The 54,525-nt window shown below is 69.8% G+C and carries 61 protein-coding genes (1 of these 61 only partly in view); 30 read left to right on the forward strand and 31 right to left on the reverse strand.

Translation table 11 applies throughout. The annotated features are described in order from the left end of the window. The first annotated feature begins 59 nt into the window (after window positions 1–59). Window positions 60–404, forward strand: coding sequence for a GNAT family N-acetyltransferase (locus ACIBEF_RS10085; RefSeq protein ID WP_396792801.1), 345 nt, complete (start codon window positions 60–62; stop codon window positions 402–404). 16 nt (window positions 405–420) lie between these two features. Here ACIBEF_RS10085 and ACIBEF_RS10090 read toward each other — a convergent pair whose 3' ends face one another. The 3 genes from ACIBEF_RS10090 to ACIBEF_RS10100 form a co-directional block, all read right to left on the reverse strand. Beyond that, entirely contained in the window at window positions 421–1,191 is a 771-nt protein-coding gene (locus ACIBEF_RS10090) for a PhzF family phenazine biosynthesis protein (RefSeq protein WP_396793110.1), read from the reverse strand. Further along, window positions 1,188–1,310, reverse strand: a complete 123-nt coding sequence (locus ACIBEF_RS10095) for a hypothetical protein (protein ID WP_396792803.1) — start codon at window positions 1,308–1,310, stop codon at window positions 1,188–1,190. The genes ACIBEF_RS10090 and ACIBEF_RS10095 overlap by 4 nt, the downstream gene beginning before the upstream one ends. A gap of 192 nt (window positions 1,311–1,502) precedes the next feature. Next, entirely contained in the window at window positions 1,503–1,790 is a 288-nt protein-coding gene (locus ACIBEF_RS10100) for a helix-turn-helix domain-containing protein (protein ID WP_124855833.1), read from the reverse strand. Between the two features lie 146 nt (window positions 1,791–1,936). Here ACIBEF_RS10100 and ACIBEF_RS10105 point away from each other — a divergent pair, with 146 nt between their 5' ends. The 6 genes from ACIBEF_RS10105 (at window position 1,937) to ACIBEF_RS10130 (ending at window position 8,223) form a co-directional block, all read left to right on the forward strand. Beyond that, window positions 1,937–2,941, forward strand: a complete 1,005-nt coding sequence (locus ACIBEF_RS10105; protein ID WP_396792805.1) for an NAD(P)H-dependent flavin oxidoreductase — start codon at window positions 1,937–1,939, stop codon at window positions 2,939–2,941. Further along, on the forward strand, window positions 2,941–3,579 hold the full coding sequence (locus ACIBEF_RS10110) for an HAD-IA family hydrolase (RefSeq protein ID WP_396792807.1): 639 nt from the start codon (window positions 2,941–2,943) through the stop codon (window positions 3,577–3,579). The genes ACIBEF_RS10105 and ACIBEF_RS10110 overlap by 1 nt, the downstream gene beginning before the upstream one ends. Before the next feature lie 157 nt (window positions 3,580–3,736). After that, entirely contained in the window at window positions 3,737–6,274 is a 2,538-nt protein-coding gene (locus tag ACIBEF_RS10115) for a tetratricopeptide repeat protein (protein ID WP_396792808.1), read from the forward strand. Window positions 6,275–6,575: 301 nt separating this feature from the next. Further along, the gene (locus ACIBEF_RS10120) at window positions 6,576–7,052 is read left to right on the forward strand and encodes a hypothetical protein (protein ID WP_396792809.1); all 477 of its coding nucleotides are present in this window, start codon (window positions 6,576–6,578) and stop codon (window positions 7,050–7,052) included. 113 nt (window positions 7,053–7,165) lie between these two features. Next, entirely contained in the window at window positions 7,166–7,597 is a 432-nt protein-coding gene (locus ACIBEF_RS10125; RefSeq protein WP_396792810.1) for a DUF6196 family protein, read from the forward strand. 221 nt (window positions 7,598–7,818) lie between these two features. Further along, window positions 7,819–8,223, forward strand: a complete 405-nt coding sequence (locus tag ACIBEF_RS10130; protein ID WP_396792811.1) for an HAD family hydrolase — start codon at window positions 7,819–7,821, stop codon at window positions 8,221–8,223. Window positions 8,224–8,293: 70 nt separating this feature from the next. Here the strand turns inward: ACIBEF_RS10130 and ACIBEF_RS10135 are convergent, their stop codons facing one another. After that, window positions 8,294–8,527: a holin gene (locus tag ACIBEF_RS10135; RefSeq protein ID WP_357232695.1), complete on the reverse strand. Its 234-nt coding sequence runs from the start codon at window positions 8,525–8,527 to the stop codon at window positions 8,294–8,296. A 330-nt stretch (window positions 8,528–8,857) separates the two neighbouring features. On the opposite strand from ACIBEF_RS10135, the gene ACIBEF_RS10140 reads away from it, so the two are divergent. After that, entirely contained in the window at window positions 8,858–9,535 is a 678-nt protein-coding gene (locus ACIBEF_RS10140) for a hypothetical protein (RefSeq protein WP_396792812.1), read from the forward strand. Continuing rightward, a complete protein-coding gene (locus ACIBEF_RS10145) occupies window positions 9,532–9,939 on the forward strand; it encodes a nitroreductase family deazaflavin-dependent oxidoreductase (RefSeq protein ID WP_396792813.1) in 408 nt (135 codons plus the stop codon). The genes ACIBEF_RS10140 and ACIBEF_RS10145 overlap by 4 nt, the downstream gene beginning before the upstream one ends. An 86-nt stretch (window positions 9,940–10,025) precedes the next feature. Here the strand turns inward: ACIBEF_RS10145 and ACIBEF_RS10150 are convergent, their stop codons facing one another. Beyond that, window positions 10,026–10,853 (reverse strand): SAM-dependent methyltransferase, encoded by an 828-nt coding sequence (locus tag ACIBEF_RS10150; RefSeq protein ID WP_396792815.1) that lies wholly within the window; start codon window positions 10,851–10,853, stop codon window positions 10,026–10,028. Window positions 10,854–11,065: 212 nt separating this feature from the next. Here ACIBEF_RS10150 and ACIBEF_RS10155 point away from each other — a divergent pair, with 212 nt between their 5' ends. Next, a complete protein-coding gene (locus ACIBEF_RS10155; RefSeq protein WP_396792817.1) occupies window positions 11,066–12,259 on the forward strand; it encodes a cellulose binding domain-containing protein in 1,194 nt (397 codons plus the stop codon). Between the two features lie 9 nt (window positions 12,260–12,268). After that, window positions 12,269–13,411 (forward strand): arabinogalactan endo-beta-1,4-galactanase, encoded by a 1,143-nt coding sequence (locus tag ACIBEF_RS10160; RefSeq protein ID WP_396792819.1) that lies wholly within the window; start codon window positions 12,269–12,271, stop codon window positions 13,409–13,411. A 90-nt stretch (window positions 13,412–13,501) separates the two neighbouring features. Here ACIBEF_RS10160 and ACIBEF_RS10165 read toward each other — a convergent pair whose 3' ends face one another. Next, the gene (locus tag ACIBEF_RS10165; RefSeq protein WP_396792821.1) at window positions 13,502–13,888 is read right to left on the reverse strand and encodes a hypothetical protein; all 387 of its coding nucleotides are present in this window, start codon (window positions 13,886–13,888) and stop codon (window positions 13,502–13,504) included. A gap of 100 nt (window positions 13,889–13,988) precedes the next feature. On the opposite strand from ACIBEF_RS10165, the gene ACIBEF_RS10170 reads away from it, so the two are divergent. Then, entirely contained in the window at window positions 13,989–14,246 is a 258-nt protein-coding gene (locus ACIBEF_RS10170; RefSeq protein WP_396792822.1) for a DUF6221 family protein, read from the forward strand. 238 nt (window positions 14,247–14,484) lie between these two features. On the opposite strand, the gene ACIBEF_RS10175 is transcribed toward ACIBEF_RS10170, so the two are convergent. The 4 genes from ACIBEF_RS10175 to ACIBEF_RS10190 form a co-directional block, all read right to left on the reverse strand. Beyond that, window positions 14,485–15,780 (reverse strand): GAF domain-containing protein, encoded by a 1,296-nt coding sequence (locus ACIBEF_RS10175; protein ID WP_396792824.1) that lies wholly within the window; start codon window positions 15,778–15,780, stop codon window positions 14,485–14,487. A gap of 248 nt (window positions 15,781–16,028) precedes the next feature. Then, window positions 16,029–16,469: a nuclear transport factor 2 family protein gene (locus tag ACIBEF_RS10180; RefSeq protein WP_396793112.1), complete on the reverse strand. Its 441-nt coding sequence runs from the start codon at window positions 16,467–16,469 to the stop codon at window positions 16,029–16,031. 22 nt (window positions 16,470–16,491) lie between these two features. Next, a complete protein-coding gene (locus ACIBEF_RS10185; RefSeq protein ID WP_396792826.1) occupies window positions 16,492–16,995 on the reverse strand; it encodes a polyketide cyclase in 504 nt (167 codons plus the stop codon). A gap of 4 nt (window positions 16,996–16,999) precedes the next feature. Then, window positions 17,000–17,443 carry a MerR family transcriptional regulator gene (locus tag ACIBEF_RS10190; RefSeq protein ID WP_396792829.1) on the reverse strand — a complete coding sequence of 148 codons (444 nt, stop codon included), beginning with the start codon at window positions 17,441–17,443 and terminating at the stop codon, window positions 17,000–17,002. A gap of 37 nt (window positions 17,444–17,480) precedes the next feature. On the opposite strand from ACIBEF_RS10190, the gene ACIBEF_RS10195 reads away from it, so the two are divergent. Continuing rightward, window positions 17,481–18,386 carry an oxidoreductase gene (locus ACIBEF_RS10195; protein WP_396792832.1) on the forward strand — a complete coding sequence of 302 codons (906 nt, stop codon included), beginning with the start codon at window positions 17,481–17,483 and terminating at the stop codon, window positions 18,384–18,386. A 64-nt stretch (window positions 18,387–18,450) separates the two neighbouring features. On the opposite strand, the gene ACIBEF_RS10200 is transcribed toward ACIBEF_RS10195, so the two are convergent. The 3 genes from ACIBEF_RS10200 to ACIBEF_RS10210 form a co-directional block, all read right to left on the reverse strand. After that, window positions 18,451–19,314: a TIGR03620 family F420-dependent LLM class oxidoreductase gene (locus ACIBEF_RS10200; RefSeq protein ID WP_396792835.1), complete on the reverse strand. Its 864-nt coding sequence runs from the start codon at window positions 19,312–19,314 to the stop codon at window positions 18,451–18,453. Between the two features lie 202 nt (window positions 19,315–19,516). Continuing rightward, window positions 19,517–20,164 (reverse strand): response regulator, encoded by a 648-nt coding sequence (locus ACIBEF_RS10205; protein ID WP_396792837.1) that lies wholly within the window; start codon window positions 20,162–20,164, stop codon window positions 19,517–19,519. Next, a complete protein-coding gene (locus ACIBEF_RS10210) occupies window positions 20,161–21,267 on the reverse strand; it encodes a sensor histidine kinase (RefSeq protein ID WP_396792840.1) in 1,107 nt (368 codons plus the stop codon). The genes ACIBEF_RS10205 and ACIBEF_RS10210 overlap by 4 nt, the downstream gene beginning before the upstream one ends. 138 nt (window positions 21,268–21,405) lie before the next feature. Between ACIBEF_RS10210 and ACIBEF_RS10215 the strand changes: the two genes are divergently transcribed. Then, on the forward strand, window positions 21,406–21,999 hold the full coding sequence (locus ACIBEF_RS10215) for a CDP-alcohol phosphatidyltransferase family protein (RefSeq protein ID WP_396792841.1): 594 nt from the start codon (window positions 21,406–21,408) through the stop codon (window positions 21,997–21,999). After that, window positions 21,996–22,466: a hypothetical protein gene (locus tag ACIBEF_RS10220; protein WP_396792843.1), complete on the forward strand. Its 471-nt coding sequence runs from the start codon at window positions 21,996–21,998 to the stop codon at window positions 22,464–22,466. The genes ACIBEF_RS10215 and ACIBEF_RS10220 overlap by 4 nt, the downstream gene beginning before the upstream one ends. A gap of 13 nt (window positions 22,467–22,479) precedes the next feature. On the opposite strand, the gene ACIBEF_RS10225 is transcribed toward ACIBEF_RS10220, so the two are convergent. After that, a complete protein-coding gene (locus tag ACIBEF_RS10225) occupies window positions 22,480–23,133 on the reverse strand; it encodes a response regulator (protein WP_396792845.1) in 654 nt (217 codons plus the stop codon). Next, the gene (locus ACIBEF_RS10230; protein ID WP_396793114.1) at window positions 23,130–24,221 is read right to left on the reverse strand and encodes a sensor histidine kinase; all 1,092 of its coding nucleotides are present in this window, start codon (window positions 24,219–24,221) and stop codon (window positions 23,130–23,132) included. The genes ACIBEF_RS10225 and ACIBEF_RS10230 overlap by 4 nt, the downstream gene beginning before the upstream one ends. A gap of 200 nt (window positions 24,222–24,421) precedes the next feature. On the opposite strand from ACIBEF_RS10230, the gene ACIBEF_RS10235 reads away from it, so the two are divergent. Both ACIBEF_RS10235 and ACIBEF_RS10240 read left to right on the forward strand, forming a co-directional pair. Then, window positions 24,422–24,823, forward strand: a complete 402-nt coding sequence (locus tag ACIBEF_RS10235) for a DUF6069 family protein (RefSeq protein ID WP_396792847.1) — start codon at window positions 24,422–24,424, stop codon at window positions 24,821–24,823. After that, window positions 24,820–25,275, forward strand: coding sequence for a hypothetical protein (locus ACIBEF_RS10240; RefSeq protein ID WP_396792849.1), 456 nt, complete (start codon window positions 24,820–24,822; stop codon window positions 25,273–25,275). Before ACIBEF_RS10235 ends, ACIBEF_RS10240 begins: the two co-directional genes overlap by 4 nt. Window positions 25,276–25,291: 16 nt before the next feature. Here the strand turns inward: ACIBEF_RS10240 and ACIBEF_RS10245 are convergent, their stop codons facing one another. After that, a complete protein-coding gene (locus ACIBEF_RS10245; protein ID WP_396792851.1) occupies window positions 25,292–26,134 on the reverse strand; it encodes a LysR family transcriptional regulator in 843 nt (280 codons plus the stop codon). Between the two features lie 72 nt (window positions 26,135–26,206). On the opposite strand from ACIBEF_RS10245, the gene ACIBEF_RS10250 reads away from it, so the two are divergent. Beyond that, entirely contained in the window at window positions 26,207–27,418 is a 1,212-nt protein-coding gene (locus tag ACIBEF_RS10250) for an MFS transporter (protein WP_396792853.1), read from the forward strand. Here the strand turns inward: ACIBEF_RS10250 and ACIBEF_RS10255 are convergent. From ACIBEF_RS10255 to ACIBEF_RS10265, 3 genes are all read right to left on the reverse strand, one after another. Next, on the reverse strand, window positions 27,415–28,617 hold the full coding sequence (locus tag ACIBEF_RS10255; RefSeq protein WP_396792855.1) for an MFS transporter: 1,203 nt from the start codon (window positions 28,615–28,617) through the stop codon (window positions 27,415–27,417). The two genes, ACIBEF_RS10250 and ACIBEF_RS10255, sit on opposite strands and share 4 nt — an antisense overlap. Before the next feature lie 130 nt (window positions 28,618–28,747). Beyond that, entirely contained in the window at window positions 28,748–29,500 is a 753-nt protein-coding gene (locus tag ACIBEF_RS10260) for a fructosamine kinase family protein (RefSeq protein ID WP_396792857.1), read from the reverse strand. Beyond that, the gene (locus ACIBEF_RS10265) at window positions 29,491–29,616 is read right to left on the reverse strand and encodes a hypothetical protein (RefSeq protein WP_396792859.1); all 126 of its coding nucleotides are present in this window, start codon (window positions 29,614–29,616) and stop codon (window positions 29,491–29,493) included. Before ACIBEF_RS10265 ends, ACIBEF_RS10260 begins: the two co-directional genes overlap by 10 nt. Before the next feature lie 98 nt (window positions 29,617–29,714). On the opposite strand from ACIBEF_RS10265, the gene ACIBEF_RS10270 reads away from it, so the two are divergent. Beyond that, on the forward strand, window positions 29,715–30,761 hold the full coding sequence (locus ACIBEF_RS10270; RefSeq protein WP_396792861.1) for a serine hydrolase domain-containing protein: 1,047 nt from the start codon (window positions 29,715–29,717) through the stop codon (window positions 30,759–30,761). A 21-nt stretch (window positions 30,762–30,782) separates the two neighbouring features. Here the strand turns inward: ACIBEF_RS10270 and ACIBEF_RS10275 are convergent, their stop codons facing one another. The 4 genes from ACIBEF_RS10275 to ACIBEF_RS10290 all read right to left on the reverse strand — a co-directional run bounded on the left by ACIBEF_RS10275 (window position 30,783) and on the right by ACIBEF_RS10290 (window position 34,794). Further along, window positions 30,783–31,637 (reverse strand): DUF4253 domain-containing protein, encoded by an 855-nt coding sequence (locus ACIBEF_RS10275; protein WP_396792863.1) that lies wholly within the window; start codon window positions 31,635–31,637, stop codon window positions 30,783–30,785. Window positions 31,638–31,654: 17 nt separating this feature from the next. Then, entirely contained in the window at window positions 31,655–32,245 is a 591-nt protein-coding gene (locus ACIBEF_RS10280; protein WP_396792864.1) for a DinB family protein, read from the reverse strand. A gap of 85 nt (window positions 32,246–32,330) precedes the next feature. Then, a complete protein-coding gene (locus ACIBEF_RS10285) occupies window positions 32,331–33,551 on the reverse strand; it encodes a cellulose binding domain-containing protein (protein ID WP_396792865.1) in 1,221 nt (406 codons plus the stop codon). A 283-nt stretch (window positions 33,552–33,834) separates the two neighbouring features. After that, window positions 33,835–34,794 carry a PaaX family transcriptional regulator C-terminal domain-containing protein gene (locus ACIBEF_RS10290; protein ID WP_396792866.1) on the reverse strand — a complete coding sequence of 320 codons (960 nt, stop codon included), beginning with the start codon at window positions 34,792–34,794 and terminating at the stop codon, window positions 33,835–33,837. A gap of 93 nt (window positions 34,795–34,887) precedes the next feature. Between ACIBEF_RS10290 and ACIBEF_RS10295 the strand changes: the two genes are divergently transcribed. The 4 genes from ACIBEF_RS10295 to ACIBEF_RS10310 all read left to right on the forward strand — a co-directional run bounded on the left by ACIBEF_RS10295 (window position 34,888) and on the right by ACIBEF_RS10310 (window position 36,681). Beyond that, window positions 34,888–35,385: a YcxB family protein gene (locus tag ACIBEF_RS10295; RefSeq protein ID WP_396792867.1), complete on the forward strand. Its 498-nt coding sequence runs from the start codon at window positions 34,888–34,890 to the stop codon at window positions 35,383–35,385. A gap of 120 nt (window positions 35,386–35,505) precedes the next feature. Next, complete coding sequence (locus ACIBEF_RS10300; protein ID WP_396792869.1) at window positions 35,506–35,880, forward strand: cupin domain-containing protein; 375 nt, start codon at window positions 35,506–35,508, stop codon at window positions 35,878–35,880. A gap of 79 nt (window positions 35,881–35,959) precedes the next feature. Next, window positions 35,960–36,157: a hypothetical protein gene (locus tag ACIBEF_RS10305; protein ID WP_396792871.1), complete on the forward strand. Its 198-nt coding sequence runs from the start codon at window positions 35,960–35,962 to the stop codon at window positions 36,155–36,157. 107 nt (window positions 36,158–36,264) lie between these two features. Then, window positions 36,265–36,681: a VOC family protein gene (locus ACIBEF_RS10310; protein WP_396792873.1), complete on the forward strand. Its 417-nt coding sequence runs from the start codon at window positions 36,265–36,267 to the stop codon at window positions 36,679–36,681. A gap of 108 nt (window positions 36,682–36,789) precedes the next feature. Here the strand turns inward: ACIBEF_RS10310 and ACIBEF_RS10315 are convergent, their stop codons facing one another. Beyond that, a complete protein-coding gene (locus ACIBEF_RS10315; RefSeq protein ID WP_357222039.1) occupies window positions 36,790–38,244 on the reverse strand; it encodes an alkaline phosphatase PhoX in 1,455 nt (484 codons plus the stop codon). A 179-nt stretch (window positions 38,245–38,423) separates the two neighbouring features. On the opposite strand from ACIBEF_RS10315, the gene ACIBEF_RS10320 reads away from it, so the two are divergent. From ACIBEF_RS10320 to ACIBEF_RS10330, 3 genes are read left to right on the forward strand one after another with little or no spacing between them, the layout of a single operon-like run. Then, window positions 38,424–39,221 (forward strand): ABC transporter ATP-binding protein, encoded by a 798-nt coding sequence (locus ACIBEF_RS10320; RefSeq protein WP_396792875.1) that lies wholly within the window; start codon window positions 38,424–38,426, stop codon window positions 39,219–39,221. Then, complete coding sequence (locus ACIBEF_RS10325; protein WP_396792877.1) at window positions 39,218–39,979, forward strand: ABC transporter permease; 762 nt, start codon at window positions 39,218–39,220, stop codon at window positions 39,977–39,979. Before ACIBEF_RS10320 ends, ACIBEF_RS10325 begins: the two co-directional genes overlap by 4 nt. A gap of 46 nt (window positions 39,980–40,025) precedes the next feature. Then, a complete protein-coding gene (locus tag ACIBEF_RS10330; RefSeq protein ID WP_396792879.1) occupies window positions 40,026–40,805 on the forward strand; it encodes a MerR family transcriptional regulator in 780 nt (259 codons plus the stop codon). A gap of 7 nt (window positions 40,806–40,812) precedes the next feature. Here ACIBEF_RS10330 and ACIBEF_RS10335 read toward each other — a convergent pair whose 3' ends face one another. After that, window positions 40,813–41,391, reverse strand: a complete 579-nt coding sequence (locus ACIBEF_RS10335; RefSeq protein ID WP_396792881.1) for a VanZ family protein — start codon at window positions 41,389–41,391, stop codon at window positions 40,813–40,815. On the opposite strand from ACIBEF_RS10335, the gene ACIBEF_RS10340 reads away from it, so the two are divergent. Beyond that, window positions 41,374–41,610, forward strand: coding sequence for a hypothetical protein (locus ACIBEF_RS10340; RefSeq protein WP_396792883.1), 237 nt, complete (start codon window positions 41,374–41,376; stop codon window positions 41,608–41,610). The genes ACIBEF_RS10335 and ACIBEF_RS10340 overlap by 18 nt on opposite strands. A 95-nt stretch (window positions 41,611–41,705) precedes the next feature. On the opposite strand, the gene ACIBEF_RS10345 is transcribed toward ACIBEF_RS10340, so the two are convergent. After that, window positions 41,706–43,184, reverse strand: coding sequence for an arabinofuranosidase catalytic domain-containing protein (locus ACIBEF_RS10345; RefSeq protein WP_396792885.1), 1,479 nt, complete (start codon window positions 43,182–43,184; stop codon window positions 41,706–41,708). A 205-nt stretch (window positions 43,185–43,389) separates the two neighbouring features. On the opposite strand from ACIBEF_RS10345, the gene ACIBEF_RS10350 reads away from it, so the two are divergent. Next, complete coding sequence (locus ACIBEF_RS10350; protein ID WP_396792887.1) at window positions 43,390–44,403, forward strand: LacI family DNA-binding transcriptional regulator; 1,014 nt, start codon at window positions 43,390–43,392, stop codon at window positions 44,401–44,403. 10 nt (window positions 44,404–44,413) lie between these two features. Here ACIBEF_RS10350 and ACIBEF_RS10355 read toward each other — a convergent pair whose 3' ends face one another. From ACIBEF_RS10355 to ACIBEF_RS10370, 4 genes are all read right to left on the reverse strand, one after another. Next, the gene (locus ACIBEF_RS10355) at window positions 44,414–46,126 is read right to left on the reverse strand and encodes an amylo-alpha-1,6-glucosidase (protein WP_396792889.1); all 1,713 of its coding nucleotides are present in this window, start codon (window positions 46,124–46,126) and stop codon (window positions 44,414–44,416) included. 56 nt (window positions 46,127–46,182) lie between these two features. Continuing rightward, a complete protein-coding gene (locus tag ACIBEF_RS10360; RefSeq protein ID WP_396792891.1) occupies window positions 46,183–47,007 on the reverse strand; it encodes a carbohydrate ABC transporter permease in 825 nt (274 codons plus the stop codon). Then, entirely contained in the window at window positions 47,004–47,843 is an 840-nt protein-coding gene (locus ACIBEF_RS10365; RefSeq protein WP_396792892.1) for a carbohydrate ABC transporter permease, read from the reverse strand. The genes ACIBEF_RS10360 and ACIBEF_RS10365 overlap by 4 nt, the downstream gene beginning before the upstream one ends. Before the next feature lie 147 nt (window positions 47,844–47,990). Continuing rightward, window positions 47,991–49,067 carry an extracellular solute-binding protein gene (locus ACIBEF_RS10370; RefSeq protein WP_396792894.1) on the reverse strand — a complete coding sequence of 359 codons (1,077 nt, stop codon included), beginning with the start codon at window positions 49,065–49,067 and terminating at the stop codon, window positions 47,991–47,993. A gap of 503 nt (window positions 49,068–49,570) precedes the next feature. On the opposite strand from ACIBEF_RS10370, the gene ACIBEF_RS10375 reads away from it, so the two are divergent. Both ACIBEF_RS10375 and ACIBEF_RS10380 read left to right on the forward strand, forming a co-directional pair. Then, entirely contained in the window at window positions 49,571–51,367 is a 1,797-nt protein-coding gene (locus tag ACIBEF_RS10375) for an RICIN domain-containing protein (protein ID WP_396792897.1), read from the forward strand. 181 nt (window positions 51,368–51,548) lie between these two features. Continuing rightward, window positions 51,549–53,129 carry an arabinofuranosidase catalytic domain-containing protein gene (locus ACIBEF_RS10380; protein ID WP_396792899.1) on the forward strand — a complete coding sequence of 527 codons (1,581 nt, stop codon included), beginning with the start codon at window positions 51,549–51,551 and terminating at the stop codon, window positions 53,127–53,129. Window positions 53,130–53,210: 81 nt separating this feature from the next. Here ACIBEF_RS10380 and ACIBEF_RS10385 read toward each other — a convergent pair whose 3' ends face one another. Continuing rightward, a protein-coding gene (locus tag ACIBEF_RS10385; protein ID WP_396792900.1) for a PHB depolymerase family esterase crosses the window boundary here: on the reverse strand, window positions 53,211–54,525 show its 3' portion. It continues 5 nt past the right edge of the window; only the last 1,315 of its 1,320 coding nucleotides appear in the window; its start codon lies beyond the right edge, outside the window — the gene reads right to left on this strand; its stop codon occupies window positions 53,211–53,213.

Below are 54,525 nucleotides of genomic sequence, written 5' to 3' on the forward strand. Positions count from 1 at the left end.
ACAACACCGACCACACCGATCCCAGCCCGATCGCCGCTTAACATCAAACGGATCCCGCGATGGCCGTCTCTTACACCACCAGCGCGGACGTGACCGCGCTGCGTCATTGGTGGATCGAGGTGAACGACAAGCTGGCTGGTTGGGGCTGTCTGCGCTGGCATTCAGGGCCGGAGGTGGAACTGGACACGTTCGGCCTCAGACCGGAGTACACCGGTCATGGGTACGGTGGTTGCGCTTTGTCGCTGCTGACGCAGGCCGCATGGAATCAGCAAGGTCCGCAGGGCAGTGCAGAGCAGGGCGGCCGAACCCGGCGGGTCTGGCTCCGTACCTCGAATTGGGATCATCCGCACGCGCTGCCGAACTATCTGGCCCGCGGCTTTGCGCTGGTCGAAGGTCGCACTTAGAGACGGTCCCGGAGTGTCAGTCGTGGGTGGAGGCGGCTGGCGCGCGCAGATGGGCGGTGGTGCTACGGCGGGCCGAGGTCGACCATTCCACCGATTCTGGCGACGATGCCGTCTGCGCTGTGTGTCGCGCTGGCGAAGACCGATGATGGGCTTTGATGCGTGTCGCCCTGGTGGATTCGATCGCGTTGTTGCCGGATGTGTCGAGCAGGTGAGCGGCGAGGCAGCCGACACTGTTGGCATTTGCAATGTCCTCGTCGACGCCGATCGCTGGGGCGAACATCCGGGCTGCGCCCGTTCTTGCGGTTGGGGGCAGCGCGTAGGTGAAGCAGCCGAGATATCCGAGTAGCCGACACTCGGTTGCCAGCCGATCGAAGGCGGGCCGCATGGACAGCAGTGTGCGGCGATCCCGGACGGGAACGAGGAGTCGTGGCCTGCCCGGCGACGCGACCCGTAGGTCGGCGGCGATGTCTGCTCGTTCCAGGCCGAGGGCCGCGATGATGCCACCGCCAGTAGCGTCGGCATGGTCCGACAAGGCGATGACGCCCTGGTCGAACCAGACCTCAATGCCGTTATGGCGCCGGATGGCGGTGGTGGCGAAGGTGCGGCCTCCGCTGCGTTGGCGGCCGTGGTGCTCCATGGCGCCGCTGCGGTCCAGCAGCACGGCCTGCGCGGCGATGGTGCCGTGCCCGCAGTTCGGCAGCTCCCCGGTGCTGGTGAAGAACCGCACCCCGGGTGCGTCCGCTGTGGTGGTGTCGACGAACGCGGTGTGGGAGGTGCCGGCCCTCAGGGCGTCGCGTGCCGTTCGGCGTCGATGAGCATGGCATCGTCGATCACGACTGTGGTGGGGCTACCGCCTTCCCCGTAGCGGGTGCAGGCGTTCACCACCGCCACTGGTGGGCCGGCCATCAGGGGGCCGTGACGTCGGCGAAGCTGGGAGGCCCGCCGGGCGGCATCATCGTGGCGGGTTGTGCCATCAGGTCGGGCGTGAACGGCGTTTCGAGCGCTGGGATGCGAGCCATGACCAGACTCCGATGCTTCGGATTCAGAAGCACGGTAGCGATTTCGCTTCCGAAACGCCAGGGTAGACGTTTCGCGGGTTTAGGCCTTGTCGTCCACGCTCAACGTCGAGGCCCATGCGTCGGACCAGCGAACGAGCGGGCGCAAGGCCTGGTAGGCGCCGCGGCCGAGGTCGGTGAGCGCATAGGCCGTGTCCGCCTGCTGAGCGACGAGGTGGGCGTCGAGCAGCTCGGTCAGCCGCTGCCGCAGCACGCTGGATGACATGTTGTCGCAGCGCTGCTGGAGCGCGCGGAAGCCGACCGGACCATGCTGCAACTCCCAGATGATGCGCAGGTTCCAGCGACGCCCGAACAGGTCGAGGGCGGCCATGAGGGGTCGTCCGGTACTCGATCCGCGTACCGGCTTGCCCGGCCTGGCTGCCGTCATCGCCCGCGCCGCCCCTCTTGATGCTTCGATATTCGATACAGTACCGTCCGATGTGCTGATTCGATTTCCGAAGCGATCGGGGCTGCTTCGTGAGGCGATTGCGCACTGCGTTGTGTGACCGGTTGGGCATCGATCTGCCAATCATTCAGGCGCCCGTGGGTTCTGCGGCGGTACCGGAACTGGCGGCGGCGGTGTCCGAGGCCGGTGGTCTCGGCATGCTGGCGTTGACGTGGCACACCCCAGATCAGGCACGGCGGAGCATCCGGCGTACCCGGGAGCTCACCACCCGGCCGTTCGGGGCAAACCTGGTTCTCGACTTCCCGGTGGACGATCTGCTCACCGTGTGCCTGCAGGAGAAGCTGCGGATCATTTCCACCTTCTGGGGCGACCCGTCGCCGGTGCACGGCCGGATTCACCGGGCCGGCGCGCTGCACCTGCACACGATCGGTGACATCGCCGAGGCCGTGCAGGCTGTCACGGCCGGGGTGGCCGTCGTCGTGGCCCAAGGCTGGGAGGCGGGCGGTCACGTCCGGGGCGGCACGACCACCATGTCTCTGGTGCCGGCGATCGTCGACGCGGTCGGGCCGGTACCGGTGGTGGCTGCGGGAGGAATCGCGGACGGGCGTGGCGTCGCGGCGGTGCTCGCGCTCGGCGCCCAGGGTGCCATGCTGGGCACCCGCTTCCTGGCCGCTGCCGAGGCCGCCACCCACGAGGTGTACCGGCAGCACCTGATCGCGGCCACCGGAGCGGACACCGTACACACTCTCTGCTTCGACGGCGGATGGCCGAACGCCACGCATCGCGCGCTACGCAACACGACCCTTCAGCGTTGGCAGGCGGCCGGCTCGCCGCCCGCCCCACTGCGGCCCGGCGAGGGTGATGTCGTCGCCATCGACGCATCTGGCGAGAGCCGACCTCGATACGAGGACCTGATTCCGTTGCCCGGGATGACCGGTGACCTGTCAGCCATGGCCCTGTACGCGGGCCAGTCCGTGAGCCTCGTCAACGACGTCCTGCCCGCTGCCCGCCTGCTCCACGACATCGCCGGTCAGGCCACCGCCACCATCGACCTGCTAAAAAGCCAGGCGACGTGATGTCAATTCCATCTGCGTTGTTGTTCGATGTCGACGGCGTGCTGGTCGACTCCTATCCGGCATACCGCCGGATCTGGAGCCGGTGGGCGACGCTACGCCACCTCGACCCGGACCTGGTCTGGTCCCATACCCACGGCCGCCGGCCCGTCGACACCATCGCGGTGGTGGCCCCGCACCTCGACGTTGACGCCGAGTACCGGCTCGTTCGAGAAATCATGGCCGCCGAAGGCGACGCCTTCCCCGTCTACCCCGACGCCGCCGCCGTGTTGAGCCTGCTCGATGGTCACCCGTGGGGTGTGGTCACGTCGGGTCGAACGCCGACCGTGAAGCAGCGGCTGCGCGCTGGCGGCCTGCCGGATCCTCCCGTCCTGGTCGACAGCAGCCAGGTCCGGCGCGGCAAGCCGAGCCCCGAGGGCTATCTGCGCGCGGCACACCTTCTCGACACCCCCGCAGCGAACTGCCTTGTGATCGAGGACGCTCCCGCCGGGATCGAAGCAGCCCGGCTTGCCGGCATGACGGTCGTCGCCGTCCGCACCACACACCCTGCCGACGAACTGACCTGCGCTCACCACCGTGTCGACACCCTCAGGGACACGATCCCCCTCCTCGCGGACTGGCTGAAGGGGCCTCCACCATGAACGAGGGGACCGAACAGATCGATCTGGTGGTCCTCGGGGCAGGCCCGGGCGGCTACGTCAGACCGGCTGTCGCTGGCTCTGGAGGTCGTTGGCCCAGCGACAGAAGGGTCCTCGCGCTGTGCCGAACCGCAGGCAGCCTGCCCGCTACCATCCACGCGTGACACGAGCCCGTCGATGGATGCGATGGATCTTTCTCGTCAGTGGTGTGGTTTTTCTGGCGGCGGGCGGTTACTGGCTATTCACCACAACCCGGGCTCAGGCCAACGGGCAGGCGGGTTGGACCGGTGGGTTCATCGCGGTAGCCGGGTTGGCGTTCGGGATGGCCCAGGTTGTTCTCGGCGCCCTGGCGCTGCGCCGACAGCAGCCGGCCCGCGACGTAGCGTCGACCATGGCACCCGCGGGAACACCAGGGATGATCTCGCTTGCCGTGCCGGAGCCGGCCGCATTCACGCGGGGCCGTGACGAACTGGTCGGCGAGCTCACCAGGCTCAATCGCGGGTGGTACCAGCCAGCGGCGCGGGTACGGGTGCTGCACGGCATGGGCGGTGCGGGCAAAAGCACTGTGGCTCAGCTGGTGGCCAGGCGATTCGCCGATCGTAAGGCAAAGGTCTGGTGGGTCTCGGCGGCGAACGCCACCGCCCTGCAGACCGGCATGCGGCAGCTCGTCGCCGATCTCGGCGCCTCCGATCACGACATTCAGCGAGCCTGGTCCGGGCTCACCGGCGCTCCGGATCTGCTCTGGAGGCTGCTGTCCGCCGTTCCCGGACGGTGGCTGCTGGTCATCGACAACGCCGACGACACCCGGTTGCTGGGACTGGACGGTGAGCCGGTCACGTCCGCTCGGGGGTGGGTCCGGCCGGTACCGAACCGTCGGGGATCCCTACTGATTACCACTCGCGACGGCGACCCCGAGGTGTGGAACACCACCTGGTGCCGAATGCACCCGATCCCGATGCTGTCCGCCTCCGACGGTGCGGCCGTACTGCTCGAACACGCCGGGAACCGCGCGGGTGGCGTACGAGAGGCCGTCGCACTGTCGCAGCGTCTCGGCGGCCTGCCGCTGGCTCTCAGCCTGGCCGGCCGTGCCCTGGCCGACGCACAGCAATTGCGGCTACCCGGCATCGCGACCACCTTCGCGGCCTATCAGGCCGCGATCGATCAGCTCGGCGAGGCCACCATCGGCGAGGCCGTAAGCCGTACCTGGGAATTGTCGCTCGACCTGCTCGACAGTCGCGGCCTGCCTGAAGCCCGGTCGCTGATGTGGCTCCTCGCCACCTTCGCCGACGCGCCGATTCCGACCGGGCTGCTGGGACCACCGTTGAATCCCCGCGATACGCAGGAGTCACTGCGCGCCCTGGCCACACTTGGCCTGATCACAGTCGAGGATGGCGAACAGGACGCGGCGAGCCTGCGCATCCATCCGCTCATCCGCGCCGCCGCTGATCCGGTGGCCCAGTTGAGCCTGGCGGTCACACTGCTGGCCGGATTCGCCGACGGCGACCCGGACGACTCCGGGCAGTGGCCACGGTGGCAGGCCGCTGCCCCGCATGCCATCCACCTGCTCAACCAGGCAGCCCGCACCACCGACACCGGCCTGATCATCCGTTCCGCTCGCATTGCCGAAGACGCCGCCCGTCACCTCAATGCCACTGGGCTGTACGCCGTAGCCCTCGACCACCTGAGCGCCCTGCGGTCGATCCGGGATCGGGAGCAGGGCGCACACCATCCCGACACCCTCACCACCCGGTACCGCCTGGCATACACCACCGGATTCGCCGGCGATCCGGTGGCCGCACGCGATCAGTTCGCCGCGCTGTTGTCCGCTCAGGAACGGGCGCTGGGCACCGACCACCCGGACACCCTCGACACCCGCAACCAGCTGGCCCGCTGGACCGGAGAGACCGGCGACATCGTGGCGGCCCGTGATCAGTACGCGGCACTGCTACCCGTCCAGAGGCGCATCCTCGGCCCAGAACATCCGGCCACCCTCGCGTCATGGCAGGGGCTCGCCCAGTGGACTGGCTGGTCCGGCGACGCAGCCGCTGCCCGCGATCAGTTCGCCGCGCTGCTACCGGTCCGGGAACGGGTACTGGGCGACGAACACCCGGACACGCTGGCCACCCGGCATCGGCTGGCCCAGTGGACCGGCTGGTCGGGCGACGCCAGAGCGGCCCGCGACCTGCTCATCGGCGTGGCCGACAGTTTCCGCCGGACACTCGGTGCGGAGCACCCGGATTGCCTGCACGCCCAACATCACCTGGCGCGCTGGATCGGATACGCGGGCGATGCCGCCGCTGCTCGCGATCGATTTGCCGCGCTGCTACCCATCCGCGAGCACGTCCTGGGCCCGGAACATCCCAACACCCTGGCCACCCGCCATGGCCTTGCCCTCTGGATCGGATACGCGGGCGACGCCGCCGCCGCACGAGATCTGTTCGCCGCACTCGTCCCCGTCCGCGCACGCGTCCAAGGTCCGGGACACCCGGACACGCTGGGCAGCCAGCACGAACTTGCCTCTTGGACGGGAAAAGCGGGCGACCCCGAAGGCTCCCGGGCCCAATTCGCCGCGCTGCTGCCGGTTTGCGAACGGGTGCTGGGCACCGACCATCCCGACACCACCGACACCCGCCGCAAACTGATCGAGCTTCTGGACGGAACCACCAGGCCAATCCCGAACGGCGATCGCGGACACTGAGATCCACGAGGACCGTGGCGACCAGGATCGTCGGCGGACGGGAGCCGGCGGCACTGACCTCAATAGGAGCGTCGGGATGGCCGGGGCGAGTCGCATCACCGGCAGGCGTTGGGGGTACGTGCTGTCGATGCGCCTACATCCTGGTGAGGTAGAAGCCGTTGGCTGGCAGGTCGTGACCGTGTTCGACGCCGTTCGGCAGTTACGCGACGCATCACCAGACGTCAGCGGGCGTCCGCGGGTGATCGCTATCGACGGCCGGGGTGGTGCAGGCAAGACGAGCCTGGCTGGGAGACTGCGTCAGGTGGAACCCAGCTCGGCCGTCGTGCACACCGACGACGTGGCCTGGAACCACGCCTACTTCGACTGGGGTGCCGTACTCACCGAGAACATCCTGCGACCCCTGCACCGGGGGGAACCGGTGGACTTCCGTCCCGACGCCTGGATCAGTCACGATCGAGCCGGATCGATCACCGTCCCCGTCGACGTCGACTTCGTGTGGGTCGAGGGCACCGGCATCATCCGGGAGGAAATGGCCCCATGGCTGGACGCCTCGATATACCTACAGGGCGATCTTGATGATCAGGAGCGCTTGTTGGTCGATCGCGACGGCGACTCTTCCGAACAGCGGGAACACGTGGCGAGTTGGCTGCGGGAGGAACTGCCCTTCATGCTGCGAGAACAGCCGTGGCTCCGAGCCACCCTGATCGTCGCGGGCCCTTCACCGGTAGATCACGACCCGGACACCGAACTGGTCGTAGCCCGACCGCCGAGCCTCTAGAACCTGAGCGCTGCAGCGGTGCCGGGTCGCAGATCAGGTGAGCCAAGGGGCTGGCCGGCGGCGGTGTGTCGAGGGCGACTGCGTCGGCTGGCGTCATCGGGCAAGATCGGCGCATGGTCAGCATCAGCCAGGAGTCCAGTGACGAGACCGCGCAGCGGTTGCGGCGGGTCATCGCGGCCGCCGAGCTGGTCATGTTCGATGGTGAGTGGTCGTTCTTCGAGGCACCGCTCACCCAGCCACCGGCCTTGACGACTGACCTGCTGGCCGTGGTGCGCGACGAGGACCGGTGGTCCTGGTTGGCACCGGGTGCCGGGACCGATGGTGAGCGCTTCGCGGTGTTCTCGGTGCACTTCCCGCCCGACGTGGACAACAGCGGGTTCGTCGGATGGCTGGCCACCGAGTTCAAACGCCGGCTGGGCACCGGCGTGTTCGTCATCTGTGGTCACAACAGCGAGCGCGGTGGCATCTACGACTACTGGGGCTGCCCGGCACAGGTCCGCGCCGAGGCCGCGCAGGTCCTTGCTGAGCTGCGCGCCGGTCGGTAGCCGTCCGCATCAGGTGGCCGACTCCCGAACATCGGAGAGATCGCTGGTCCGATACCAGCACCAACCACCCTCAGTTCCATGATCCAGAGGCCGTGACCCGGGATCGCAAGCGGTCGACGGCGGTGACGGCCTCAGTAGGATGCTGAGATGTCTCGGCCGGTGAACATCGCCGTGCCCTCGCGCGCCGGGTGTTGGGCGCTGTCTCGACCGCCACCCTCGACGTGCTCGACGTGCTGCGCGACGGCGGGCATCCACTGGCCCTCATCAGCAACGCCACCTCCGAGACCGCCGAGGCATGGCCGCAGAGCTCGCTCGCCCGCCGCCTCGACGTCGCGGTCTTCTCGTGCGAAGTCGGGCTTGCCAAGCCCGACCCGGCGATCTACCGCATCGCCGCCGAGCGCCTGGGCGTCGCTCCGTCTGAATGCGTCTTCGTCGGTGACGGCGCGGACGGCGAATTGGCCGGCGCGGCAGCGGTCGGCATGACCGTGCTTCGTACGACTGAGCACAACGACACCGACCCGAGCTGGGGCGGGTGTGCGTTCGCCAACCTTGGCGACCTGCCGACCCTGCTGCGCGAGTCGACCGTGCTGTTTTCCGCTTCGACGCTTGACGGTCGGCTCGGGTGACCACCTCAGAGAGTGAGACGCCCCCGCCGACCGACGTCAGCGGGGACGCACCGTTCGCAGCCGAATGAGGCTACTGCTCGGCGCCGACGAGGCTGGGCGAGTCGCCCTCTCCCGATACCTTCGCACTCACCAGTGAGGTGAGCACTGACAGCACCGCCGCACCGGACGCGATGCCACCGGCCGCTGCCCAGTCCGCCTGCCAGGCGTTGAACACGACGTCAGCGCCCCAGTAGAGCAGCAGACCCTGTGCGGCGCTCTTCACCGCCCGCTCGGCGGTGGCCTTCCAGAACCTCGTGGTGAACATGTTGATACCTCCAGGGGTAGGTTCATCGGACGGTCCATACGTCAAGAATGCCTGGTCAGAGGCGGTTAGTGCTTGCCGCGCTGCCCGGGGCGCCAGCGGGTACGGCAGCGGCCAGAACGCGACCCAGGTGCAGGACGAGAGCACCAGGAGCGCCCCTGCCAGGCCGGCAAGCGACTCCTCGGTGGGCCGGCCTCATACAGTGGGCGGGGCTGGTCTTGACGATGACTTCTGCGGTGCGGGTCGGGCTACGGTGTCGGCTTCCGGGGTGTCGGGTTGGGGCCAGCCGGTGCAGGCGTGTCCGCGCCTGGTGACGACAGGTGGGAGCCGGCGGTGGAAATGGTCGAGCGGCTCATTTCCCGGACGGATGCCGCCTACCAGCGCTGGTTGGCGTGTGTCGCCGACGACGTCGTCGCCGGTGGAGTGGTCATCTACTGCCTGGAATCCCTGGTGGAACGCAACGCGACCTACCGAGTCGGCGAGTGGCTCACGGGTTACCTCCTGATCGGCCAAGAGGGCGATCGGGGATTCTTCCTCAGGTGCGACGGCGGCGGGCCGGTGTTCTGGGCCGACCTGGGCGGTCTCGGGGAAGTCGACCTCGATGTTGCTGCCTCCGGGTTCGAGGTGTGGCGGCGTTCCGGTTTCGCTCTGCCGGCCGACCCGGATCCGGACCTACCACTAACCGCCGACGTCTATGTGGACGGGATTCCGCTCGACGGGGTTCAGTTGCTGTCACGGGTCAGGAAGCTGCTGGGCGTGGACTGGCGGTTCGGGGATCTCGGGGCCCTGCTCGCCGCCCAACCGATCCTGGCGGCCAGGTCAGCTCATCTGTACGCGCTGCGCCGCGACCTGGAAGGCGCCCATGAGTTGCGGCCATACCTGCTCTACGCCACCGACCACGGATTGGAAACGGTGTGGTCGACCGGCAGCGTGGTCGCAGTGTCACGCGCCGGTCAAAGCTGTAAGAATCTTGTGGACGGAGCCGGTGCGCGGGGCGAGGAGAAGGCATGAGCGACTGGAATGACAAGATCATCGCTGAGTTTCGCGCCAACGGTGGGCAGGTCGGTGGTCAGTTCGCTGGCGCTCCGCTCCTGCTGTTGCACACTGTCGGTGCCAAGAGCGGCCAGCCTCGCGTGAACCCGATGATGTACCAGAAGGTGGACGGCGGCTATGCCGTGTTCGCGTCCAAGGGCGGTGCGCCCAGCAATCCGGACTGGTACTACAACCTGCTTGCCCACCCCGAGGCCCAAGCCGAGATCGGTACGGACAAGGTCGAGTTGGTCGCCAGGGTTGCCGCCGGGGACGAACGGGAACGGATCTGGAGCGCGCAGAAGACCGCGTATCCGGGCTTTGCCGACTACGAGCGCAAGACGACCCGACAGATCCCAGTCGTCGTACTGGAACCCGCACCGTAGGCAGGCTCGGTACAACCACGTTCAGATCTGACACGTGAGCGCGTCGGCGGGGGCGCCCCGCCGACGCGCTCACCAGAAGACGGCGTCTACGGTTTGCGGGCGAGGAGCCCGACGAAGGTGTGATAGGTGTCGGTCTGCACCGTGGTCGGTGCGTCCGGCTCTGGGCGCCATTCGGCCAGCGGCACCAGACCCGGCTCCAGCACCGTCAGCCCATCGGCGAACGAGAGAATCTCCTCGTCTGTGCGCCAGCGGCCGGTGCCGAGCGATTCGTTGAAGACCCGCTCGACCTCGCGGGCCTTGCGGGAGCCCTCCGGGTCTCGCTCGCCCGGGTCGCGGAAGTGCGAGATCGCCACGTAGCTGCCGGAGGGCAGCGCGTCGATCAACGCGGCCGCCACCGCCTTCGGGTCCTCGTCGTCGCCAAGGTGGTGCAGGATGGCGAAGAGCAGCAGGCCGATCGGCCGGTCGAAGTCGAGGAACCGGCGTACGTCGGGGTGGTTGAGGATCTCCTGCGGCTCCCGGATGTCCGCCTGGATCACCGTCGCGGTGCCCTCCGCGGCGAGCAGAGCCCGCCCGTGCGTCAGGACGATCGGGTCGTTGTCCACGTAGACCACTTGAGCCTTCGGGTTCTGCTCGGTGGCGACCTCGTGCACGTTGCCCTGGGTGGGCAGCCCCGATCCGATGTCGAGGAACTGATCGATGCCGGCCTCGGTGACCAGGAATCGGATCACTCGACGCAGGAAGGCCCGGTTCGCCTGGCCGGCTGCCGGCCCGTCCGGTGTGATCCGCAGGGCGTGCTCGGCGACCTGCCGGTCGACCTCGAAGTTGTCCTTGCCGCCCAGGAAGAAGTCATAGACCCGGGCCACGCTGGGAATGTTGGGGTCGATGCCGGGGGGTGCCGCCTTGTCGCGGGTCACAGGCGTCTCCATTCGATCGGGATTGGCGCGGGCTCGGGCTCTGCGGGCGGTGCCGGCGTTGCGGCGAGTCTAGCGATCGGAGGGATTGGATTTTGCCCCACTGGTATCGCTCCCAGTGAATCGTTCGACCGCACCCACATGTGCTGGGTTAATCAGCGGCCGAGGTGTGAGACACGTTGGCGATCATCGATGTCTTGCTGCATCGTCGACGTATGACAGGCGCTCCCTCGTCCTCGCTGATCCGCCGACTGCGGCCGGGCCTGCTGGTCGCCGTCGTGCTGTCGACGGCGGTGCTCGCCAGCGCTCTGGGCGCCACGTCGGCGGCCGACGCCGGCACCGTGACGCCCGCCGCGTACCCGTTGGTCGCCCCGGCGCCCGCTGGGGCCGCGGTGTCCGTCGCAGCGACGGCCCGGACCGCCACACCACCTCCGACTGCGCCGTCCAGTACGCCGAGCACCTCGCCCGTCCCGCCGAGTGCGCCCACGAACCTGACCGCCAGCGAGGTCCGCAGCGCGTCGGTCACCCTCACCTGGACGGCCGCCACGTCCGGCTGCTGCGCCATCACCGGGTACGACATCACGTACTACCAGGAGTTCGGCGACATCGTCTTCAGCGCCAGCGTCGGGGCCGTCACCAGCACCACGATCACCAGCTACCTTGGGGCGGGACAGCAGTACACGTTCCGATTGATCGCCCGGGACAGCCTCGGGCAACGCTCGAACTGGTCGAATGCGCTGACAGTGGTCACCCCGGTGACGGACACCGGCCCGGACACCACCCCTCCGACCGCGCCGCAGAACCTGACAGTCGGCGAGGTGGCCGCCTCGACCGGCACGCTGTCCTGGTCGCCGTCGACGGACAACGTCGGCGTGCTCGGCTACAACGTCTACCGGTTCGACGGCTGGTTCACGTCGCAACTGGTCGCCACCGTGCCGGGTACCACGTACACGGCGCCGCTACCTGCGTCGGTGCCGCTGCGCAACCTGTACTACGTGCGGGCCCGGGACGCGGTGGGCAACGTGTCGATCGCGTCCAACACTGTCACTCTGCCCACGACGACGACCACTCCGACGCCCCCGCCGCCCTCGACCTGCCGGGTGACCTACCGGAACCAGTCCGAGTGGCAGGGGGGTTTCGTGGCCACTGCGACAGTCCACAACGCCGGGACGGCACCGATCGACGGCTGGATCGTCACCTTCAGCTTCCCGGGGGACCAGCAGGTCACCTCGGGGTGGAACGCCACGATCGGCCAGACCGGGGCCGTCGTGACCGCTCGTAACGTCGACTGGAACCGCGTCCTCGCGCCAAACGGCTCTGCGACCTTCGGCGTGCAGGGGCGGTGGGGCGTCAGTGACGCCCCACCGACCGGCTTCTCGCTGAACGGCGCTCCCTGCACGGTGGGCTGAAGGAGTCTCGTGAACACGCATTCGGCCACACCCCATCACCGCAGTGCCAGGGCTCTGCTCGCGGCCGTCGCAGTCGGCGTCCTCGGCGTCGCCAGCACGCTCGGCGGCGCACCCGCGCCCGCCTCCGCCGCGAACACGCTCACCATGCGGGGTGCCGACGTCTCCTCGTTGCAGCGCAGCCTGGATCTGGGCGCCAGGTACTACGACGCCGGTGGCGTCGCCCGCGACCCACTGGACATCGTGAAGTCCGTCGGCGTCAACTACGTCCGGTTGCGCGTCTGGAACAACCCGCTCAGCGGCTACAACAACAAGAGCGCGGTGCTGGGTCAGGCGAGGGCGGCCAGGGCGAAGGGCCTCAAGGTGCTCATCGACTTCCACTACTCCGACACCTGGGCCGACCCGGGAAAGCAGTACAAGCCGGCCGCCTGGGTCGGCCACAGCCTGAGCCAACTGCGTTCCGACGTCTACGCCTTCACCTACGACGTCTGTTCCAGCCTGCGGGGGCAGGGCAACCTGCCGGACAGTGTGCAGATCGGCAACGAGATCAACGTCGGGATGCTGTGGAACGAGGGCAAGGTCGTCAACAACGACTTCGCCCCGCTGGCCGGCCTGCTGAAGCAGGGCTACAACGCGACGAAGGCGTGCGGCAGCGGCATCCCGGTGATGATCCATACCGCCAACGCCGACAGCAACGCCAACGCCCGATGGTTCTACGACGGCATCCGAGCGCAGGGTGTGCAGTGGGACATCACGGGGCAGTCGTACTACTGCATGTGGCACGGCAGCATGGCGAACCTCTACAACAACATCGTCGACCTGCGGGGGCGCTACGGCAAGCCGGTGGTGATCGTGGAGACCGCGTACCCCTTCACCCGGAACAACGCGGACAGCGAGCCGAACGCCATCGGCGACGCGACCTGTGACGGCATCAGCGCGACCTGGTCCGGGCAGGCCCAGGAGTTCGACTGGGTGCAGAACACCGCCCGCAACGCGGGGGCCATCGGCGTCTTCTACTGGGAACCGACCTGGTACGCCGTCCGCGGCAACGGCTGGGACCCGGCCAACATCAACGGCACCGGAAATCAGTGGGACAACATGGCGGTCTTCGACTGGTCCGGGCGGGTGAACCCGGGCGTGCGGTGGACGCCCTGACCCCGTCGGACGTGCGGCGACGGCTCCTGGCCACTGCCGCGATTCGCCCAGGCAGCGGCCACGATCCGTCGCCGAAATCCGCGGGGAGGATCAGCAGGTGCGCGGCTGCCAACTCACCTTCGTCACGAACATGGGCACATAGAGATCCCCGCCGCCGGGGCGAGCGCAGATCGCGCCGGAGAGCTGCGTCCCCAGATAGTTGTAGGACCAGGTGATCTCGGCGTTGCGGGAGGTGCGGTTGTAGTAGTTGAAGGCCGGGACGTTGCCGGACCATTCAGTGGTGGTCACCAGGGACGGAGTCGCGGTGGGGCCCTCTGCCGGATGATCCCAGTTGGGCCAGATGCATAACGTGCCCTGCGGGCAGTTCCCGGGTGACCAGTAGTCGGCCGATCCCTGGGAGGTTGCCGCCGAGGCGGCAGGGGCGGTGGCCAGCACGCCAGCGACGGACGCGGCGAGGGCGATGGATCTCAACAGCACGGTTCACCTACTTAAATAGATGAGCATGGATGTCTGCCAAAAGGCTACCGGTGGAAATTTGAAGGGTCAAGCACTTGTGACCGTGGGTGAGAATCGGCGGATGGAAGATCTCCTGCGATTCCTTCACCGCCGGTACGAGGCGGACTGCCACGCGTACACCGACGTGTTTCACCGGTTCGGGAGCGAAGCGCTCCTCGACAGCCACCTGCCAATGCTCGACCTGGTCGACAACCTGGCAAAGGAGTACGAAGCCATGGACCGTGACGACGAGCGGTTCGCTGGTCTCGCGTACGCGCTGCGGGTGCTCGGGCAGTCGCACAACGAGCATCCCGACTACCGCAAGGAGTGGCGGCCCTAGGTGTTCGGCAGGCCACCCCTGGTGAGGCAGGTCGAGATGCGCGAGCTGCGTCTCCTGCTGGGTGACAAGAGGTACGCGCGCAAGCCGGTCGGAACGGAGGGTCTGCCTCGGGGTTGGTTCGTCGCTCTCCGGCTATCTCGACCGAGCTGACGCGATCCACGGATGCCCGGGAACAACGGCGTTCTCCAGCGTCCGTGGGTCGATGCTCCACTGACCTTCAGCGCGGCATCGGGAACCATCAGCGGTTGAGGTAGGCGGTCAGGCCGCCGAGTTCCTCGCTGGCGATGAACACCGACCGCACGTTGAGGATGGCCTCCTCGACGTGGGCGGGGCAGCCCCACGCCGCGTCACCCCACGAATCGGCGACCTTGACCTCGGCTGGCGCCGTGCACCCGGCGGCACCGCCGAGCTGGCAGTGCTCGGGGTGCGGCGCGGCGGCCTGCGCGGCCGCGGCGGCGCGCATCTGGGTGGCGAGTTCCGCCGCGACGGTGGCGCGCTGCTCAGCCTCGGCGCGCAGTTCCCGCTCCACGCGCAGCACCTTGGCCAGCTCGTCACTGGCGGACTTGGCGCGTGCCTCGGCGGCGAGTTTCGCCTGCTCGATGTGGTGGCGTTCGATGGCCAGGGCTGCGGTGCCGGCGAAGAGCCGGGTGAGGGCGAGGTCGGTGTCCTGCGGGACTCGCGGGGTGCGGTGATACATCGCGAAGGTGCCCAACAGGCCGCCGTCGCGGGCCAGGATCGGCGTGGACCAGCAGGCCGCCAACCCGGCCTGGTCGGCCAGCCCTCGAAAGTCGTCCCAGAACGGGTCGGTGGCGATGTCGGTGACGATCACCGGTTCCCGCCGGTGGGCGGCGGTGCCGCACGAACCGACACCTTCGCCGGTCGCGATGCCGTCGGTGGCCTGGTTGTAGAAGTCCGGCAGGCTCGGCGCGGCGCCATGGCGCAGGTGCCGGGCGTCGGGGTCGGCGAGCAGCACGGAGACGAGCACCTCCTGCGGTGCGAGGTTCTCGATGCAGCGGGCCATCCCGTCGAGCACCTCGGTCAGGGGCGCCTGGCGGGCGATCTGCTCCACCAGGGCGCGGTGTTCGGCCATCAGCCGTTGGGCATGCTTGACCTGCGTGGTTTCCACGCCCAGCACACTGATGCCGGTCACGTTGCCGTCCGCGCCCCGGCGCGGCTCGTAGGTGAAGTCGAAGAACGCCTCCCTCGCCTGCGGGCCGCTGCCCAGCACCACCCGGACGTCACGGCCGGTGTAGGGCTCACCCGTGCGGAGGACCTGGTCCAGGAGCGCGATGAATCCCTGACCGGCCAGCTCAGGCATCAGTTCGGCGAGTGCGACCCCGACCCGGGCCCGCTCCTCGCCGATGGTGGCGAGGAACGCCGGGTTCGCCGTCTCCAGCAGGTGCTCTGGCCCGGCCAGAGAGGCGAAGACGGCGATGGACTGCCCGAACAGCGCCCGCAGGTCCTCCTCCGCTGCTTGCTCGGCAGTGGCCGGACGCGCAGCGGCAGTAGACCGTTGGCCTGGTACCGCGGTCATGGTGGGGGTTCGCCTCTCGTCTGCGGATACGGGGAACGTGTCACCGATCGGTGGGGGCGGCCACCACTGCCCGGAAGGGGTCGGCTGAGGCCACCGCCGGTGCAGCGTACCCATGTGCCCGACATTCAGGTCTTACCCACCAACCAGACACCGCAACCTGAAGCCATGGCAGCGTCGACGACGGCAGCCACGACCAGCAGCATTGGTCGCGGAATGAATGACGCCGGGAAACGCGGGTGCGTTTGCGGCTATGCCTGGTCCCGGCTGAACAGTTGCACCCAGGTGCGGTGAGTGAAGCGCCACCCGGTGTCAGTGCGGACGAACCGGTCGTGGTCCTCTCCGACGACCCAGGGGGTGCTGGTCGGCCGGCCGTCGGCGTCGTTGAGGTAGACGGTGAGCACCGTGACCCCTTCGGCGGTGTCACGGCCGTCGGCGTCGGCTCCGGTGGAGACGAAGCGCATGTTGGACGCCAGGTGCCGGATGCCAGGGTAGGGGTTGTTGCGATCGAGTTCCTCGCCCCAGGCGCGGATCGCGTCGCGCCCCTGAGCTGGCTGCCCAATGTCGATCATGCCGTCGTCGGTGAACAGCTCGTGCAGGGTGCCGGCCTGGCCGGAGTCGACTCGCCAGCCGCTCTCGCCCACCAGCCGCGACAGGCTCAGATGGTCGGCATCGCCGACGAGACCGGGCAGGTGGGATCGTTGCTCGTTCCATTCACCGGTGCCGGCTGCGCTCGGCGAGTTGCTTCAGGTTCAGTAACTGCCGTCGCGCCATGATCAGGTCTCCGACGGACAGCCCTGGTGCGGCCCAGCGGGGCGTCTGCATGACGACCTTGAGGAGCAGACGCGTGGTTGTCCGCTCCCAGGGCACCAGGACGTAGGACATGAAGGCGCCCATGATGGTGCTCGTGAGCTGCCTGCCGGGGTCGACCGAGACGATTCTTCCCAGCTTCCGCCCACCCGCTGTGGTGAACGCCTCGCCGACGTGAGGCTCGGACAGGCCCTGCAACTCGCGAGGTGAGCGGCGGCCCAGGTTGTCGAGCCAGTCATACGAGTACGGGGCAAGCCTCACCTGGGCCACCCACGGCCACACCGCTGCGGGGGGCGCCGCGACCGACACTCCCCGCCATGCCTGAAGAGCGGGTGAGGCGACGAAGTCGTCGCAGGGATAGGACCGGGTCGTCTCGTTCCTGGTCACGCCCCACCGGTCACCGATCACGGCGTCATCCTCCCGTCGCGGGATGGGGCTGTTTCTGCCACGGATCACCTGAGGCGCCGGCGGTGAGGTGTCGTTCGTAGCCGGTCACCTTGGCGTCGATGAGGTCGAGGCAGTCCTGCAGTTGGGTGAGCTGCTCGGTGACGCGGCGCTGGTGTTCGCGGAGCAGCTTGAGCCGCTCGGTCTCGTTGCCGCTGCCCTCGCGGACGAGTTGGGCCAGGCGGCCGATCGTCGTGAGCGGCATTCCGGAGGCCCGGAACTTCACACAATTCGTCAGCCACTCGACGTCCCACGCGCTGTAGACGCGCCTGCCGGACCCGTCGCGGCGCACGTCGCTGGCCAACAGGCCCGCACGCTCGTAGAGCCGCAGAGTGTGCACAGTCAACCCGGTGCGCTGAGCCACCTGCCCGATGCTGAGGCCGCCGTCCGCCATGGCCTCGACCGTAGCCATTGACCTGGACCTCGGTCTAGCACCTAGCGTCCGCGGCATGACCTCCTCCATGTTCGGTGCCCACAGCACTACTGCGGACGTCCTCACCGGAATCCGCCTCACCGGCAGGACCGCCCTCGTCACGGGCGGCTACTCCGGCCTCGGTCTCGCCACGACCCGCGCGCTCACCCAGGCCGGGGCTCGGGTCGTCGTCCCCGCTCGCCGGCCCGACGCGGCGCGGCGGGCACTCGCCGACGTGGCCGGGGTCGAGGTCGACCAGCTCGATCTGGCCGACCTCGCTTCCGTCCACGCGTTCGCCGAACGGTTCCTGCGTGACCACCCCGCTCTGGACATCCTGATCGCGGGTGCCGGAGTCATGGCCTGTCCCGAGACGCGGGTGGGGCCCGGCTGGGAAGCGCATTTCGCGATCAACCACCTCGGCCACTACGCGCTGGTGAACCTGCTGTGGCCCGCACTCACCACCGCCAGGGCGGCTCGTGTCGTCTCGGTGGCCTCCGGGCGCGAGCCGGCGTGGCGGATCCGGTGGGACGACGTGCAGTTCGCGCGCGGCTACGACAAGTGGGAGGCGTACACCCAGTCCAAGCTCGCGAACATCCTGTTCGCCCGCCACCTCGACATGCTCGGCGCGACGCACGGCGTCCGCGCCTTCTCCGTGAACCCCGGCTGGATCCTCACCCCTCTGCAACGACACCTCGCGGTCGAGGAGATGGTCGCCGCCGGCTGGATGGACGCGGAGGGGGCGCCCGCGCCCGGCCTGTTCAAGACGGTCGAGCAGGGCGCGGCGACCCAGGTGTGGGCCGCCACGTCACCCGATCTCGACGCGAAGGGCGGCGACTACTGCGTGGACTGTCGCACCACCGATGGCAGCCCTACCGACAGCGGCGAGGCAGCCCGCCTCTGGGCGCTGTCGGCCGACTTGACCGGCCTCGACCTCGTCGGGTAAGCGAGTGGTGTCGCGGCGCTTCCACCACCGGCAGGCCCCGATCATGTCGCCGGGGCTTCGGAGGTCAGATCAGGGCCGCGGCGAGGACGCGGAACGCGTCGACGGGGAACGCCTTGTCGTCGCCTCCGTTGAGCACCTGGATCGCCACCTCGTCCGCGCCGGCCTGGTAGTGCTTCTCCAACCCGGCCACCACCTGTTCGACGGTGCCCCACGGGATCAGGGCGTCGACGAGGCGGTCACTGCCGCCGTCGGCGAAGTCCTCGTCGGTCCAGCCGAATCGCCGCAGGTTGTTGGTGTAGTTCGGCAGCGCGAGATACCCCCTCGTGTACTGGCGGGCGGTGGCGCGCGCGGTGGTGGCGTCCGCGTCGAGGACCACGGCGACCTCGGGGGCGAGCAGCCGGTCGGGCCCGATTGCCGCCCGGGCTTCGGCGGTGTGCTCGGCAGGGACGAAGTACGGGTGCGCCCCGGTCGAGCGGTCGCGGGAGAGTTCGAGCATCCGGGGGCCCAGTGCCGCCAGGATGCGCCGCTCGGGCGTGAGCCCGGCCGCGTCGAGGCCGTCGAGGTAATCGACCATCCGTGAGTACGGCTTGCGATAGTCGGTGCCGTCACTTTCCACCACCACCGCGTGGCTGGCGCCGAGTCCGAGCAGGAAGCGGCCGGGGTGCGCCTGCTCCGCGTCCTTAGCGAACGCCGCCGCCTCGGGTGGCGTCGAGTGCCAGATGCTGAGGATCCCGGTCGCGACCCCGATGCGCGTGGTCCCGTCCAGGATCTCCCGGAAGCGGGGGGCGACGTTCTCGCCGAACCCACCGGAGAACCAGATTCGGGAGTAGCCCAGGCCCTCCAACTCCGTCGCGGCGTCGATGGCCGCGCCCTGACTCTCGCTAGCAAGGAAGAACGGTTGCCATACGCTCACGAGTCGTTGTGCCATACCGGAACCCTACGACCGTCAGCCGCTGACCGCTTCCGGTAGCGCCGCCAAGGCTGATCCCGACGGCCGGCCGCGGTGTGGCCGGGCAGGGTTCGTGGGGCCAGAAGCCGAGCGGGTTCACGGGAGTTTCGCGACATGGGTTCAATCTTCGGAGGTTGGCAGGCCAGCCCGGGGAGCCGGCCGGCACCCGCCGGCTCCTGAGTCACGGTGTGAGGCCGGCCCGGATCGCCAGGATGGCGGCTCCTACACGATCGCGGCTGCCGGTCTTGGCCAACACATTTGTCACGTGGGTCTTCACGGTGCTCATGGACAGGTAGAGGCGTTCGGCGATCTCGTTGTTGTTGAGCCCGGCGCCGATCAGGGCGAGCACGTCGGTCTCCCGAGCGGTCAGCTGGTAGGCCGCCAACTCCACCTGGGTGGCCGGCCCGGTGGCGCGGACCCGGTCGAGGACGGCGCCGGTGACCTCGGCGGAGAGGACCGCCTCGCCGGCCGCGACGGTGCGCACCGCGGCGATGAGGTCGCGGGCGCTGGACCGCTTGAGCAGGAATCCGCGTGCGCCGGCGGCGATGGCGTCCAGGACGTAGGCGTCGTCGTCGAAGGTGGTGACGACGATGACGGCCGGCGCGTGTGGGATTCTGGCCAGCTCACGGGTGGCTTGCAGGCCGTCGAGTACCGGCATGCGGATGTCGACGAGGGCGACGTCGATGCGGGAGTCGCGCCGCACCGCGTCGAGGAGCTGCCGGCCGTCGGCCGCCTCGGCCGCGATCTGGATGTCGGCTTGAGATCGCAGGATCAGGCTGAAACCGTCCCGGACCAGTTCCTGGTCGTCGGCGACCGCGACCCGGATCACGGGTTCACCACCGGAAGATTGGCCTGCACCACTGTGCCTCCGCCGGGGCGCTGGCTCAGCTCCCAGCTCCCGCCGCGCGCGGAGACGCGTTCCCCGATGCCGAGCAGACCCGAGCCGCTCGTGGCTGCGCGGGGCGGGCCGATGCCGTCGTCGCTGACCCGCAGGCGAACATGGTCGCCGACCCGGATCAGCTCGACCCAGGCCGCCGTGGCTCTCGCGTGCCGGGAGATGTTGGTGAGGGCCTCCTGGGCGATGCGGTAGGCGGTCAACACACCGATCTCGTCGAGGCCCGGGTCGGGGTCCAGCTCGACCCGCACCGTCACGCCCTGTTGACGTAGCGGCTGGGCGAGCAGCTCGTCGATGTCGGACAGGCGCGGCGGCGCGCTCACCGCTATCGACGCGGTGGGATCGCGCAGGTGCACGACGAGCGTGTCGAGCTCGCTCAGTGCGGTGCGGCCACTACCCGCGATCGCCCGCAACGCCGCCCCCGGATCGTCACTGAGCTGGCCGGCCTCGGCCTGCACCACCATCGCGGTGACGTGGTGGCCGACCACGTCATGCAGCTCGCGGGCCAGGTTGGCACGCTGCTCGCGCCAGGCCGCCTCCTCGCGTAGCTCGCCTGTCTCCCGGGTCAGGGCGAAGCCACGTGACCACGATCGGAACAGGACCGCGAGGAGGTAGCCGGCTGTCACGAAGAAGAGCGGCTGCTCGTACACCCCTCGCCCGTTGAGCAGCGCGATGGTGAGGGCGCCGGCCGCGCCGATCAGGCCAACCACCCACCCCAGCCACGGGTGTCGGGCCGGGTCCTCGCAGACCGAGACGAACACCAGGCCGGCTGCCGCGAGGCCCAGCTGCACCGACTCTCCGGTGCTCACGATCGCCACGAAACCCGCGCAGACCGCGAAGACCGCGGTGCGGTAGCGGGGGCGCAGCGCCGTGGCCCCGAGGCCGACCGGCAGCACCAGCCACGCCCAGCCCGCCGGCACGGACACGCCGTCCTCGACGGTGGTGACCACGGCCGCGATGATCAAAGCCGCCGCAGCGTACGCGAGCCGGCGCACCCGCCCGGGGTCGCGCAGCCGTTCGCGGATTCCAGTCAGCACCAGCACAGTCTCCGTGACGGGCCGGAAGGCCGGCCAGTACCCGGGTACCGGATCGGCCGGCACCCCGGTACCGCCCTCGGAGCCGGAACGGCACCGCGGCACGTTCCGCGAGAACGCTCGCCGGACGACTCTGCGGAGGTGACTCTCGTCGACTCCCGCGCCGCCATCACCGTCGGCCCGCTCCGTACGGTTCCCAACTACATCACCGCCGTTCGCACGGTCGCCGCTGTCAGCGTCGGGGTGGGGGCCCTCGTCTCCGGGTCGGTGGCATTGATGGCGGTATCGTACGGTATCTACTGGCTCGGTGACGTCCTCGACGGCTGGGCCGCCCGTCGACTCGGCCAGGAGACCCGGGCGGGGGCCGTCTTCGACATCGTGAGCGACCGGGCGTGCACCGCCGTACTCTGCGTCGGCCTGGTCTCCCTCGTGCCGGACGTCGCGGTCGTGGCAGTGGTCTTCCTGCTCTCGTTCCTGGTGCTGGACACCATGCTGTCGCTGGCGTTCCTGTGCTGGCCGGTGCTCAGCCCCAACTACTTCCACCTGGTCGACCGGCGGGTGTGGGCGTGGAACTGGTCGCCGTTGGCCAAGGTCGCCAACACCGCCGGCGTCATCGGCGCCATCGCGTTCGGGCAGTACCTGCTCGCGCTGGCCGTCGCCGTCGCCGTCGTGGCGGTCAAGCTGTGGTCGGTCGCCGCGGTGGTCCGGCTGCTCGAACGGGACGGCCGGGCATGAGCAGCCTCGCCGAGGCCGTGGTGGCGCTCGGCTACGGTGTCGCGTCGGCGCTCGTCCCGATCGTCAACGCCGAGGCCTACGCCGTGGTCGCCGGGCAACGCGGCGGCCACGCTCTCGTCGCCGTGCTCGCCCTGGCGCTCGGGCAGACCGCCGGCAAGCTGCTGCTGTTCGAGTCGGCGCGTCGTGGGTCGGGGCGGCTGGCCCTGAAGATCGCGAAGCGGGCAGAGTCAGGTCGCGCGGCGACTCGGGCCGCGCGCTGGACCGAGCCGATCCAACGGTGGCTCTCCCGCCGCCGCACAGCCCTGCCGACCGTGCTGGCCCCCGCCGCGGTCGGAGTTCCACCGCTGGCCGTCGTCAGCCTCGCCGCCGGCACCGGGGGCCTTCGACGCTGGGAGTTCGCCGTCGCCTGCCTCTCCGGGCGGGTGATCCGCTTCGCCCTGCTCGTGCTGCCAGCGGTGCTGGCCTGACCCCGGCTCCCCGTCAGAGGAGCCGACCATCGTGGGCGAGCAGGGCGATCTGGGTGCGGTTGTCGAGATCCAGCTTGGTCAGGATGTGCGAGACGTGGGCCTTCACGGTCGTCACGCTCATCAGCAGCTCGCTGGCGATCTCGGCGTTGGAGCGCCCCTGCGCGATGGCCAGCACGACGTCGCGTTCCCGGGGCGTGAGCAGGGCCAACCGCTCGTGCGCCTGCTCGTAGGACTCGGCCCCCGACGCGACCCGCTGCATGAGGCGGCGCGTCACGCCCGGCGACAGCATCGGGTTGCCGGCCGCCACCGCCCGGACGGCCTGGCTGATCTGCTCGGGCGGGGTGTCCTTGAGCAGGAAGCCGCTCGCGCCCGCTCGGAGCGCTCGCAGCACGTGCTCGTCGGTGTCGAACGTGGTGAGCACGATGATCTCGGGTGGCCGGTGGCGGCGGCGCAGGCGCTCGGTGGCGGTGATGCCGTTGACGCCGGGCATCCTGATGTCCATCAGCACCACGTCGGGCAGGTGCCGATCCACCGCCGTGATCGCCGCGGCGCCGTCGGCGGCCTCACCCACCACGACGATCCCGTCGGCGCCGTCGAGCATCAGCGTGAGCATTCCCCGTACGAGAGGATCGTCGTCGACGATGACCACCCTGATCGGAGCCGTCACCTCGGCCACGGCAGCCACGCGGTGAGGTGGAACCGACCTCCGGCGTCGACCTGGTGGGCGACCCGACCGCCGGTGAGCGCAGCCCGTTCGGCGAGGCCGATCAGGCCGGTACCGGCGCTACCGGCGGCACCGCTGTCGGGCGTGGTCGGGTTGCTCACCGCGATACTCAGCCCGGAGCCGGGCGCGCCGCCCAGCACCAGCCGGACCGGCTGACCGGCGGCGTGTTTGCGGGCGTTCGTCAGTGCCTCCTGCGCGATGCGGTACGCGGTGCGGCCAACCGTCGAGGGGATCTCGACCGGCGGGCCGAACGGGTCGTCGACCTCGATCTGTTGCCCGGCGGCCCGCGCCTCGTCGACCAGGCGCGGCAGGTCGGCGAGGGTCTGCCCGGGTGGCGCGTCGGTCGGCGACTCGGTGTCGTCGCTGCGCAGCAGGGTGATGACCTCGCGCAGCTCGTCGAGAGCGTGGTGTGCGCTGGCCCGGATCACCCCGGCGGCGGCGCTGAGCCGCTCCGGCGGCGCGTCCGGCCGGTACTCCATCGCGCCGGCAGCCGCCGCCAGCAGGGACAGCCGGTGGGCCAGCACGTCGTGCATCTCCCGCGCGATCCGGCTGCGCTCCGCCGCCCGCGCCTCGTCGACCCGTCGTTCCTGCTCCCGCTCGGCCCGTCGGGCCCGGTCCCGCAGCGCCGCCAGCAGGGCGTTGCGGGCCTGCGCCCAGGTGCCCCAGCCGAGCAGGGCCGCGTAGGCGATCGTCATCAGCACCAGCCGCCACCCGTACGGCAGGCTGGGCACCGGCCGCCAGAGCGCCTGAACCGCCTCGCCCGCCACGCCGACCGTCGCCACCGCCGCAGCTTGCCGAAACGGCCGGTTGCGGGCGATGAACAGCACCGCGAAGCTGGCCACCGGCGTGGCCACCGGTGACAGCGCGACGAGCAGGCCGGCCAGCACACCAGCGACCTGCGGGCGGCGGACGACCACCGGGACGAGGGCCAGGGAGGCCACCGCCAGCGCGACGTCGATGCCGACCAGGCCGGCGGAGCTGGAGCGGGTGGCGGACCACAGCATGGTCGCGACGAGGACGCCGATCGCCATGGTCGTCACGACCACCGGGACGGAACGCCACGTCCGCGCCGGCCTGACCTCGCACGTCGCCGCATCCACATGGCGCACGCTACTGGGCTCGCGGCCGGCCGGACCACCTCCTTCGGTAGTACGCCGGGCCGCCAGCGGACGTACCCGCCGCGGCGTCTGGACCGACGCGTCCAGCCCGGCCCGGTCCACAAACTCAGGCCATGACGAACAACCTTCTCCTGGGACGGGCCGCGGTGACGGCCGGCGCGATCGTGGTGGCGGTGGTCGAGGTCGCGCTCCTGCGCTCGGCGGCCGGCGTCGACCTGGCGGTCAGGTCTGCGAACTCGACCCGGCAGATCACGGTGGCGGCGGTCATCGTGGCCACCGCGGTCGCGGCACTGGCCGGCTGGGCGCTGCTCGCGGTGCTGGAACGCCGCACCAACCGCTCCCGCGTCTGGTGGACCTCGATCGCGGTCGCCGTCCTGCTGCTGTCACTCGTGCTCGGGCCGCCGAGTGGCGTCGGCGGGGGAGCGAAGGCGACCCTCGCGCTGCTGCACCTGAGCGTCGGCGTCATCCTCATCCTCGGCCTGCCCCGGTCGCGCCCGGAAAGGGCGAGCCGATGACCACGCTGACCGTCCGCAAACAGGACGGGGCCTTCGTCCTCGACTCCGGGGCGCGCGCTTCGCTGCGTACCGGCTGGACCTGGCGGTGCGGCGAGATCCGCACCGGGACCGGCCGCTGGACTGTCGCGCCGACCGACCGCCGACGCGTCGGGTTCACCGCCCGGAGCGAGCACGGCGTGCCGGTACGGCTCGACCCGGGTCGGTCGCACGTGCCAGGGCCCGGCGGGGTGGCCCACTGGGTGCCCGGTCGCTGCGGCGGTGAACTGGTACGCGACGGGCACCGCCTCGCCGTACGCCTCCCCGGCCGACGCGGCGGGCCGATCCGCGTCGACGTCACCGGTGAGTGGGCCGAGCTGGAGCTGGTGGCGCTCACCGCCTGTTTCGCGCTGACGAGTCAGCGTCGGCGACGCACCCTGATCATGATGGCGGTGGTCAGCGGGGCGAGTGGGTGACCGCCCAGGCGCGTACTCAGACGAGGCGACGGAGCACGGTCTCCACGGCGTCGATCAGCGGATCACCGTCGGTGCGGGGGTGCCGGGCGAGACCGAACTCGACGTCCGGCAGGGCGGGCAGGGCATCGGTGTCCCGGCAGATCATGGCCGGTTCGAGGTTCGCGGGCATGAGCGCCGCCACGCCGAGCCCGGCCCGTACCGCGGCGAGCACCCCGACCAGGCTGTTGCTCTCGAAGGCCACCCGCCAGCGCCGATCGGCACGCTCCAGGGCGTCCAGTACCGACGTACGCCAGGAGCACGGGTTGGAGAAGAGCACCACCGGCAGCGGGTCGGCGGCCACGTCCACACCCTGACCGGTCGCCCAGACCAGCGGGGCGCGCACCGTCCAGCGGGGCGGCCCGGGGATGTCCGGTACGGCGTCGAGCACGAGTTGGACGCGTCCGGCGTCGTACGCCTCCCGCATGGCGGCGTTGGAGCAGCTGAGCACCTCCAGCGTCGCGCCGGGATGCAGCCGGGCGAGGTCGGCGAGGGCCTGCGGAAGGTGGGACGCGGCGAGGTCTTCGAGCAACCCGACGCCACAGTGGCCGGTGAGCGCCCGGCCGGTCTCGGCGAGTGCCTGTGCGGAGAGCGCGAGGATGCGTTCGGCGTACGGCAGGATCTCTTCGCCAGCCCGGGTCGGTGAGACACCGGACGACGACCGGTGCAGCAGCGGTCGACCGACGACGGTTTCGAGCCTGCGCAGCTGTTGGCTGAGACCGGGCTGGGTCTGCCCGAGCGCGGTCGCGGCACGGCTGATGCTGCCTTCCCGTACGGCGGCGACGAACGACCGCAGCAGGGCGGTCTCCAGGTCCCTTGCCATAAGGATTCATTATGTCAGCCTCAACAAGATGACGTCTTCTTATGGCGTGCGGGCGGGGCTAGCGTCAGACGGGTGACCAGTTACCGGCAGGTGCTCGCCGTGCCAGGGATGGCACCGCTGCTGGGCGTCTCACTGCTCGCCCGTACCGCGATAACCGCCGACGTGATGGCGCTGACCCTCTTCGTCGTCCTCGGCCTGGAGCTGAGCTACGCGGCAGCGGGTGGGGTCGCGGCGGCGCTGACCGCCGGAGTGGCGCTGGGCGGGCCGCTGCTCGGCCGCATGATCGATTCGCGGGGCCTGCGTCCCGTCCTGCTGGTGACCGCCGGCGCGCAGGTCGTGTTCTGGCTGGGCGTGCCGGTCCTGCCGTACGGGTTCCTGCTGGTCGCCAGCTTCGTGGCGGGCCTGCTGATGGTGCCGGCCCAGGCGGTGAGCAGGCAGGCGATCGCCGCGATGACGACGTCGGAGCAGCGCCGGGCCGCGTTCGCGCTGGAAGCCGTGCAGGGCGAGCTGTCGTACATCGTGGGGCCGGCGGTGGTGATCCTGGGCGCGGCGACGGTGTCCCCCGACGTGGTGGCCTGGGGGGTCGGCGCCGCGATCCTGGCCGGCGGCGTCGGCATCGCCGTGCTCAACCCACCGATGCACGCCCGGGACGAGGCGGAGGCCGCAGCCACGGAGCGACCCCCACGGCGGCAGTGGTTGAGCGCGAGGATGATCGCCGCGCTGACGATGGCGTTCGGGACGACGACGCTGCTCAGCGGCATCGATCTCGCCATCGTCGCCACGCTGCGGGAGGCGGGTCAGGTGTCCTGGGCCGCCGTGGTCGTCGTGGTGTTCGGCGTGTCGTCGGTCATCGGCGGGCTGGTCTACGGCGCGTTGACCCGGCCGCTGCCCACCTGGCTGCTGCTCGCCCTGCTCGGGCTCGTGACGATCCCCGCCGGACTGGCCCACGACTGGCCCTGGCTGTGCGTGGCCGTCGTGGGAAGCGGCCTCCTCACCGCGCCGACCCTCGGCTCGGTGGCCGACGCGGTGAGCCGCCTGGCACCGCCCGGCGCACGCGGCGAGGTGACGGGTCTGCAGTCGTCGGCGCAGAGCGCCGGTTTCGCACTCGGATCCCCGCTCATCGGTGTGGCGATCGACGTCTCCGTGCCGGCGGCCGGTTTCGCGGCGGCCGGTCTGGCCGGCCTGGCCGCCGCGGGGACCGGATACCTGCTCTCCCGCCGGTCACCCGCGCGACAACGTCGCCGGGCGATGCCGGGGACCACCGCAGGTCGGCCAGCGCTCTAGGTGTTCTGTCCATGGAGGTCGGAGCCGCGGCTGGCGGGTGCGGTGTGGTGGCGACGGGCGTCCACGGCGAGCAGCGTGAGCGCGGCCAGCGTCAGCAGTCCGCCGGCGAGCGCCAGCGGGCGTGCCCCCGAGGCGGGCAGGAGGGCACCGCCGAGCAGTGATCCACCGGCGATGCCGGCGTTGAAGGCGACACTGACCCCGGCCGACGCGATGTCGGTGCTGCCCGGGGCCAGGTGCAGCATCCGGTTCTGTACGGCGGAGCCGAACGCCGCGTACGCGAGGCCGATCCCGGCGAGAAGCGCGACCACGCCCGGCTTGAGCGCGCCGAGCGCGTGCAGCCCGAGCAGCGAGGCCGTACCGATGCCCAGCGGCGTCAGCAACGAAGCGATCGGTCGGGTGTCCAGGGTCCGGGCCGCGACCAGGGTGCCGACGACGCCGGCCGCGCCGGAGACGAACAGCAACGGTGCCAGCACCGCGTCGGCGAAGCCGCTGACGTCGAGCAAAAACGGTGTCACGTAGGTCTGCAGGGTCATGAAGCCGCCGATGCCGAGGGCGGTGGCGGTCAGCAGGATGGCAAAGCGCCGGCCGTCCGGTGCGCTCCCCCGGGCTGCGCCGCCAGCGGCTGGGGGATAGGAGGGCAGAAGGAGCAGCACCGCGGCGGCGATCACCACCCCGATCCCGGCCAGCACCGCGAACGCCGCGCGCCAGCCGGCCTGCTGCCCGAGCCAGGTGCCGAGGGGTACGCCGAGCACCGGGGCGAGCGTCGCCCCGGTCGCGAACAGCGCCACCGCCCGACCGCGCACCGCGACCGGGAACGGCCCGATCACGGTCGCCGTGGCGACGGACCAGAACAGCGCCTGGGCGAGGGCGGTCACCAGGCGGGTGCCGGCCAGCACGGCGTACGTCGGCGCGAGCGCGGCACCGGCGTTCGCGGCGGCGAACAGGAGCATCGTGACGCCGAGCAGGTGCCGCCGGGGGACCCGCTGGGTCAGTCGGGTCAGCGGCACGGACGCCAGCACCACCACGACTGCGTACCCACTGACCAGCAGGCCCACCTGTGAGCGGGAACGGTCCAGATCGGGCGCGATGCGGGTCAGCAGACCGACGGGCAGCAGCTCGGTGGTGATGAACGCGAACGCGGCCAGGGAGAGCGTGACGAGCACGGCCCTGGCCCTTCGTGGCGACATCTCCGGTGCCATGATCCACCCCCCATTCCAGGGGGTCACCGTAAACGAGGGCCCGGCCCCGCTCCGCTCGCGGGTGTCGGCGGCCGTCGGGCGAAATCGGCTGGCCGGGCCGGTCTCCGTGGCCGGCCGCCGGGCCCTTCGATCAGGATCGCGTCCGGAACGGGGCAAGGACGGCGCGGATCTGGTCGGCCGCGCCCCAGTCGTCGTCGAACTGGGCCAGCACGGCGAGGTGTTGTCGCAGCTGGATCACCGGCATCCGGGCCTCCCAGTCGGCGTCGAGCGAGGTCAGCTCCGCGTAGACGTCGAACATCCGTCGTGCCTCGGGCGGAGGCGAGGTGGACCACACGTGCGCGAGGTCGACCTCGGCCCACAGGTACGACACGGCCGGGTCGATCAGCGCCGGCTCTCCGTCCGTGGTGGCCAGGACGTTCTGTGCCCACAGGTCGCCGTGCGTCAGGCACGCCGGACGCTCCGGCAGCAGGTCGGGCAGCCGGTCGCAGAGCCGTTCCAGCGCCGAGCGGTCCTCCGCGTCGAGCGCGGCCTCGACGCGGGGCTCGTGGAGCCAACGCAGCAGCCGGTGCTCGGCGAAGAAGGCGAAGCCGTCGTCGTTCCACGTGTTGACTTGACGGCGACGGCCCAGCCAGTTGTCGTGGTGCCGGCCGAAACGGGGATGGGTCGTGCTCAGGTGCAGGCGGGCGAGCAGGTGTGCGAACTGCTCCCAGAAGGCCTCGCTGCGCGGCCTCTCGCTCAACACCGACAACACCAGTACGTCCCGATCCACCAGGATCACCTCGGGTGTCACCACGCCGCCCAGGTCGCGCAGTGCGGCCAGCCCTTCGGCCTCGGCGACGAAGACGTCGTCGGCCGGCTGGTCGGCGAACGCCTTCACGAACACCGGCGGGGCCCCCGGCGGGTGGCGATGCCCGCGAGTGCCGCGAGCCCGCCGGTCACCGGCCGCACAGCGACGACCTCGCGCATACCGGCCAGGTGCAGACGTTCCAGCAGGGTCACGGGGACGCTCCTCATCTCCGGCGTAGGAGGTCGCCCGATCCTATGTGGCTGGTCATGGCTCGCCCGGCCGGCGGCCGGGGTGTTGCACACTGCTGGGCATGGGTGACGTGGCGGTGGATCAGCAGCGGCTGGAGCGGACCCTCCGGGAGTTCGGTGCCCGGTGGACCAGAGACGCCGCCGACATCGAGACCTACCTGGCCGCACAGGTCGCCGACGCGAGCCACCGTGAGGTCGTCGGCCCGCTGCGTGCCGCCAGTGGGGCCAGTGGTGTCGTCCGGGTCGGCGGTCGGGAGGTCGCGGCCTGGGGCGACCCGGACGTCCCGGAGATGGCGTTCAGCGTCACCAAGTCGGTCGTGTCGGTTGTGGCCGGCCTGGCCTTCGACGACGGGCTGCTGGTGCCGGACCAACCGGTGCACCAGGTCGTCGACGTACCCGAGTTCCGGGGACCGCACAACGAAAAGATCACCTGGCGTCACCTGCTGCAGCAGTCGAGCCAGTGGGAGGGCGAGCTGTGGGGTAAGCCGACGAGCGTCGACGCACAGAGCTTCCGCGAGCGGACCGAGGTGCACGGCACACCCCCGGGCCAGGGGTGGGCGTACAACGACGTACGGATGAACCTGCTCGCGTACGCGCTGACGCTGCTGTTGCGCAGGGCGCTGCCGGAGGTGCTGCGGGAGCGGGTCATGGACCCGGTGGGCGCCTCGGACCGGTGGTCGTGGCACGGGTACCGGACGAGCGTCGTCGATCTCGACGGCCGCCGGGTCGAGGTGGTCTCCGGCGGCGCGCACTGGGGCGGGGGACTGATCGTCCCGGTCCGGGACCTGGCCCTGATCGGGCAGCTCTTCCTGGACCGCGGGACCCATGCCGGGACCCGGCTGCTCAGCGCCGGATGGGTCGACCAGTCCTGGGCCCCGTGCCCGGTGAAACGGGAGTACGGCTATCTGTGGTGGCTCAACGATGAGCAGGTGCCGTGGCCCGGAGCCCCGGCGACCGGCCGCAGTGCGCGGGGCAACGGCGGACGACACCTGCTGTGGGTCGACCCGGCCCGGGAACTCGTCCTCGCCTCCCACTGGACCGAGGAACCGCTCGATCTGATCCGGGAAGTCTCTCGTACCGTCACGGTTGCGCAGGTTGACGAGGGCTGAACTGCGTGGGGGCCGTGTCGATCAGGGTCGGTTGTGGACGAACCAGGCGTCACCGGCCGGCAGGGCGACGGCGACCTCCCATCGGCTCAGTTCGAGGTCCGGAGCGAGCGCCATGAGCTGACCGGCGGCAGCCCACGCCTCGTCACCGGGCATCGGGCGACGCCCCACCTGGAACTGCAGCATGGTGCCCCACGAGGCGACCAGGCGGGCGTCCCACCGGTGCCGCCACTGCGCCAGCACCTCGGCGAGCTGCTGGCGCTCCTCCTCGGTGAGCGCACCGTGGAAGTCCACCCAGTACGCCGAGGCGCGGACGTCGCTGGTGGGCAGCAACAGGAGCAGGACGCTGTCCGGCGTGTACCAGTACTCGGTCTGCGTCACGAGCCGCACGTTGCCAAGCACCTCGGCGTGCAGGTCGGCGTCGGCGAGCAGCCGGTCGTACAGCGCCCGCTCCAGCACCGGGAGTGGTGTCGGCACCACCACGTCCGGCACCAGGGCGGTCAGGTCGACGCCGGTCGTACCCCGCGTGTGGAACTCGATCTCGTCCTCGCCGACGTGTTGGTCCTCGCTGTAGTGGCGGTAGGTCAGCCAGGGTTCGGAAGACGCCGCCGCCTCGACGAACGTGCGCAGCTCCGACTCCGATGGACCCTGCTCGGGCTCGGACCGGATCGTCAGCGCGTCGTCGAAGTCGTCGGTGACCATGACGGGCCGGCGTCCGATGACCGGGACCAGCGCCTCGGCAGCCTGCCAGACCTCGTGCAGACGGTCGGGGTCGACATCGGCGACGAGGATGGTGCCCGACGGGCCGTGCCCGATCGGCAGGCCGGCCAGCGGCGTGCCCCGGAAGGCCGCTTCGATCTGGTCGAGGTCGTCTCGCACGCCGACCGCCTTGCCGATCACCCGAACCGGTCGGCAAGCTTCGTCAGCTTGCTGACATACGCCGGCCAGTCGTAGTCGTCGGGAATGTTGCTGTTGTTGTGCCCGAGGCCGACCGCCGTGTCGTGCTGTTCGCGCATGATGTCGGCGTGCCCGGCGTGGCGGGCGAGGTCGCAGGTCACGTGGATGATGATCCGCTGTAGCGTCACGTCCTGCCGACCTGGCTGCCACCACGGCACCTGCCCCGGCGCGTCGAGCGGAAGCTGCTCGATCGTCTGGTCGGCGAACGCCCCGACCCGGCGGTACAGGTCGATCAGCCCGTCCTTGGTCTCGTCCTCACGGGCGTACCAGTCGGCCTGCGGGTCCTCGTCGAACGCCGCAAGCGGGACCAGCTCGTCGGGCGTCGGGAACTCACGGCCGAAGGTGGGCCCGAAGTAGCCGGCCTCGACGTTGAGGCAGTGCTTGGCCACGCCCAGCAGGTTGTTTCCGGTCGCCGTGCGGGGCAGCCTGACCTCCCGTTCGCTGAGCCCGTCGAGCTTCCAGATGAGGTTTTCGCGGTTGTCCCGGAGGTAGTGGTGCAGCGCGGCCTTCGCATCGCTCAGATCAGCCATGCGCGCCAGTCTTCCCTGTCCGCTGAGCCTCGGCGGGCCGGTGCACCGGCACCGGCCCGTCGAACGACTCGACGTCTCCGGAACGTCAGCTCCCGGCGCAACTCGCTGTGGTTCCGCTGCCGCTGCCGGTGCCCTGGAAGCCGAAACTGGTGGCCTGACCTGCGGCCAGTCGCCCGTTGTAGCTCTGGTTGGCGACCGTGATGGTTCCGCTGGTGCCGCTGCTGACCCCGTTCCAGAGCGAGCTGACCGACGCGCCGCTCGGCAGGGTGAGGGTGACCCGCCAGCCGGTCAGCGGGGCGTTCCCCGCGGTGACGCTGACATTGGCGACGAAGCCGCCGTTCCACTGGTCCTGGACAGCGAAGACAGCCGTGCAGCCAGGCGTACCGGTCGGCGGCGGCGTCGTGGGCGGAGGCGTGGTGGGCGGGGGCGTGGTGGGTGGAGGCGTGGTGGGCGGCGTGCCGTCGTCGAGCGTCAGGTTCTTCTGCTGGACGCTCCACTGAGTGCGGCACAGACCGCAGTCGGCGCCGACGAAGGTGCGGCCGGCGGTGGTGTCGCCCTTCAGGCGCCACTTGAAGTAGAGGGTCGCCACCCGGCCGAACTCCCCGCCGTTGGCCTGGTCGTAGGTGCCGCCGTGCCCGACGTTCAGGTTGCCCATGAAGGCGGGCAGGCCGGCGGGCAGCTTGCCCCAGTCGTCCATGGCGTTCGGGTAGGCGATGTCGCTGGGCCCGCCGACGAAGTAGGCGATCGGCTTGGTCAGCCTCCTGAGCTGGTAGTCGTCGGCGTCGTTGAGCAGACCACTGCTGAAGATGCCGGTCGTGGTGACGCGCGGGTCGTTCGAGACGGCGTACGCCTCCAGGCCTCCGCAGGAGAAGCCCGCGACAGCGACCTTGCTCGTGTCGATCTTGTTGTAGTACTTGCTGCCCTGCCGGGAGTTCTCCGCGACCGCCCAGTCGATGGACTGGGTGAGCATCTGGGAGTTGGTGGAGCCAGACCCGTTCGGGGCGCCGTTGGCGATGGCGAGGAAGCCGTGGGAGGCGATCTCGCGGAGGAAGTTGCCCTGAGAGAGCCCGTTGGCCGAGCAGCCGCCGTTGCCCCACACGACGATGGGCAGGCGTTCGGAGGGGAGGGTCTGCGGCCGGAAGATGGTGTGGTTGGCCAGGGTCGCCGAGGTTTCGTAGTCGGCGGGGTAGGGGCCGGAACCGCCGATGGCGGCGGACGCCGGTGTCCCGCCGAGCGCCATGATCACCGAGGTGACCGGGACGATGGCGGCCGCCAGCCCCGCGTAGATCTTTGCTCGCCTTCTCATTGAATCCTCCAGGAACAGTCACGGTGGCGCTCCCTGCGGCGGCGGGTGTGTCACTCGCGCCCCGACGAGAGGTGGTCAGCGCTGGCCACGGGTCTGGTCGACGTGGGCGCGTCGCGGCCCGTGCGGCGGCCGTGCCCCCGGCTGCCACTGCCCGCTCATTCAGCGCCGGCGACCGCCCGGCCGCGGTCCCTGCAGGCGCTCCGATGGGAGCTGTATGCAGTTACTATCACTGTCGCAATGAAAAGTGTCAATGTCTGGTTGACTCTGACCGGCCGAGACGTCGTCAGCCGGCGAGTGGGCCGCCGTCGTGCTTTCCGCCGGTCGGCTCCGGCCGCGAAAGATCCCTCGACGCCTGAAAGTGGGTGATCCACGAGGCGGCATCCGGCCAGTACGGAGTTGCCACCTCGACCAGGCGGGCCTGAGCGAGCGAGCCGAGCGTGGTGTGGATGTCGAGGAAGGTCTCCCTGGCCTCCTGGCGAGGCCAGGGCTGCGGCAGCAGGTGCGGGGGGAGGTCGGGGTCGACGTCGGCGAACTTCCGCCAGGAATCCATCGCGGAGGTCCGGGCCACCAACGCCCGGGCCGGGTCCACCTCCCCGTTGCGCGCGGCCGCCCGCAGTTCCGCGTACTGCTCGATGAAGATCGAGTACGCGGACGCGAGACTCGTCAGGTCGTACGCGGAGGCCGGCCCGTGCTGCCCCGCCTCCTCGTCGAACCGGGCGTGCAGGACCGACCAGCGGGCACCCTCGACGTGGTGCAGCAGCGCGTGAAGCGCCTCCCGCGCCGGTGCGGCGTCGGATCCCGGGCGGATCCACACGCTGTCGTACAGGCCCACGAAACCCAGTGCGGTCAACGACCTGCGGAGCGCATGACGGGACGCCTGGCCGGCGTTCGGAACGGAGAAGGAGGCCAGCACCCATTCGCCGGTCCAGGGCGTCGGGTGGGAGCCGAAGTTCAGGAAGTGCCGCATCCGGGAGCGGTGCTTGGCGATCGCCTGCGGTGTGAGGTGGTAGACCGGCGACCGGCCCTTCCTCCGCGTCGCGATGAGCCCACGCTTGACCAGGCGGGACAGCGCGGCACGGGCGCTGGACTCGCTGATCCCGAACTCCCGCAGAATCGCGATGACCGCCGCCGACGGCAGGTCGGCGTCGGAGGAGTCGAGGTACTCGCCGAGCACCGTCGTCAGCAGATGCTGCGGGCTCGACCCCGCCTGGGCGCGGGGCACTCGGACGTCGTCGGCGTTCACCTCATCAGACTGCCGCACCCGGACGGCCGAGGCCTGTCAGGTCAGGCGGGGCAAGGCGCTCTCCCGGGCGGGCGGAGGCACTATCGTTCTGGCGTGCACATCCGTTTCGACGTCCCCGCCGATCCCGCCTACCCGAGCCGGGTGGCCGCGGCGCTCGGCAACGTCCGGCTACGCAGATTCGGCTACATCGGGGCGGTCCTGACGGTGGTCGGGGTCATCGGTCTCGTCGTCTCGCGGGGGCTCGGGTGGGGCGAGCGGAGTTCGCCGCTGTGGACCGCGCTGGTAGTGGGCGGGGTGCTGTCGATGCTGTACCGGCCGTGGGTGCTGGCCCGCGCCCGACGCCGTTCCGGTAACTACGCCGTCGAGGGCGCCTACGACATCACCGAAGACAACATCATGATGCGCAGCGGCTCGGAGTCCGGCGGCATCGCCTGGGACGGGGTTGCCCAGGTGCGCGAGGCCGGAGATTTCTGGGTCTTGTACGTCGGCCGAATGCCGGCGACCGTGATCCCCCGCTGGCTGATGTCCCCCGAGGACGCCGAGACGTTGCGCAAGTACATGTCCGGACGAGGGCTGCTGCCCCGTCGGTGAAACTCGGCTGCCGCCCCGTGTCGGCATCCCCGCCCCTGATCGCCCGCGGCTACCTATTCTCGACTGGGATGCACCAGTCCGAGTAACGGCCGTCGGCCCGACGGCTCACAGGAGGCCGTCATGAGCACCAAGGATCGACCTGCGGGGATCAGCCCCACAGCGGTGGAGTCAGCACCAGGGCTGTGGCGGATCGATCTGCAACGGCACGACCTCAGCATCCCGGGGCGGGAGGTCATTCAGACTCGGGTGGAGTTCACGCCGGATTCGCCTCCGTTCAAGCATTTCCACCCCGGCGAGGAAATCATCTGCGTTCTGCAGGGAACGCTCGAATACCGGCTGGACGGGCAGCCACCCATGGTGTGCAATCCCGGCGACGCGCTCACGGTCCCGTACGGTGTGCACCACCAGGCCCTCAACGTTGGCGACGGTATCGCTGTCGAACTGGCCACGTACGTCGTCGAGAAGGGGAAACCACTTCTCACCAAGGTGGAGTGAGCCCCCCGGCCGGTCATCGATCACCGCCGTTTGCGCGATCGGCGCGATGGGCAGAAGGCACACCATGACGAATGAACGGGTGAAGTCTGTCGGTCGATACACCATGCGGATCCTGGGCGTACTGGCGATCGTCGTGGGCGTGCTGGGGGTCGTCTCCAGCCTGGCCCAGAGCAACCTCGTCGGGGTGATCCTCGGCGTCGTCTTCGTCGCCGGCGGAGCGGTCCTGGTCAAGCGCTCGGGCGCGGCGGCGACACCGAGAACGCACACCACGCACTGACGTCTGCGGGGTTCATGGTCGCCGTGGTCGTCGCCCCGGGTGTGGTGCGCCCCCCTGGCCCAGGGGTGAGAGGACAGCGGCGGCAGCGCGACTCATAAGGTGAACGGATGTCGGTCAAGCAGGTACAAGTGACATTCGACTGCGCCGAGCCGGTGCGCGTCGGCCTCTTCTGGTGTGAGGTGCTGGGGTACGGTCCGCCGCCGGTCCCGGAAGGCTTCGCCTCCTGGGAGGATGTCAGTTCCGAGCAGGGTTCGTGGTTCGCGTGCAGTGACCCGTCGGGGGTGGGCCCGCGCCTGTACTTCCAGCGGGTGCCCGAGGGCAAGGTCGTCAAGAACCGGGTGCACCTCGACGTGCGGGTGGGCACCGGGCTGGTGGGCGAGGAGCGCCTGGCCGCCCTTGAGGCCGAATGCGCGCGGCTGATTCCGCTCGGCGCGGTACGCGGGCAGTTGTTGCTCGCCGACGGCGAGAACGAGTCGTGCCTCAACATGCAGGACGTCGAGGGCAACGAGTTCTGCCTCGACTAAGGCCTGTTTCATAGGAACTGGCCGGCCTGCGCCGGGCCCGGACGACGACCGGCGGCGTTGCGGTGCTGGGGGCCGGGCTGGTCGCCCGGCCCCCAGCTTCGGGCTCGCTCAGCCTAGGTACTTCTCCCAAGGGCCGGTGATGGCCAGGGTGAGGCCCGGGTCCTGCATGTTGACGAAGAGCACCTTGCCGTCCGCGCTGAAGGTCGGCCCGCAGAACTCCGAGTCGTTGAGCTGGTTGCGGGCGATCGCGTAGGTGGGCCCGCCCGGGATCGTGCTGAGCACGTGCGAGGCGCCCGACCCATCCTCGGCGAGCACGAGGCTTCCCCACGGGGTGACCGTCACGTTGTCCGGGCCGTCGAAGGTGATGTCGGTGTACTTGACCGGCGTGCCCTCCTCGGACTGGGTCTGGTGCGGGAAGTACGTCACGAGCTGGATGGTCTGGTCCTTGAAGTTGTAGAACCAGACCATCCCGTCGTGCGGTGCCGCGTCCGCCGGCAGGTCACCCTCGTCCCAGGCGTACGAGTTGACCACGTACACGCCCTCGTCGGTGGCCCACACGCCCTCGAACTTGCGTCCGCGGGTGACCTGGCCGTCGGCGAACTGCTCGCGCACCGACCTGGTGCGCGCGTCGCGGTCCGGCACCTCGATCCAGCGGACCGGGAAGGGGCGGCCCAGCTGGGCGGAGGTCAGGTAGGCGACGTCCGGCAACACCGAACCGTCATCCATGATGATCTGCATCGCGGCGAGGACGCCGGCGTTCGGTGCGAGGCGGGTGAGCACGCCCGGGCCCAGCTTGACGCCGTGTGGCGCCGTCCAGCGGTAGAAGAGGCCGTTGGGCTCGTCGGCGTCCTCGGAGAGGTAGACCCGGGTGCGGTCCTTGTCGACGGCCACTGCCTCGTGGGAGTAGCGGCCCAGGCACTTGATCGGCTTCGGGTCGGCGCTGCCGTCGGCCCACACCTCGAAGACGTAGCCGTGGTCCTTCTGGTAGACGCCGGACCGGCTGCCCTCTTCCCACGTGTCGCCGGCGCGGTCCTCGGCCTCCTCGCAGGTCAGCCAGGTGCCCCAGGGGGTCGGCCCGCCGGCGCAGTTGGAGATGGTGCCGGAGAGCGCCACGAACTCACCGAGGTTGCGGCCCGCGAGGTCCGTCTTGATCACGGTGCAACCGCCGGCGTCGACGGCGCCCGCGTCGTAGACAGTGCCCTTGACGTGCGGCACGCCGAACTCGGCGCCCGGGTCGATCTCGTGGTTCTGGATCAGGGTGTACCGGCCGTGGCCGCCGTCGTAGACGGCCATGCCGTCGTGGTCCGACGGTGTGGTGCCCTGGCCGCGGTCGAGCCGGGTGACACCGGTCCGGGTGACCACCGTGTAACGGAAGCCCTTGGGCAGGGCCAGGATTCCCTTGGGGTCATCCACGAGCGGCGGGAAGGGCACAGTGCCGGGCTTCACCGGCGGGTGCGGCCGGGCCGGGCTGGCCTGGGCCAGGGACGGCAGGCCGCCCGCGACGGCAATGCCGACGCCGGCGGCGGCGCCACTGGCGAGAAAGGTACGACGAGACGAAGGCACGTGGATCAACTCCTGGTCAAGGCAAGTGCGACGACTGGCAGCCAACTCCTTCGGGTGGACAGCGACACGTCACCAGTGGGATCGGGTGGTGACATCGGAGTTAAGAGTCAGGGTCGCGCACGCGTCGCGGGGCCGTCGGGCTTGACCTTGACGCTGCGTCAATCCTCCATGCTGCCGCCATGAGCAATTCGCACACAACAGCTCAGACCGAGCAGGCAGCGATCCAGGTGCTTGGTCTGGAGAAGTCGTTCAAGCAGCTCACGGTGCTGCGTGGCGTCGACATCGACGTCGCGCGGGGCAGCATCTTCGCCCTGCTCGGCTCGAACGGTGCTGGCAAGACCACAGTCGTGAGGATCCTCGCCACGCTCCTGCGAGCCGACGGCGGGACGGCCCGGGTCGCCGGCTTCGACGTGGTGACCCAGGCCGCCGAGGTACGGCAGTCGGTCAGTCTCACCGGGCAGTTCGCGGCGGTCGACGAGATCCTCACCGGGCGGGAGAACCTGATCCTGGTGGCCCGGCTGCGCCACCTCAAGGAGCCCGGTTCGATCGCGGACGACCTGCTGAGGCGCTTCTCGCTGACCGAAGCGGGCACCCGGCGGGTACGGACCTACTCCGGCGGCATGCGTCGCCGTCTCGACATCGCGATGAGCCTGATCGGGAACCCGCCGGTCATCTTCCTCGACGAGCCGACGACCGGGCTGGACCCGGAGGCGCGCATCGAGGTATGGCAGGCCGTGAAGGAACTCGCCAGTGGCGGTACGACGGTGCTGCTCACCACCCAGTACCTCGACGAGGCCGAACAGCTCGCCGACCGGATCGGGATCCTCCACGAGGGACGGATCATCGTGAACGGCACCCTCGACGAGCTCAAGCAGCTCCTGCCACCCGCCGAGATCGAGTACGTCGAGAAGCAGCCGACCCTCGAGGACGTGTTCCTCACCCTCGTTGGCGCCAAGACCGAGAAGGAACAACGATGAACAGGCACTTCCTCGGCGACACCACGGTTCTGCTGGGACGCTCACTGCGCCACATCGCCCGCAGCCCGGACACCATCATCACCACCGCCGTCATGCCGATCGCCTTCATGTTGCTGTTCGTCTACGTCTTCGGCGGCGCGATCGAGACCGGCTCCGACTCGTACGTGAACTATCTGCTCCCCGGCATCCTGCTCATCACTGTCGCCTCGGGCATCTCGTACACGGCCTTCCGGCTCTTCCTGGACATGCAGGGCGGCATCTTCGAACGGTTCCAGTCCATGCCGATCGCACGATCCGCGGTGCTCTGGGCGCACGTGCTGACCTCACTGGTCGCCAACCTGATCTCGTTGGTCGTCGTCGTCCTCGTCGCCCTGCTCATGGGCTTCCGCACCGGGACGAGCGTGCTGGGGTCGCTCGCGGTGGCCGGCATCCTGGTGCTGTTCACCCTGGCGCTGACCTGGATCGCCATCATTCCCGGCCTCACCGCCCAGTCCGTGGACGGCGCGAGCGCCTTCTCGTACCCCCTGGTCTTCCTGCCGTTCGTCAGCTCGGCGTTCGTGCCCACCGCGTCGATGCCCGGCCCGGTGCGCGCCTTCGCGGAGCACCAGCCGGTGACCGCCATCGTCAACGCGATCCGAGACCTCTTCGCGCAGAAGCCGGTCGGATCGGGCATCTGGGCCGCCCTCGCCTGGTGCGTCGGCATCCTCGTGGTGGCCTACCTCTTCGCCAACCTGACCTACCGTCGCAAGATCTCCTGAGCGCGATTCGAGGGGGGCCGAGCGACTCGAGGGGCAGGATCAGGACATGCTGACGATCAGTCAACTCGCGGCGTACGCCGGCGTCACGGTGCGGGCGGTACGGCACTACCACCAGATCGGCCTGCTGCCGGAGCCCGAGCGGGACGCCTCGGGCTACCGGCGGTACAGCGCAGGGGCGGTGGTGTCCCTCATCAGGATCCGAATTCTCGCCAGCGCCGGCGTGCCGCTCTCCCAGATCGGTCAGATGCTGGAGGCCGACACGTCGACCTTCGCGGCCGCGGTCGAGGAGATCGACAGGCAACTGGGCGACGAGATCGCACGACTGGAGACCAGCCGGAAGCAGATCGCGCAACTCGCCGCCGGGGATCGTCTGGCGCTCGCGCCGGAGGTGACCGCCTACCTCGACCGGCTCCGGGACATTGGCGTCTCCGAGCGGGTGGTGGCGGGTGAGCGGGACAGCTGGATCCTGATGTCGGCCCGCTGGCCCGATCGGGTCCGCGAGTGGATGCCCAGCAAGATCGCGCAGCTCGACGACCCGCAACTCATTCGGCTCTATCGGATCCTCTCGGAGATCTTCGAGAGCGACACCAGCGACGACGCGTGTCTGGTGGAGGCCGCCGACATCCTGGCGAGCCTCGCCGAGCAGGCGTACCGCTCCGGTGAGATCGACCTCGGTGAGGTGGCGAAGGACGACCTACCGTTCGACCTTCTGGACGCGCTGGCCGTCGAGGCGGACCCGCGGGTGGAGCGACTGCTGAGTCTGATGCGCGAGCGCGGCTGGGATGGTCTGGCGCGGCTGGAGCGGCTGGCAGAGCCGTCCACCTGATCGACTGTCAGCTCTGTCGGTGGTTCACCGCGGGGCTGGTGCAGGTGTCGTGCCACCAGCGGCGGGACGCCAGCGCGGCCAGCCCGGCGCCGGCGGCGTTGAGCAGGACGTCGTCCACCGACGACACCCGGTCGAGCCGAAGGACGTACTGGGCGGTCTCGACCAGGACCGAGCAGCCGGCCGCGAGAGCCAGGACGCGCGGCACCGACGCCAGCGCCGGGAACCGCAGCGGGGCGAAGAACCCCAGGGCCGCGAAGACCAGCAGGTTGCCGACGACCTGGACCGTCGCCGTCAGCGGCCCTCCGTCGGAGAAGATCGTGAGCAGGTCGCGCAGCGGCACCACTGTCACCCGGCCGGGGACCCCGCCGGCCTGATCACCCGGCAGCATGATCATCCATACCCAGGGGACCGTGCCGTAGACGATGCCCACATCGGCCAGCGACGTACGCCATGCCGACGTGGCGCCAGCGGCACGTCGGCGGCGGGCCAGGGACCACACCACCAGCACTGCCAACGGCAGGACGATGACCGTGATCAGGACGACGCCGTTGAACGTACCGAACCAGCCGTGCCAACCCCTGACCATCCGACCCCGCTCTCGCTCAGCCCCGAAACCTACCGGGCCCACGTCGCGGCCGTCCGGCGGGAGATCGCAGCCCTGGACGAGGGCGCGGTCCTCGTGGGCCACTCGGTGGGCGGGACGATCCTCGTTTACACGCTCGCCGAACGGCCACCGGAGCGGGCGCTGACCGCGATCGTGCTCGTCGCCGCCCCGTTCGTGATCACCAGCTCAACGAGGATCTGAGCGAGGTGGCGCGGGTGATCCGGCGCGACTAGGTCGTCGGTAATGCCGCCCCCGGCGGTTGTGCGGGGGCGGCATTACCCATCAATCGGGGTAGGTCAGCTACGGGTGGACCACTGCTGGTTGGTGCCGCCGTTGCAAGCCCAGAGGATGATCCTGGTGCCGTTGGCGGTGCCGGCGGCGTTGGCGTCGAGACAGAGCCCGGACTGCACGCCGGTGATGGTGCCGTTGCTGTTGACGTTCCACTGTTGGTTGTTCTGACCGTTGCAGTCCCAGATGATCGCCTGGGTGCCGTTGGTGGTGCCTCGGCCGGAGGCGTCCAGGCACTTGTTGCCGTACACCTGGAGTTGTTTGCCAGCGGTGTAGGTCCAGCGCTGCGCGGTGCTGTTGCTGATGCAGTCCCAGAGCTGGACCTGGGTGCCGTTCGTGGTGCTGGCGTTCGGCACGTCGATGCAGCGGCTGGACTGGCCGCCCACGACCTGGACGTTCTGTTGCGGGTTGCCGCCGCCGGCCGGCGCGTAGGCGGCGGCGTTGATGTTGGCCTGGACGGCGTTCTCGGTGGCCGCCGTCGGGTAGCCGGAGGTCAGTACGCCCTCGAAGAAGGTGCCGCGACCGGTGATGCTGTTGTCACCGCCGATGCCGAGCAGGATGGCGCCCTCCTTCTTCATCGGGTGGTAGCCGTTGGGGCGTGGCCCGTCGAAGTAGGTCGTCAGGCTGCCCGACTGGGCGTTGCCGCCCCGGATCGCCCAGTGGTTCGGCTCGCCCTTGACCATGGCGGTGACGAAGCGGTGGTTGATCGACGCGATGTTGTTGTAGCCCGCGTTGACGCCGGAGAACAGCCCCCACTCCAGGTCGGCCATGATCCAGGGACCGGCCCCGGCCCCGTAGCCCCACTGCTTGTTGGCGCCGAAGTAGACGGTCTCCATGATGGCGCGTTCGTCGGCGAGGCTGTTGGTCTGCGCGTTGCCGTAGTCGAAGCAGCACCACTGGTTGTAGTGCGTGCCGTCGACGACCGCGTAGATGCCCTCGGGCTGGTCGCCGGTCGCGACACCGTTGGTGTTGTTGTTGCGGTAGCCGGTGCCGGGGGCGATGTAGACGCCGTACGCCTTCTGCCCGCCGACGGTGACCGGGGCCGCCTTCGCGTCGGCGAGGTTGTCCCAACCGCCGGGGGCGGGGCCGGCGAAGCCGCCGGGGGGCGCCTGGGTGAGGCGGTTGTTGCGCCCGGACTGGTCGTAGATGATCGTGATGACGCAGGTGGTGTTGGCGCAGAACGTGTCCTGGGTGGCGGCGTTGGCGTAGCCGCCCTCGCTGAGCACGCCGACGTCCCGGGTCGTGTTGTCCGACGATCGTCGGACCTGGTAGAGCGGGCCGTTGTACGCGCCGTACAGCGCGCGGGTGGTGCTGTGCGCGGCCACGCACGGCGTGCCGCCGGAGGCGTAGATGTCACACGGACCGGTGCCGGCGGCGTGGGCGACGCCCGGAGCGTCCGAGACCACATAGGCGCCGGCGCCGACGACGAGGACCAACAGGGTCCCGGCGGCGGCCATCAGGCGACCCAGCTTTCTCTGCACGTTCATCGGATCTTTTCGGGTGCGTGGTGGGGGTGGGGTGTGGCGATGGAATTGACGTCACACGTCATACCTGTGACATTAATGGTTGTCCATCTATTGACGCTAGTTGGCACACGTTGGTCATCGATCGATGAGCCTGAGGACGGATATGCTGGTCAGCGGAGCAAGGTGCGTCCCCGTGTCGGGGCAAAAGTCGATTCGAGGGCGATTGATGAACATCGGGGAGATCGCTCGCCGGGCGGGGGTGTCCCGCAGCACCGTTTCCTACGTGCTCAGCGGAAAACGCAGCGTGTCGGCGGCGACCCGGCAACGGATCCAGTCGGTCATCGACGAGTTGGACTACCGGCCGAACGCCAGCGCCCGCGCACTCAAGGAGGGGCGCACCCGCACCCTCGGGCTGGTCATCCCGCCGGCGAGCCAGCGGCTGACCGACATGCAGCTCGGCTTCGTCGCCAGCGTCGTCGAAGCCGCCGCCCGCCACGACCTCGACGTGCTGCTGTCCCCCTCCGGTGGCGACCATGACCGGTCGTTCGAGCGGATCGTCACCGGGCGCCGGGTGGACGGCGTGGTCCTCATGGAGATCCGGTTGGCGGACGACCGGGTGACCCGGCTGACCAAGGCCGGGCTGCCGTTCGTCACCATCGGGCGGACCGCCGAGCCGCACGGGATGAGCTGGATCGACATCGACTACGCCGGGCTGATCGCCCGGTGCGTGCAGCACCTGGCCGACCTGGGGCACCGGCACGTGGCACTCGTGAACCGGTCCGCCGAGTTGGTGGCCGCCGGGTACGGCCCCAGTCATCGCGCGCTGACCGGCTTCCGTACGGCGGCGGCCGAGCGGGGGTTGACCGGCGTGGAGGTCTGCAGCGGCGACGACACCGCCTCCGGCGAGGCGTGTATGGAGCAACTGCTCGCGACGCACCCGGAGGTCACGGCGGTGGCCACCATCAACGAGGCCGCACTGCCCGGGATGCAGCGGGCGTTGACCGGCGCCGGGCTGTCCGTGCCACGCGACTTCTCCGTCACCGGAGTCGCCGCACAGCACTGGGCGGAGGATTTCCGCCCGCCGCTGACCGCCGCCGACGTGCCGATGGTCGAGATGGGCGCCGAGGCGGTGTCGCTACTTCTGGAGATCATCGCGGCTCCCGACGCCGTGCCGCGACACCGCCTCTACAGCCCGCCCATCTCGTTGCGGTCCAGCACCGGCCCGGTCCGGGACCGCTGATCCGACCCGGCTACCCGCCCCTGACACGCCGCTCCTCCTGGGCGGCGGCGAGGATGAGATAGCTGCTGGCGGTCCAGGTGTAGGCGCGGTCCCGCAGCCCGGTGCCGGTCTCGGCGTCGAAGTTCTCCGCGAAGCCGGACTTCTCACACAGCGCGAGGAACCGCCGACTGATGTCGTCGGCGATCCTGGTCTGCCCGGCCCGGCGTAGGCCGTCCTCGACCAGGACGGTGGAGGGCGCCCAGATCGGGCCACGCCAGTAGCCGTCGGCGAGGTAGTGGGCCGAGTCGGTCGGCTCGGTGGCGAGCCCGTGCGTGGTCAGGTGGGTCTCGACGCCGCGCGCCAGCGCGGCGGCGACCGTGGCCGGCAGGTCGGCCCCGAGTGCGACGGGCATCAGGTCGAGCAGGCTGCGGCTGGCTCGCCGGTGCCCGGTGTGGGGGTCCCGGGCGTGGAAGCGTTCGCCGTCCCACAGGTCGCGCAGCATGGCCCCGTGGATCCGGTCGGCCTCCCGGGACCAGCGGGTGCCGGGCTCACCCAGCTCGGTCGCGAGGTCGGCGAGGCAGCGAAGCTGCGAGACCAGGAACGCGGCGAGGTCAGCCGTCTCGAGGACCCGGTTGTCGTCGAAGGTGGTGGCGTTGTCCCAGCCGCTGTCGTTGCCGTGCTGGTAGTGCGGCAGGTCGTGGCCGGGAGCACGTCGCGCGTCGAGCCAGAACCCGGTCCAGCGGGCGAGCCGGTCGTACGTCTGCGCCAGCGCCGCCCGGTCCGGCGGCTGGGGAAGGCGTCGGCGCAGGTGCCGCAGGGCCCAGCCGTGGATCGGCGGCTTGACGTAGTTGTGCAGGACCTCGGAGTGGGTGACCGAGTCGGGGAGTGCGCCGGCCTCGTCCTGGTGGTCGAAGGGCAGCTGGAACTGGTGCCAGGCCAGCTCCGGCTCGCCGGCCGCCAGGGCGATCGCGTTGAAGCAGTGGTCCCAGCTCCACACCTTGTCCATCCAGTGCATGGACATCAGGACGGCCGGCCGGGTGACGAAGCCCGCCGGGGAGACCGTGGCCGACCACAGGACGTACGCGGCCAGCTCGGCGGCCGGGGTTTCCGGGCCGCGCCAGGGCGCGATCGCGTCGACGAACGCGGTGAACTCCGCGAACCGGTCGCGGCGCAGCTGCTCGAAGGTGGCGGATCCGGCGTACGGGCGGCGGGCGGTGGCGTACTCCTCGATCGCGATCTCCCAGGGCTGGTCGCCGGAGAGGTCCAGGGCGCGGTCGGCGGTGCCGAGCGCCTGCGTGCCCCGGGTCCGCAGCGGAGCGCCGGAGAGCACCGTGACCCGGTAGCGGCGACCGGTCTCATACGAGGTGAACACGTGTGATCCGTCGACCGGGTCGACGTACAGGTAGGTGCCGCTGAAGGGGGTGAGGGTGTGCGCGGCGGCGGCCACCCGCAGGCCGAGTCGGTGGCCCCGGATCCGCAGGGTGTCCGGCCCGTCGTAGACGGCCTCGATCCGGTCGGCCCCGTTGCGCCAGGTCAGCAGCGCGGGCGTGGCGACGACAGTGGTGCCGGCGACCGTGGGGGTGAGTCGCAGAACGGGGTGCAACCCGGTCTGGTGGGAGACCAGGTGCAGGTCGTCGGCGTACGTCTTCTCGGCTACCACCGGGGAGATGTTGAACCAGGATCCGCGGTAGCTGAACGGGATGTCCTGGATTCCGAACTCCGGACCGGACGGGGCGACGGTCATGGGTGGCGGGTGCCTTTCTGTGGTGCGGGTGGTCGGTCCTGGACCGCCGCGGTTGGTCAGTCCTTGACGGCGCCGGCGGTCACGCCCATCGAGACGTAGCGTTGGGCCAGGATCAGCAGGACGGCGGCGGGGATCGAGGCGACGACGGCGGTGGCCATGATGGCGTTCCACTGCTGGTTGTTGTTGCCGATGTAGTGGTAGATGCCGAGGGTGATCGGCTGGTGGTCGCCGCCTCCGGCCAGGGTCGAGGCGAAGATGAAGTCCGACCAGGACCACAGGAACGCGAAGAGCGACACCGTGACGATCGAGTTGCGGCTGACCGGCAGCACGACCGACCAGAAGGTCCGCAGCCGACCGGCGCCGTCGACCACGGCGGCCTGGAGCAGCTCGTCGGGGATGCCGGATATGAAGGCCGTGAAGATCAGGACAGCGAACGGCACCGCGAGCGTCGTGTCGGCCAGGATCAGGCCGGGCAGCGTGTTGAGGACGCCGAGGGTGAGGTAGATGGCGTAGAAGCCCATCGCCATGATGATCCCCGGGATCATCTGCGCGATCAGCAGCAGGAAACTCAGCGCCGGGCCGCCGGGTGGCCGAAGCTTCGCCAGCGCGTAACCGGCGGGGGCCGCCAGCGCCACGGTCAGCACCACAGTGCCGAGACCGACCAGGAAGCTGGTGCCGAGGTACGGCAGTTGCTGGTCGAGCACCGCCCGATAGCCGTCCAGGGTGCCGTTGATGGGGAACAGGTGCGGAGGGCTGGCCCGCATGTCCTGGTCCCGGGTGAAGGACACATTGATCATCCAGTAGACGGGGAAGAGCATCAGCCCGGTCAGCACCAGGCCGACGCCGGTCTTCCACCAGGCCCGAGGCGTCGAGGTGGTCATCGCAGCTGCTGCCTCCGCTCGATCCGGATGTAGACGAGGCCGGCGATCAGAGCCAGCACGATGAGCAGGTTCCCGATGGCCGCGCCAGGGCCGAAATCGGGCAGCAGGTTGCCGAAGCCGAGCCGGTACGACCAGGTGGCCAGCGTTGCCGAGGAGCCGGTCGGACCGCCCTTCGTCATGATCCAGATGATGTCGAAGACCTTCAGCGTGTAGATCAGCCCCAGCAGCAGCGTGATCAGGGAGACGGGACGCAGCAGCGGGAAGGTGATGCCCCAGAACCGCTGCCACCCCGTCGCGCCGTCGAGCGCGGACGCCTCGTACATCTCGATCGGGATCGCCTGCAGGCCGCTGTAGAGCACCACCAGGTTGAACGGGATGCCGATCCAGACGTTCGCGATGATCACCGAGGTGAGTGACCAGCCCGGCGAGGTGAGCCAGTTGACCGGGTCGATCCCGACGACGCCGAGCGCCGCGTTGACCAGCCCCGAGTCGCTGTTGAGCAGCCACGACCAGGTCGACGCCGAGACGATCAGTGGCAGCAGCCACGGTACGAGGATCAGTGCCCGCAGCGTGCGCGACAGCGGGAAGTGCTGGTGGAAGAAGAGGGCCAGGGCCATGCCGATGGTGAACTGGAAGGCGAGCGAGGCCGCCGTGAAGACCACCGTGTGGGTCAGCGTCGGCCCGAAGGCCGGGTCGGTCAGGACCGTCCGGTAGTTGTCGAGGCCGGCGAAGGGCGCCCCGCCCTGCACGAACGAGCGGACCGTGTACTCGCGCAGGCTCAACTCGACGTTGCGATAGAGCGGGTAGGCGTAGAAGGCCGCCAGGTAGATCGTCACGGGTGCCAGAAAGCCCCACGCCATCCATCGGTTGGGCCGGCGGGCACGGGACGGGGGAGGCCCGGATGGGGCGGCGACCGCCGCCCCATCCTGGTCTCGTACGGCAGTGGTCTCGGTGGTGGAGGGCATGGTGTCGGTTCGGAACGCTTACCTGGAGGTGGCGGCGGTCTGCGCGGCGGCCAGGGCCTCCTGTGGCGACTTCCCGCCGCTGAGGGCCGACTGCACCGCGGTCCAGAGCGCCTCGGAGATCTTCGGGTACCTGGTGCCGAGGTTGTCACCCGTGCGGCCCTTGGCTGCCCGGACCGCCTCCACCCAGACCTTGAGCTTGGGGTCCGCTGTGGCCTGTCGTTCCTGCACGGCGGCGACGGGTGCGACGTAGGAGAGCGTGGTGTCCGTGGTGAGGAGGTTGTCGGCGTTGGTCAGGCAGGTCACGAGCTTCTGCGACGTCGCGTACCGGCCGGTCTTCTTCTGCACCGGAATGGAGACGAACTCACCGCCGGTGGGCGCCGGGGCCGGGCCGCCCGCGCTGGCCGGGATCGGGATCGTGCCGTACGAGAAGCCGAGCTTCTCCGCGTTGGCCAGCTGCCAGGTGCCGTTCTCGGCGAACGCGTAGTCGCCGGTGGCGAACTCCTGCCAACTCGTGGTCTGGGTGTTGTTGATGATGGAGTTCGGGGCGTGGCCCTGCTTGAGCCAGTCGGTCCAGAGCGTCAGCGCGGAAACCGCCTGCGGTGAGTCCAGACTCGTCAGTTGGGCGCCCGATCCCCAGAACCAGGGCAGGAACTGGAAGCTGCCCTCCTCGGTGCCGATCGCGGAGAAGGTGATGCCCTTCTTCCCCTTGGCCTTCACCTTGGTCAGTGCCGCGTTCAGTGAGGCCCAGTCCTTGACGGCGGCGGGATCGACGCCGGCGGCGGTGAGCAGATCCTTGTTGTAGTAGAGGGCGAGGGTGTTCGCCCCGATCGGCACCCCGTAGGTCTTGCCGTCGCTCTGGCCGGCGCCGAGCACGTTCTTCTCCATGGCCGAGACGTCGAGCTTGTTGTCGTCGGTGGTGGTGAGCGCACCGGCTTCGGCCAGGGTGGAGATGACCGGGTTGTCGACGATCAGGACGTCCGGTGAGTTTCCCTGCTGGGCGGCGAGCAGCGCCTTGTTGGTCAGGTCGGTGGTGTCGTATCCGGTCCGCTCGACCGTCACTCCCGCGTCGGTGCCGCACTTCTTGAGCAGCGCCACCCACTCGGAGTCGTCGGCGAACTGTGGATACGGGTCCCAGACGAGGTAGGCGCCGCCGCTGTCCGCGGGGCCGTCGGCGGAGGGACGAGCAGGCGCTGGCTGTCACTGCGGCGAGAGCTATCACGGCGACGGCGGCCAGGCGCCGCCGACGACTGAATCCGGTCATGTGGTGCCTCACTTCAATCGATCGTCAGGTGGGGTTTGTCGGTTGATCGTCGCGGGTTGGAGCAGCCCAACCATGAGGCGAACCGATTCGACGAATCGGTTCGCCCGAAGATAGGTCTGGCCATGCCCGGGGGTCAAGGGTCAGTTGGGCGCGTCAGAGAGATCGCTGAGAAACACGGTCTTCACCGGGGCGTCACTTCATTGACATCGTTCAGTCCCCGGTCCTACGATCCGTGCGAATCGATTCGCAAGCGCTGCCCTCCGGAGAGCGTCCCCCGCGCCCCACCAAGGAGCCGCCCGTGAAAACCCCGTCCCCCGGTCGGTCACGACGAGCCCGCGTGTCCGTGGCCCGACTCGTCGTCGGCCTGCTCGCCGCCGCTGCCGCCGTCACCGTCGTCCCGTCCCCCGCCCAGGCCGCCGACGAGTCGATCAGCGTCAACTTCGCCACCACGAACGGTGCGCCGACCTACCGCGCCTCCGGCTGGATCTACGGCATGACCGAGAACGCCAGCGGTCCGGCCGACCACTTCTACCGGGACGTCAAGTTCCAGTACATGCGCGCCGGTGGCGCGCAGTTGCCGGGCAGTGGCTGGGTCGGCGGCACCTACGACCGTCGCTGGAACTCCACACTCGCCCAGGCACGTCGCACCACAGCCCTCGGCGGGAAGTTCATCATCCTGCCGCACGACCTCTGGGGTGCCGACGGCGCCGGGATCTCCCGCTTCCCCGGTGACAACGGCAACTGGACCGACTACGACAACTTCCTGACCCGCCTGATCAGCGACGTCCGGGCGTCCGGGCTGTCGGTGCAGTGGGACATCTGGAACGAACCCAACATCACCATCTTCTGGAACCGGCCGATCTCCCAGTACCTGGAGCTGTGGCGGCGCACCTACCAGCGCATCCGGGCGGAGTTCCCCAGCCAGCTGATCGTCGGGCCGAGCTGCGCCTGCGTACCGTCGACCAACCACACCTTCTGGAACCAGTACCTGGACTTCGTCCGCTCGACGAACACGGTGCCGGACATCATCAGCTGGCACTCGCTGCCCGGTGACCCGGTCGCCAACGTGGCCGCCGCCAACGCCACCCTCGACCCGCGCGGCATCGCCCACCCGCGTCCGTACCAGATCAACGAGTACGGCGCGCCCGACGAGCAGAACCCGGCCGACGGCGCCTGGTACATCGCGCGCCTGGAACGGGCCCGGGCCGACGGCCTGCGGGCGAACTGGGCCAGCGGCGGCAGCCTGCACAACGACCTCGGCAACCTGCTGATCCGTAACTCGGCCGGCCAGCACCAGCCCAAGGGGGAGTGGTGGAACTACCGCTACTACGCCTCCCAGGTCGGGGAGATCGTCGCGGTGACCCCCAGCCAGTCGTACGACGCGTACGCCACGAAGGCGGCCGGAGTGGCGAAGGTGCTGGTCGGCGCTGGTCGTACCACCGGGAACCTGACCGTCAACCTGCAACGCCTGGACACCACCAGCGGCATCGTGCAGAACAACCAGGTCCGGGTCGTCACCCAACGCGTCCCGCACAACGGTGGCGGTGCCGTGGCGGGTCCGGTCACTGTCTCGAACAGCGTGGTCGGGGTGTCCAACAACAACGCCACGGTGACCGTGCCGTACACCAACCAGACCGACACGTACACCGTCACGCTGCTGCCCCCCTCGGACGGTGGCTTCCAGTCGGTGGCGGTGGCCCAGCACTCGCAGCAGTGTTTGAACAACACGGGTCTGAGCACCGCCGACGGCAACGTCCAACAGCAGAACTACTGCGACGGCGGTGACCAGCAGCTCTGGAACTTCGTCCCGGTCGCCGGCGTGGCCAACACCTACACGGTGGTCAACCAGCAGAGCGGCAAGTGCCTCGACGTCAGCGGCGTCTCCACCGCCGACGGCGCGGCCGTGCACCAGTGGACCTGCCTGAACAGCCTCAACCAGCAGTTCACGCTGCGGAAGGTGACGTACTCGGGCAACGACTCGCACGACTACCAACTCGTTGCCCGGCACAGTGGCAAGTGCGTCGACGTCAACGCGGTCTCCACGGCGGCTGGCGCGCTGGTCCACCAGTGGACCTGCAAGGCGGTCAATCAGGGCAGCACGTTGAATCAGACGTGGCGGCTCCTGGGGCGGTAGTCGTCCCGGGGCAGGTGACGCGCTGGCTGTCGGCCCCGGCAGTCAGCGCGTCACCGGACACCACATTCATTGACATGAATTAAATAAAGGTCCTACCATTCGCAGCGATTCGCCATCGCCACCACCCGCCCGTGGCGCGTCGACGATCTTCCGCGCTTCCACGACTCCGAGGAGCCACCTCGTGCGAACCCCGTCCCGCAGTGGGTCCGGAACAGCCCGCGACCTCATCCCGAAACGCCAACGCGTCCGACGTTTGACCCTCCTGGCCGGTGCGCTGGCCGGGGTGCTCGTCGTCGTCGGCGTCGGTGTCGGCACCACCCCCGCCACGTCGCCCTTCGCCGCCAGGGTCGCCGCGGCGGCCACCATCCCGCCCGGGCAGAGCACCCCCATCGTCGGTACGCCGTCCGGCCGCTGCCTCGAAGTGCCCAACTCCAGCACCACGAACGGCACCCAGACGCAGCTCTGGGACTGCAACGGTGCGGCCGGCCAGACCTGGACGTGGACGTCGAGCAAGCAGATCCAGGTGTACGGCAACAAGTGCCTGGACGCCTCCGGCCGCGGCACCACCAACGGCACCCAGGCGATCATCTGGGACTGCAACGGCCAGAACAACCAACAGTGGAACGTCAACAGCAACGGCACCATCACCGGCGTGCAGTCCGGGCTGTGCCTCGACGCCAACGCCGCCGGCACCGCCAACGGCACCAGGATCATCCTCTGGGCCTGCAACGGCGGCACCAACCAGCAGTGGGCCTCGCCGACGACCACCACCCCGCCGCCGACCAACCCACCGACCGGTGCGCGCCCGTGCGACATCTACGCCTCCGGCGGCACCCCGTGCATCGCGGCGCACAGCACCACCCGGGCGCTCTACGAGGCGTACGCCGGCAACCTCTACCAGGTCCGACGCTCGTCGGACAACACGACCCGCAACATCGGGCTCACGGGCACCGGCGGCACCGCCAACGCGGCGACGCAGGACTCGTTCTGCACCGGCACGACCTGCGTGATCACGGTGGTCTTCGACCAGTCCGGGCGCGGCAACGACCTCTGGTACCAGGGGTCGAGCGTCGTTCCGGGCTCCCCGCAGAGCAAGCCGGCGATCGCCACCTCGGAGTCGCTGACCGTGGGCGGCGCGAAGGCGTACTCGCTCTACATCAACCCGGGCAACAGCTACTGGCGCGACGGGCACCTCACCGGGGTGCCGACCGGCGCGGCGCCCGAGGGCATGTACATGGTCACCAGCGGCACCCACGTCAACAGCGGATGCTGCTTCGACTACGGCAACAGTGAGACCACCCGCAAGGCCGACGCCGCCGGGGCGATGGACGCCATCAACTTCAGCAAGCAGTGCTGGTTCGGCGGCTGCTCCGGCAGCGGCCCGTGGGTGCAGGCGGACCTGGAGTGGGGTCTCTTCCCGGGCGGCAGCAGCTCCTGGAACCCGAACCAACGCTCGTTCGCCAGCAAGTTCGTCACCGCGACGCTGAAGAACAACGGCACCACCCGCTTTGCCATCAAGGGCAGCGACGCGCAGGCCGGCAGCCTCTACACGCTGTACGACGGCTCGCTCCCGCCGGGATACAGCCCGATGAAGAAGCAGGGCGCGATCATCCTGGGCAGTGGCGGTGACTGCTGCAAGCCCGACGGCGGCGCCAACCTGAGCGCCGGCACCTTCTACGAGGGGGCGATGGTCGCCGGCTATCCGTCCGACGCGGTCGAGAACGCCGTGCAGGCCAGCGTGGTGACCGCCGGATACCGCTGATCCTGACCACGCCGTACGAGTCGTGCGCCGGTCACCACCTCGTGGTGACCGGCGCACGCTCGAGTAGACGTCGACCCGATCTCAGGCGACGGTGCAGGACGCTCCGTTGAGGGTGAACGAGGACGGTCGGGTGTTGTTACCGCTGTGGCTGGCCTGGAAGCCGAAGCTCACCGAGCCGTTGGCGGGGATGCCGCCGTTGTAGGCGACGTTGCGGGCTGTCACCTGCCCCGAGTTGGGCGAGTAGGTGGCGTTCCAGCCCGAGGTGATGGTCTGACCGCTGGGCAGGGTGAAGACCACGGACCAGCCGTTGACGGCGCTGGTACTGGTGTTCGTGACGGTGATGTTCTCGGTCAGGCCGGTGTTCCAGGCGTTGATGGCGACCGTCACCCGGCAGGCGCCGGAGGTCGGCGGCGGGGTGGTGGGCGGCGGGGTGGTCGGGGGCGGGGTGGTCGGGGGCGGGGTCGTGGTGTTGGTCAGTCCGAAGAACGCGATGGCGGACGCGGCCATCCCACCGGAGGGCAGGCTGTGCCCGGCACCCTGGATGCTGTACGCCTCGACCTGGACGGTGCCGCTGCTGTCGGCGTACCGGCGCCGGTTCCAGTTGGCCTGGGGCGTGTCGGTGGAGGTGGGTGTCTGGCCCAGCCCGAACACGTTGGTCCACTGCTCGATCGTCTCCTGCAACAGCGAGTACGGCACGAGCGTGTCGTTGGTGCCGTGCCACAGCTGCACCCGCGGCCGGGGCCCGGAGTAGCCGGGGTACGCCTGGCGCACCGCGTCACCCCACTGCTGGGGAGTCCGGTTCATGTTCCCGCCGGTGCACTGGCTGCTGCCGGGCGGGTAGTCCGCCGCGTTGGCGAAGCAGTTGTACGGCACGCCCATGAACGCGGCGCCGGCCTTGAACACGTCGGGATAGAGGGCCAGCATGTGGTTCGTCATCATGCCGCCGGATGAGCTGCCGGTGGCGTAGACCCGCTCCGGGTCGGCCGAGTACTGCTGTTGCACGTACCGGATCATGCTGATGATCGACACTGGGTCGCTGCCCCCACCACGCCGCTTGGCGGCGTCCGACCAGGTGTCGAAGCAGTTGCCGAAGCCGGCCTGCTGGGTCGCGGACGGGTAGATCACGATGCATCCGTACCGGTCGGCCTGGCTGGCGAACTCGCTTCCGGAGTAGAACCCGGGGCCGGACCCGCCGCACCCGTGCATCGCCACCACGACCGCTGGCCGGGCGGGGCGGTTGTCCGGCACGTAGACGTGCATGCGCATCCGGCCCGGGTTGTCGCCGAAGCTGGTCACCTCGGTCAGTGACGCCGCGTACGCGGGCCCGACCGTGGGGGCCACCAGGCCGGCCGCGACCAGTGACGCGGCCAGCGTGAGGAGCAGTTTCCTTCTGATG

It is taken from the genome of Micromonospora sp. NPDC050795, from assembly GCF_044456785.1.
Lineage (GTDB): Bacteria > Actinomycetota > Actinomycetes > Mycobacteriales > Micromonosporaceae > Micromonospora.

Excerpts from the sequence above, each read along its gene's own strand:
- ACIBEF_RS10085 (WP_396792801.1), top strand. The coding sequence starts at position 60 with ATGGCCGTCTCTTACACCACCAGCGCGGACGTGACCGCGCTGCGTCAT.
- ACIBEF_RS10095 (WP_396792803.1), bottom strand. The coding sequence starts at position 1,310 with ATGGCCGGCCCACCAGTGGCGGTGGTGAACGCCTGCACCCGCTACGGG.
- ACIBEF_RS10100 (WP_124855833.1), bottom strand. The coding sequence starts at position 1,790 with ATGGCCGCCCTCGACCTGTTCGGGCGTCGCTGGAACCTGCGCATCATC.
- ACIBEF_RS10110 (WP_396792807.1), top strand. The coding sequence starts at position 2,941 with ATGTCAATTCCATCTGCGTTGTTGTTCGATGTCGACGGCGTGCTGGTC.
- ACIBEF_RS10125 (WP_396792810.1), top strand. The coding sequence starts at position 7,166 with ATGGTCAGCATCAGCCAGGAGTCCAGTGACGAGACCGCGCAGCGGTTG.
- ACIBEF_RS10135 (WP_357232695.1), bottom strand. The coding sequence starts at position 8,527 with ATGTTCACCACGAGGTTCTGGAAGGCCACCGCCGAGCGGGCGGTGAAG.
- ACIBEF_RS10145 (WP_396792813.1), top strand. The coding sequence starts at position 9,532 with ATGAGCGACTGGAATGACAAGATCATCGCTGAGTTTCGCGCCAACGGT.
- ACIBEF_RS10155 (WP_396792817.1), top strand. The coding sequence starts at position 11,066 with ATGACAGGCGCTCCCTCGTCCTCGCTGATCCGCCGACTGCGGCCGGGC.
- ACIBEF_RS10170 (WP_396792822.1), top strand. The coding sequence starts at position 13,989 with ATGGAAGATCTCCTGCGATTCCTTCACCGCCGGTACGAGGCGGACTGC.
- ACIBEF_RS10175 (WP_396792824.1), bottom strand. The coding sequence starts at position 15,780 with ATGACCGCGGTACCAGGCCAACGGTCTACTGCCGCTGCGCGTCCGGCC.
- ACIBEF_RS10190 (WP_396792829.1), bottom strand. The coding sequence starts at position 17,443 with ATGGCTACGGTCGAGGCCATGGCGGACGGCGGCCTCAGCATCGGGCAG.
- ACIBEF_RS10195 (WP_396792832.1), top strand. The coding sequence starts at position 17,481 with ATGACCTCCTCCATGTTCGGTGCCCACAGCACTACTGCGGACGTCCTC.
- ACIBEF_RS10200 (WP_396792835.1), bottom strand. The coding sequence starts at position 19,314 with ATGGCACAACGACTCGTGAGCGTATGGCAACCGTTCTTCCTTGCTAGC.
- ACIBEF_RS10220 (WP_396792843.1), top strand. The coding sequence starts at position 21,996 with ATGAGCAGCCTCGCCGAGGCCGTGGTGGCGCTCGGCTACGGTGTCGCG.
- ACIBEF_RS10230 (WP_396793114.1), bottom strand. The coding sequence starts at position 24,221 with ATGGCGATCGGCGTCCTCGTCGCGACCATGCTGTGGTCCGCCACCCGC.
- ACIBEF_RS10235 (WP_396792847.1), top strand. The coding sequence starts at position 24,422 with ATGACGAACAACCTTCTCCTGGGACGGGCCGCGGTGACGGCCGGCGCG.
- ACIBEF_RS10240 (WP_396792849.1), top strand. The coding sequence starts at position 24,820 with ATGACCACGCTGACCGTCCGCAAACAGGACGGGGCCTTCGTCCTCGAC.
- ACIBEF_RS10245 (WP_396792851.1), bottom strand. The coding sequence starts at position 26,134 with ATGGCAAGGGACCTGGAGACCGCCCTGCTGCGGTCGTTCGTCGCCGCC.
- ACIBEF_RS10255 (WP_396792855.1), bottom strand. The coding sequence starts at position 28,617 with ATGGCACCGGAGATGTCGCCACGAAGGGCCAGGGCCGTGCTCGTCACG.
- ACIBEF_RS10270 (WP_396792861.1), top strand. The coding sequence starts at position 29,715 with ATGGGTGACGTGGCGGTGGATCAGCAGCGGCTGGAGCGGACCCTCCGG.
- ACIBEF_RS10280 (WP_396792864.1), bottom strand. The coding sequence starts at position 32,245 with ATGGCTGATCTGAGCGATGCGAAGGCCGCGCTGCACCACTACCTCCGG.
- ACIBEF_RS10285 (WP_396792865.1), bottom strand. The coding sequence starts at position 33,551 with ATGAGAAGGCGAGCAAAGATCTACGCGGGGCTGGCGGCCGCCATCGTC.
- ACIBEF_RS10300 (WP_396792869.1), top strand. The coding sequence starts at position 35,506 with ATGAGCACCAAGGATCGACCTGCGGGGATCAGCCCCACAGCGGTGGAG.
- ACIBEF_RS10310 (WP_396792873.1), top strand. The coding sequence starts at position 36,265 with ATGTCGGTCAAGCAGGTACAAGTGACATTCGACTGCGCCGAGCCGGTG.
- ACIBEF_RS10320 (WP_396792875.1), top strand. The coding sequence starts at position 38,424 with ATGAGCAATTCGCACACAACAGCTCAGACCGAGCAGGCAGCGATCCAG.
- ACIBEF_RS10325 (WP_396792877.1), top strand. The coding sequence starts at position 39,218 with ATGAACAGGCACTTCCTCGGCGACACCACGGTTCTGCTGGGACGCTCA.
- ACIBEF_RS10330 (WP_396792879.1), top strand. The coding sequence starts at position 40,026 with ATGCTGACGATCAGTCAACTCGCGGCGTACGCCGGCGTCACGGTGCGG.
- ACIBEF_RS10335 (WP_396792881.1), bottom strand. The coding sequence starts at position 41,391 with ATGGTCAGGGGTTGGCACGGCTGGTTCGGTACGTTCAACGGCGTCGTC.
- ACIBEF_RS10345 (WP_396792885.1), bottom strand. The coding sequence starts at position 43,184 with ATGAACGTGCAGAGAAAGCTGGGTCGCCTGATGGCCGCCGCCGGGACC.
- ACIBEF_RS10350 (WP_396792887.1), top strand. The coding sequence starts at position 43,390 with ATGAACATCGGGGAGATCGCTCGCCGGGCGGGGGTGTCCCGCAGCACC.
- ACIBEF_RS10355 (WP_396792889.1), bottom strand. The coding sequence starts at position 46,126 with ATGACCGTCGCCCCGTCCGGTCCGGAGTTCGGAATCCAGGACATCCCG.
- ACIBEF_RS10360 (WP_396792891.1), bottom strand. The coding sequence starts at position 47,007 with ATGACCACCTCGACGCCTCGGGCCTGGTGGAAGACCGGCGTCGGCCTG.